This is a genomic window from Bradyrhizobium sp. Crot121 (assembly GCF_059512385.1).
Window position 1 is genome coordinate 1 of the sequence record NZ_JCAMOR010000051.1, and the last position, 54,790, is coordinate 54,790.

The 54,790-nt window shown below is 62.0% G+C and carries 53 protein-coding genes and 1 pseudogene; 24 read left to right on the forward strand and 30 right to left on the reverse strand.

Features of this window, described 5'->3' with window-relative positions; translation table 11 throughout:
* The coding region (tnpC, locus tag AC5ZGW_RS31745) for an IS66 family transposase (RefSeq protein ID WP_496114019.1) at positions 1 to 705 on the forward strand (705 nt) is incomplete at its 5' end.
* Here tnpC and AC5ZGW_RS31750 read toward each other — a convergent pair.
* Positions 690 to 884 carry a hypothetical protein gene (locus AC5ZGW_RS31750; protein ID WP_496114020.1) on the reverse strand — a complete coding sequence of 65 codons (195 nt, stop codon included), beginning with the start codon at positions 882 to 884 and terminating at the stop codon, positions 690 to 692. The two genes, tnpC and AC5ZGW_RS31750, sit on opposite strands and share 16 nt — an antisense overlap.
* 363 nt (positions 885 to 1,247) lie before the next feature.
* On the opposite strand from AC5ZGW_RS31750, the gene AC5ZGW_RS31755 reads away from it, so the two are divergent.
* Positions 1,248 to 2,063 carry a hypothetical protein gene (locus AC5ZGW_RS31755; RefSeq protein WP_130227125.1) on the forward strand — a complete coding sequence of 272 codons (816 nt, stop codon included), beginning with the start codon at positions 1,248 to 1,250 and terminating at the stop codon, positions 2,061 to 2,063.
* A gap of 27 nt (positions 2,064 to 2,090) precedes the next feature.
* On the opposite strand, the gene AC5ZGW_RS31760 is transcribed toward AC5ZGW_RS31755, so the two are convergent.
* The 5 genes from AC5ZGW_RS31760 to AC5ZGW_RS31780 form a co-directional block, all read right to left on the reverse strand.
* The gene (locus tag AC5ZGW_RS31760; protein ID WP_130227126.1) at positions 2,091 to 2,513 is read right to left on the reverse strand and encodes a Rap1a/Tai family immunity protein; all 423 of its coding nucleotides are present in this window, start codon (positions 2,511 to 2,513) and stop codon (positions 2,091 to 2,093) included.
* A 376-nt stretch (positions 2,514 to 2,889) separates the two neighbouring features.
* Entirely contained in the window at positions 2,890 to 3,588 is a 699-nt protein-coding gene (locus AC5ZGW_RS31765; protein WP_496114021.1) for a hypothetical protein, read from the reverse strand.
* 91 nt (positions 3,589 to 3,679) lie between these two features.
* Positions 3,680 to 3,871 (reverse strand): hypothetical protein, encoded by a 192-nt coding sequence (locus AC5ZGW_RS31770; protein ID WP_027577737.1) that lies wholly within the window; start codon positions 3,869 to 3,871, stop codon positions 3,680 to 3,682.
* Positions 3,872 to 4,065: 194 nt separating this feature from the next.
* Positions 4,066 to 4,662 (reverse strand): protein-S-isoprenylcysteine O-methyltransferase, encoded by a 597-nt coding sequence (locus tag AC5ZGW_RS31775; RefSeq protein ID WP_130227127.1) that lies wholly within the window; start codon positions 4,660 to 4,662, stop codon positions 4,066 to 4,068.
* A 5-nt stretch (positions 4,663 to 4,667) separates the two neighbouring features.
* Positions 4,668 to 5,900: a hypothetical protein gene (locus AC5ZGW_RS31780; RefSeq protein WP_130227128.1), complete on the reverse strand. Its 1,233-nt coding sequence runs from the start codon at positions 5,898 to 5,900 to the stop codon at positions 4,668 to 4,670.
* Positions 5,901 to 6,101: 201 nt separating this feature from the next.
* Between AC5ZGW_RS31780 and AC5ZGW_RS31785 the strand changes: the two genes are divergently transcribed.
* Together AC5ZGW_RS31785 and AC5ZGW_RS31790 are read left to right on the forward strand one after the other, a co-directional pair.
* Positions 6,102 to 6,833 carry an SGNH/GDSL hydrolase family protein gene (locus AC5ZGW_RS31785; RefSeq protein ID WP_463326897.1) on the forward strand — a complete coding sequence of 244 codons (732 nt, stop codon included), beginning with the start codon at positions 6,102 to 6,104 and terminating at the stop codon, positions 6,831 to 6,833.
* Positions 6,834 to 7,010: 177 nt separating this feature from the next.
* Entirely contained in the window at positions 7,011 to 7,328 is a 318-nt protein-coding gene (locus AC5ZGW_RS31790) for a hypothetical protein (RefSeq protein WP_130227130.1), read from the forward strand.
* Positions 7,329 to 7,390: 62 nt separating this feature from the next.
* Here AC5ZGW_RS31790 and AC5ZGW_RS31795 read toward each other — a convergent pair whose 3' ends face one another.
* Complete coding sequence (locus AC5ZGW_RS31795) at positions 7,391 to 8,389, reverse strand: helix-turn-helix transcriptional regulator (RefSeq protein WP_165435301.1); 999 nt, start codon at positions 8,387 to 8,389, stop codon at positions 7,391 to 7,393.
* A 385-nt stretch (positions 8,390 to 8,774) separates the two neighbouring features.
* On the opposite strand from AC5ZGW_RS31795, the gene AC5ZGW_RS31800 reads away from it, so the two are divergent.
* Positions 8,775 to 9,773, forward strand: a complete 999-nt coding sequence (locus AC5ZGW_RS31800; protein ID WP_130227132.1) for an aldo/keto reductase — start codon at positions 8,775 to 8,777, stop codon at positions 9,771 to 9,773.
* A gap of 159 nt (positions 9,774 to 9,932) precedes the next feature.
* Here the strand turns inward: AC5ZGW_RS31800 and AC5ZGW_RS31805 are convergent, their stop codons facing one another.
* The gene (locus AC5ZGW_RS31805; protein ID WP_130227133.1) at positions 9,933 to 10,127 is read right to left on the reverse strand and encodes a hypothetical protein; all 195 of its coding nucleotides are present in this window, start codon (positions 10,125 to 10,127) and stop codon (positions 9,933 to 9,935) included.
* A gap of 982 nt (positions 10,128 to 11,109) precedes the next feature.
* Between AC5ZGW_RS31805 and AC5ZGW_RS31810 the strand changes: the two genes are divergently transcribed.
* Entirely contained in the window at positions 11,110 to 11,235 is a 126-nt protein-coding gene (locus AC5ZGW_RS31810; protein WP_283813276.1) for a hypothetical protein, read from the forward strand.
* A gap of 208 nt (positions 11,236 to 11,443) precedes the next feature.
* Here AC5ZGW_RS31810 and AC5ZGW_RS31815 read toward each other — a convergent pair whose 3' ends face one another.
* The 14 genes and pseudogenes from AC5ZGW_RS31815 to AC5ZGW_RS31880 all read right to left on the reverse strand — a co-directional run bounded on the left by AC5ZGW_RS31815 (position 11,444) and on the right by AC5ZGW_RS31880 (position 27,686).
* Positions 11,444 to 12,412 (reverse strand): zinc-binding dehydrogenase, encoded by a 969-nt coding sequence (locus AC5ZGW_RS31815; protein ID WP_130227134.1) that lies wholly within the window; start codon positions 12,410 to 12,412, stop codon positions 11,444 to 11,446.
* Positions 12,413 to 12,509: 97 nt separating this feature from the next.
* A pseudogene (locus AC5ZGW_RS31820) lies at positions 12,510 to 13,507 on the reverse strand (NAD(P)H-dependent flavin oxidoreductase).
* A 348-nt stretch (positions 13,508 to 13,855) separates the two neighbouring features.
* Positions 13,856 to 14,644, reverse strand: coding sequence for a fumarylacetoacetate hydrolase family protein (locus AC5ZGW_RS31825; RefSeq protein WP_130227135.1), 789 nt, complete (start codon positions 14,642 to 14,644; stop codon positions 13,856 to 13,858).
* Positions 14,644 to 15,666: a 2-dehydropantoate 2-reductase gene (locus tag AC5ZGW_RS31830; RefSeq protein ID WP_130227136.1), complete on the reverse strand. Its 1,023-nt coding sequence runs from the start codon at positions 15,664 to 15,666 to the stop codon at positions 14,644 to 14,646. Before AC5ZGW_RS31830 ends, AC5ZGW_RS31825 begins: the two co-directional genes overlap by 1 nt.
* A 97-nt stretch (positions 15,667 to 15,763) precedes the next feature.
* Positions 15,764 to 16,195, reverse strand: coding sequence for a CBS domain-containing protein (locus tag AC5ZGW_RS31835; RefSeq protein WP_028167399.1), 432 nt, complete (start codon positions 16,193 to 16,195; stop codon positions 15,764 to 15,766).
* 239 nt (positions 16,196 to 16,434) lie between these two features.
* Positions 16,435 to 17,751, reverse strand: coding sequence for an oxalate/formate MFS antiporter (oxlT, locus tag AC5ZGW_RS31840; RefSeq protein ID WP_130227137.1), 1,317 nt, complete (start codon positions 17,749 to 17,751; stop codon positions 16,435 to 16,437).
* A 240-nt stretch (positions 17,752 to 17,991) separates the two neighbouring features.
* The gene (gene oxlT, locus AC5ZGW_RS31845; protein ID WP_130227138.1) at positions 17,992 to 19,281 is read right to left on the reverse strand and encodes an oxalate/formate MFS antiporter; all 1,290 of its coding nucleotides are present in this window, start codon (positions 19,279 to 19,281) and stop codon (positions 17,992 to 17,994) included.
* 417 nt (positions 19,282 to 19,698) lie between these two features.
* Positions 19,699 to 21,198, reverse strand: coding sequence for a tripartite tricarboxylate transporter permease (locus AC5ZGW_RS31850; RefSeq protein WP_130227139.1), 1,500 nt, complete (start codon positions 21,196 to 21,198; stop codon positions 19,699 to 19,701).
* 30 nt (positions 21,199 to 21,228) lie between these two features.
* Positions 21,229 to 21,669 (reverse strand): tripartite tricarboxylate transporter TctB family protein, encoded by a 441-nt coding sequence (locus AC5ZGW_RS31855; RefSeq protein ID WP_456671229.1) that lies wholly within the window; start codon positions 21,667 to 21,669, stop codon positions 21,229 to 21,231.
* Between the two features lie 235 nt (positions 21,670 to 21,904).
* Positions 21,905 to 22,912 carry a Bug family tripartite tricarboxylate transporter substrate binding protein gene (locus tag AC5ZGW_RS31860; RefSeq protein ID WP_130227141.1) on the reverse strand — a complete coding sequence of 336 codons (1,008 nt, stop codon included), beginning with the start codon at positions 22,910 to 22,912 and terminating at the stop codon, positions 21,905 to 21,907.
* Between the two features lie 485 nt (positions 22,913 to 23,397).
* A complete protein-coding gene (locus AC5ZGW_RS31865) occupies positions 23,398 to 23,538 on the reverse strand; it encodes a hypothetical protein (protein WP_160168903.1) in 141 nt (46 codons plus the stop codon).
* A 202-nt stretch (positions 23,539 to 23,740) separates the two neighbouring features.
* The gene (gene frc, locus AC5ZGW_RS31870) at positions 23,741 to 25,018 is read right to left on the reverse strand and encodes a formyl-CoA transferase (protein WP_028167402.1); all 1,278 of its coding nucleotides are present in this window, start codon (positions 25,016 to 25,018) and stop codon (positions 23,741 to 23,743) included.
* A 158-nt stretch (positions 25,019 to 25,176) separates the two neighbouring features.
* Positions 25,177 to 26,910, reverse strand: coding sequence for an oxalyl-CoA decarboxylase (oxc, locus tag AC5ZGW_RS31875; protein WP_130227142.1), 1,734 nt, complete (start codon positions 26,908 to 26,910; stop codon positions 25,177 to 25,179).
* An 80-nt stretch (positions 26,911 to 26,990) separates the two neighbouring features.
* Entirely contained in the window at positions 26,991 to 27,686 is a 696-nt protein-coding gene (locus AC5ZGW_RS31880) for a GntR family transcriptional regulator (RefSeq protein ID WP_210384870.1), read from the reverse strand.
* Between the two features lie 217 nt (positions 27,687 to 27,903).
* Between AC5ZGW_RS31880 and AC5ZGW_RS31885 the strand changes: the two genes are divergently transcribed.
* The 7 genes from AC5ZGW_RS31885 to AC5ZGW_RS31915 all read left to right on the forward strand — a co-directional run bounded on the left by AC5ZGW_RS31885 (position 27,904) and on the right by AC5ZGW_RS31915 (position 36,495).
* Positions 27,904 to 30,033 (forward strand): acetate--CoA ligase family protein, encoded by a 2,130-nt coding sequence (locus AC5ZGW_RS31885; RefSeq protein ID WP_130227143.1) that lies wholly within the window; start codon positions 27,904 to 27,906, stop codon positions 30,031 to 30,033.
* Positions 30,034 to 30,148: 115 nt separating this feature from the next.
* Complete coding sequence (locus AC5ZGW_RS31890) at positions 30,149 to 30,994, forward strand: IclR family transcriptional regulator (RefSeq protein ID WP_028167406.1); 846 nt, start codon at positions 30,149 to 30,151, stop codon at positions 30,992 to 30,994.
* Positions 30,995 to 31,049: 55 nt separating this feature from the next.
* Positions 31,050 to 32,111, forward strand: a complete 1,062-nt coding sequence (locus AC5ZGW_RS31895) for a ketopantoate reductase family protein (RefSeq protein ID WP_165435302.1) — start codon at positions 31,050 to 31,052, stop codon at positions 32,109 to 32,111.
* 320 nt (positions 32,112 to 32,431) lie between these two features.
* On the forward strand, positions 32,432 to 33,214 hold the full coding sequence (locus tag AC5ZGW_RS31900) for an ABC transporter ATP-binding protein (RefSeq protein WP_130227145.1): 783 nt from the start codon (positions 32,432 to 32,434) through the stop codon (positions 33,212 to 33,214).
* A complete protein-coding gene (locus AC5ZGW_RS31905) occupies positions 33,211 to 34,065 on the forward strand; it encodes an ABC transporter permease (protein ID WP_130227146.1) in 855 nt (284 codons plus the stop codon). Before AC5ZGW_RS31900 ends, AC5ZGW_RS31905 begins: the two co-directional genes overlap by 4 nt.
* A gap of 23 nt (positions 34,066 to 34,088) precedes the next feature.
* Positions 34,089 to 35,072, forward strand: a complete 984-nt coding sequence (locus AC5ZGW_RS31910; protein WP_130227147.1) for an ABC transporter substrate-binding protein — start codon at positions 34,089 to 34,091, stop codon at positions 35,070 to 35,072.
* A gap of 4 nt (positions 35,073 to 35,076) precedes the next feature.
* Positions 35,077 to 36,495 (forward strand): amidase, encoded by a 1,419-nt coding sequence (locus AC5ZGW_RS31915; RefSeq protein WP_130227148.1) that lies wholly within the window; start codon positions 35,077 to 35,079, stop codon positions 36,493 to 36,495.
* Between the two features lie 116 nt (positions 36,496 to 36,611).
* Here the strand turns inward: AC5ZGW_RS31915 and AC5ZGW_RS31920 are convergent, their stop codons facing one another.
* A complete protein-coding gene (locus AC5ZGW_RS31920) occupies positions 36,612 to 36,842 on the reverse strand; it encodes a hypothetical protein (protein ID WP_130227149.1) in 231 nt (76 codons plus the stop codon).
* A 96-nt stretch (positions 36,843 to 36,938) separates the two neighbouring features.
* Here AC5ZGW_RS31920 and gcl point away from each other — a divergent pair, with 96 nt between their 5' ends.
* From gcl to AC5ZGW_RS31940, 4 genes are all read left to right on the forward strand, one after another.
* Positions 36,939 to 38,741 carry a glyoxylate carboligase gene (gcl, locus tag AC5ZGW_RS31925; RefSeq protein WP_130227150.1) on the forward strand — a complete coding sequence of 601 codons (1,803 nt, stop codon included), beginning with the start codon at positions 36,939 to 36,941 and terminating at the stop codon, positions 38,739 to 38,741.
* Positions 38,742 to 38,752: 11 nt separating this feature from the next.
* Positions 38,753 to 39,538 (forward strand): hydroxypyruvate isomerase, encoded by a 786-nt coding sequence (hyi, locus tag AC5ZGW_RS31930; protein ID WP_130227151.1) that lies wholly within the window; start codon positions 38,753 to 38,755, stop codon positions 39,536 to 39,538.
* Positions 39,539 to 39,558: 20 nt separating this feature from the next.
* Positions 39,559 to 40,446 (forward strand): 2-hydroxy-3-oxopropionate reductase, encoded by an 888-nt coding sequence (locus tag AC5ZGW_RS31935; protein WP_130227152.1) that lies wholly within the window; start codon positions 39,559 to 39,561, stop codon positions 40,444 to 40,446.
* Between the two features lie 119 nt (positions 40,447 to 40,565).
* A complete protein-coding gene (locus tag AC5ZGW_RS31940; RefSeq protein WP_208820394.1) occupies positions 40,566 to 40,952 on the forward strand; it encodes a DUF1236 domain-containing protein in 387 nt (128 codons plus the stop codon).
* A gap of 62 nt (positions 40,953 to 41,014) precedes the next feature.
* On the opposite strand, the gene AC5ZGW_RS31945 is transcribed toward AC5ZGW_RS31940, so the two are convergent.
* Together AC5ZGW_RS31945 and AC5ZGW_RS31950 are read right to left on the reverse strand one after the other, a co-directional pair.
* Positions 41,015 to 41,629 (reverse strand): thiamine pyrophosphate-dependent enzyme, encoded by a 615-nt coding sequence (locus AC5ZGW_RS31945; protein WP_130229877.1) that lies wholly within the window; start codon positions 41,627 to 41,629, stop codon positions 41,015 to 41,017.
* An 8-nt stretch (positions 41,630 to 41,637) separates the two neighbouring features.
* Positions 41,638 to 42,195 carry a thiamine pyrophosphate-binding protein gene (locus tag AC5ZGW_RS31950; RefSeq protein ID WP_130229876.1) on the reverse strand — a complete coding sequence of 186 codons (558 nt, stop codon included), beginning with the start codon at positions 42,193 to 42,195 and terminating at the stop codon, positions 41,638 to 41,640.
* Positions 42,196 to 42,490: 295 nt separating this feature from the next.
* On the opposite strand from AC5ZGW_RS31950, the gene AC5ZGW_RS31955 reads away from it, so the two are divergent.
* Complete coding sequence (locus tag AC5ZGW_RS31955; protein ID WP_130229875.1) at positions 42,491 to 43,540, forward strand: hydroxyacid dehydrogenase; 1,050 nt, start codon at positions 42,491 to 42,493, stop codon at positions 43,538 to 43,540.
* Positions 43,541 to 43,748: 208 nt separating this feature from the next.
* On the forward strand, positions 43,749 to 43,976 hold the full coding sequence (locus tag AC5ZGW_RS31960) for a hypothetical protein (RefSeq protein ID WP_130229874.1): 228 nt from the start codon (positions 43,749 to 43,751) through the stop codon (positions 43,974 to 43,976).
* 2 nt (positions 43,977 to 43,978) lie between these two features.
* Here AC5ZGW_RS31960 and AC5ZGW_RS31965 read toward each other — a convergent pair whose 3' ends face one another.
* Positions 43,979 to 44,983, reverse strand: a complete 1,005-nt coding sequence (locus AC5ZGW_RS31965; RefSeq protein ID WP_130229873.1) for an AraC family transcriptional regulator — start codon at positions 44,981 to 44,983, stop codon at positions 43,979 to 43,981.
* Between the two features lie 254 nt (positions 44,984 to 45,237).
* Between AC5ZGW_RS31965 and AC5ZGW_RS31970 the strand changes: the two genes are divergently transcribed.
* Positions 45,238 to 45,687 (forward strand): cupin domain-containing protein, encoded by a 450-nt coding sequence (locus tag AC5ZGW_RS31970; RefSeq protein ID WP_130229872.1) that lies wholly within the window; start codon positions 45,238 to 45,240, stop codon positions 45,685 to 45,687.
* 117 nt (positions 45,688 to 45,804) lie between these two features.
* Positions 45,805 to 47,298: a flavin-containing monooxygenase gene (locus AC5ZGW_RS31975; RefSeq protein WP_165435571.1), complete on the forward strand. Its 1,494-nt coding sequence runs from the start codon at positions 45,805 to 45,807 to the stop codon at positions 47,296 to 47,298.
* On the opposite strand, the gene AC5ZGW_RS31980 is transcribed toward AC5ZGW_RS31975, so the two are convergent.
* The 3 genes from AC5ZGW_RS31980 to AC5ZGW_RS31990 are packed head-to-tail and all read right to left on the reverse strand — an operon-like array spanning position 47,283 to position 50,737.
* Complete coding sequence (locus AC5ZGW_RS31980) at positions 47,283 to 48,926, reverse strand: ABC transporter ATP-binding protein (RefSeq protein ID WP_130229871.1); 1,644 nt, start codon at positions 48,924 to 48,926, stop codon at positions 47,283 to 47,285. The genes AC5ZGW_RS31975 and AC5ZGW_RS31980 overlap by 16 nt on opposite strands.
* Positions 48,927 to 48,929: 3 nt before the next feature.
* Positions 48,930 to 49,769 (reverse strand): ABC transporter permease, encoded by an 840-nt coding sequence (locus AC5ZGW_RS31985; protein ID WP_130229870.1) that lies wholly within the window; start codon positions 49,767 to 49,769, stop codon positions 48,930 to 48,932.
* A complete protein-coding gene (locus tag AC5ZGW_RS31990) occupies positions 49,766 to 50,737 on the reverse strand; it encodes an ABC transporter permease (protein ID WP_028167425.1) in 972 nt (323 codons plus the stop codon). The genes AC5ZGW_RS31985 and AC5ZGW_RS31990 overlap by 4 nt, the downstream gene beginning before the upstream one ends.
* 225 nt (positions 50,738 to 50,962) lie before the next feature.
* On the opposite strand from AC5ZGW_RS31990, the gene AC5ZGW_RS31995 reads away from it, so the two are divergent.
* On the forward strand, positions 50,963 to 51,988 hold the full coding sequence (locus AC5ZGW_RS31995) for a histone deacetylase family protein (RefSeq protein ID WP_130229869.1): 1,026 nt from the start codon (positions 50,963 to 50,965) through the stop codon (positions 51,986 to 51,988).
* 363 nt (positions 51,989 to 52,351) lie between these two features.
* Here AC5ZGW_RS31995 and AC5ZGW_RS32000 read toward each other — a convergent pair whose 3' ends face one another.
* A complete protein-coding gene (locus AC5ZGW_RS32000) occupies positions 52,352 to 52,987 on the reverse strand; it encodes a TetR/AcrR family transcriptional regulator (protein ID WP_130229868.1) in 636 nt (211 codons plus the stop codon).
* A 173-nt stretch (positions 52,988 to 53,160) separates the two neighbouring features.
* On the opposite strand from AC5ZGW_RS32000, the gene AC5ZGW_RS32005 reads away from it, so the two are divergent.
* Positions 53,161 to 53,370, forward strand: coding sequence for a ferredoxin (locus AC5ZGW_RS32005; protein WP_027577791.1), 210 nt, complete (start codon positions 53,161 to 53,163; stop codon positions 53,368 to 53,370).
* A 67-nt stretch (positions 53,371 to 53,437) separates the two neighbouring features.
* A complete protein-coding gene (locus AC5ZGW_RS32010) occupies positions 53,438 to 54,655 on the forward strand; it encodes a cytochrome P450 (RefSeq protein ID WP_130229867.1) in 1,218 nt (405 codons plus the stop codon).
* Positions 54,656 to 54,790: the final 135 nt, after the last annotated feature.

The window sequence follows — 54,790 nt, forward strand, 5'->3', positions numbered from 1 at the left end:
TTCGCCGGTATCCTGCAAGCCGATTGCTACAACGGCTTCGAGCCGCTGTTCGACCCGCAGAAGAAGGTGCTGCCGATCACGCCGGCGTTTTGCTTTGCCCATGCGCGGCGGGGCTTCTTCGAGCTGGCTGACATCGAGAAAAATGCCCGGGAAGGTAAGAAGGGCAAACCGGTCTCTCCGATCGCGCTGGAGGCGGTCAGACGCCTCGATGCGTTGTTCGAGATCGAGCGCGCCATTAACGGCCGCGGCGCCGACGAGCGGCGTGCCGTTCGCCGGGAAAAGAGCAAGCCGCTTCTCGAGGACATGCACGCCTGGTTGCTGCGTGAGCGCGAAACCCTCTCGCGCTCCTCCGAGGTCCTGAAGCCTATGAATTACATGCTCAGGCGCTGGGACGACTTCGCCCGCTTCCTCGACGATGGCAGGATCTGCTTGACCAACAATTGCGCTGAGCGCGCATTGAGAGGCATCGCATTGGGAAGGCGCAACTGGACCTTCGCCGGCAGCCAGCGCGGCGCCGACCGTGCCGCTATCATGCTGACGATGATCACGACTTGTCGCCTCAACGACGCCGATCCCAAGGCCTGGCTCGCTGACATCCTCGCCCGTATCGCCGATCTTCCCGCGTCGCGTCTGCACGAACTGCTGCCCTGGGAATGGAAACTCCTGCGCCAAGGCGACAAGCCCGCCGATCAGCAGGCCGCCTGATCTTCACGCAACGCCATCATAGAGCTCGCCGTGCCCGCGCGCATGCGTCGATCAGGCGGTCTTCGTCGTATGCGAACGGAAGAAGCGACGGCTGCGCCGTTTCTGTCGTACCATGCCGCCATGGCCGGACTGGCGAACATGGCCACACCGATCAGTGCTGCCGAAAAGAGCTTACTCATTGCGTCCTCCTTTGATTTGCCTCGGGCCTCGGACGAATAAGGGTCTGGAAAATTTAGAGCACCGACCTGGCCCGAGCGATGCTGCACCAACAACCCGAGTGAACCTAAACGTTAGCGCTGCTCTCCAGCGGCGGACTATGCATTTTCGGCAGTTGGACGGATCGGCGTCCCATTTTTCTGGCCCAAAGCTGTTCGCCGGCCGTAAACATAGTTCCGCCTCGTCGGCGGTGTTAAAACGCAGGGACAGTTTGGGGGTGAATTTTCTGCGAAAAGCATCTGTCTGTCGTTGAACGTTAGCTCGCTTTAGCGCAGTGCGCGGATCGCTCTCAGGCGGGTGACGTTGCGTTTGATACGGAGCACCAAATGGATTCCACGCTGGACGGCAAACTCGCGGAAGGGCAGGTGGCGAACCTGCAGGAGCAGATTTCGAACCTGTTGGCGCGCGAAGCGGGAGTCAATCGTTCGGACCCGCCGACCAGCATTGGTCCTTCGCCCTCGCCGACCAGCATGAAGCCGCCTCGCGCCCCCCAGGCAAGGATTCATCGAGCGGCGGATTGGCGCCATGTGGTTTTCGTCGGTTCTCTGTTGGCAGCATCCATTGGTGTCGCTACCTGGTGGCGGTCGTCCTCCGTTCATACGGAGACGATGGCCTCCTCAGACCCAGCACCTCTGACACAGACCGCACCGAAAGACGCTGCGCCGACCAATGTCGCGCCGACTCCGGTCGTCCCGTCGTCCGACTTGGCACAGCAGCTCCAACCGATGGCGCGCGATCTCGCTGCCTTGAGGCAAGCGGTCGAACAGCTCGAGGCGGCGCAAGGGCAATTGGTCCGCGACAACGAAAATGTCGCGAGCCAACTCAAGGCGATCCAGGCAGAAATGGCACGCAACAACAATATCATCGATCAGATCAAGGCGGCCCAGATACAGATGACGCGCGAAAGCGCGACGGTCACCGAGCGGCTCAACGCGAGCCAGGAACAATTGGCCCGCGTCATCGCCAACACTTCAGAGCCAAAGATCAGCCCCGAAGAGCCAAAGGTGACGCTCGAAATACCAGTGCCGCGTCCACGGCCATCGACCAACGTCGCCCAGACGCACAAGCCGGCGCCCGCCCCGGCGCGGCCGCAAGCCAAAAATCCGCAACCGTCATCGGTATGGCCATGGTCAGTGCGCTAGGACGTCAGCGAGCCATAAGGGCGCTTTCTATTGTTTTGGTTTTTTCGGCGCGCGCTTTTTTGGTCCAGCCTTGGTGGACGACTCGGCGTCGTCCCCCTGGCAGGGCCAAGTATCTCTGAATGCTTCGATAGCGACGGTGATCCCCGGTTCCTTCGCTCGATCCGGATTGTTATCAAGATATCGCAGAAGGACCTTGGCGCTCTGCAAAATGCTGCCTTGCGCGGGCGGGCAGGCACGTATGTCAGCCGGCAGATTCGGTGAAAACAGCACTGCAGTCTCGATCATTCCCTCACATGCGCCGGCGGACCGAGCGTCGTCCTGATTGCGAAACGAGTTCTGAACAAACAGCTCGCAAGATCTCTGCGCGTCGGTTCCTTTATCGACAACCGTGGCGCTTGCCCCTCCGATGACCGAAACGACCAGGCCGGCAACAATGATATAGACCCGCATTAGCGTCCCCGAACCGGCGCAATAGCTTACGCGCACTTGATTTGCCGTAGTGGAGCCGCCGCCCGCGCCGTTCGAGGCGGCTCGAACGGCTTAGCTCAAAACAAGGGTCTGATCCATCGCCTCCAAATGCGGGCGACGCTAACTAGAGTGTGATGATTTTTCTTCGAATCATCATCCCGCTCTGTCTTTTGTTTGAGCATGATCTCCGCGCAAACGCTTCGCGTTTGTCGCGAGGTGTACCGATGGGCGCGTCCAATCAAACGAGGCGCACACGAGTGTCGCGTTTCCTCCAAGGAAACCACTCGCTTGAACTCGTTGAAGAGCGCGCAGCTATCCAAACGGTCAGGAAAGCTGGATGAACTCAATACGGAGGAGTCTAGCTCCGATCGGATTCAAGCTGCACCGTTTTCCGTCCACCGTTCAGCTCTCTGAGCTCGTTTACGTATTCCTCAGGCTTTAACAGATGAAACGGAGCCTTCAGGCCCATAAAGGTCGCTATGCGGCCGATAAAAAAAGTGCAGTTGGTGGTTGCCGCATTCCATAGCGGCGAGGTCTCCTGGAGATGCTTGATGTAAGCAAAGACCTTCTTGGCGTCAGCCTCGTTCAAATAGACACGATAGCTCGCCGTCAAATATTGCTCGTCAAGATCGCCATAGCTCGCCCCTGTTTCAGAGGGAACAAATACGAGGTGTCCCAACATGTAGGGCAGCGTGTCGCCGGCCGGAGCCAAACCCGCGACCTCGACCTCCTTTTCGCTCGTCTTTCCGTACCAGACGAAAGCATGACCGTAGGATGCTGCCGTGCGGGCACGAAAATCGACGTAGTAGGGGCCTCTGGCCGTAGCTCTTTGGATCGGCTTAGCGTCTGACCTGGCAGGCGGGGCACTGGGCGTAACCGCAGCCATGCTCTCAGCATGCTTGGCCGCCGGTTTAAGGGAAGCGTCCCGTTGTTGCTGGTCGGAGCGCGCCGCGAGCTGTTGCGCACTCCCGCTCCCGGCCCCCAAGCTCACGGAGGCCGCGAGCACCGCGACCCCAGCAAGACGTTGAAGACCTGGATATTTCCGAGTCATTCCCAGCATCTTCGAATCCTCGCGAATCAAAGATCGGATGCCACAGCTAGTCGATTTACCTCAAACGTGTGCCGTCGGCGCACGACCAGGTACTAGATCAACCTTTGGTCACGACCGGGGCCGCAACCGGATATTTGCCTACCGGGCTCTTGCCGACGGGATATTTGCCCAAGGGATATTTGCCGACCGGCGCAGCTACCGGCTGAGGCTGAGGCCGCGGGAGGTCGGCAGCAGCTGCTGTTCCCACGAAAGCTAGAGAGGCGACACCGAGGATCACGAACTTCAACATCTTAGTCTCCCACTGAATCAGGATACCGTGAAATTCACCCGTCAACAGATAGCCCGACGCTCGCCATGGCAGCAACAATTAGACTGGGCAATTAGCGGTCGCAGCAGCCGTTTGTTGTCAGATGTTGCGGAAATGGCACGGAATTTGAGGCGTTCGGAACCCGGTCGCTTGTGGTTCCCCAGATCCGATACCTGTCAGGACCTGCTTCTGAGTACTGGCGGGAACACCCGACCCGTCCGCGCCATATACGCGCGATAGCTGTCGCCAAAGGTCTCCAACATCATTCGTTCTTCTCGGGCGACGCGGCCAAAGTACAAGATCCCGAAGCCGGCCAGGCCCGCAAAGCCGGCAATCCAATTAGGCAGCAGCAGCGCCTGGGCGATAGCCCACAGCCAAAATGCCGAATACATCGGGTGTCGAACTCTCCGATAAATCCCTTCCGTCACCAGTTTATGCTTCTCCCGCACATCGAGACTGATCGACCAGTTCCGTCCCAGCGCACGATGCGTCAGGTGAAACATACCCAAAGCCGCAATCGCAAAGAAAAGCCCGAGCCAGGCGAACAAGGGATGAAAGCTGTAGGCGGCAAAACGAGGTATCGCTGTCGCTACGTAGAGGAGCGGCACAAGTCCAAGTCCTGTAAGAGATATGAGCAGCAGCGCAGTTTCCACCGGGCCGCGGGCGCTCCATACAATCTTTTCGCGGCGAGAGCGCCGCGCGTACTTATAACGTATGAGGTACCAGCCGATCGCCAAGGCGACGAAAATGGCTTTAGAGATCGTGGGCGTCATTTGAATCAGGCTGCCGCGCCCGGACTTCCCAGCAGTTCGCTTTCCGGCAGCGGCGCGCTCGCAATAAGTCCTCCGTCGCCAGCGATCATGGACAGGGCGCCATCCGGTGCGAGCGTCTGGGATTTAGCTGAAACAGGCCCGCATGTCAGCATAAAGTAATCGTACGATGTTCGCCTGTCATTTCCACTGACGAACTGGTTGTGCAAACGGAAGAAATGGAAGCGGATGCGTCGATACATGTCGTGGTTAAGCATTCGACTGAGTTTCACGATCCTGACGGTCGTTTCGTTTTCCGTCGACAAACCCATTTCGGCCATCGGCCGGCTTTTGTAGAAGTTCAGGGGATCGATGAGGGCCTGATAATCGCCCCAGAAGATCGCGCGCGACTTGGCGACGCGTTCCATCGCCGTGCGAAAGCGTATTGCCTTCGGGTGCAGGCCGACCTTGAGTATGGAGGATCCAACGCTCAAGAACGTGACCGGTGTTTTGTTCCCACCGAGCGCCGGCTCCAGCTTCAAAGCGCGATCAAGCAGACCGACCGCAAGCACGGCGCCAAGGCTGTGCCCCAAAACCAAAATTTCGTCTGCGGCAACGTTGCTCGCCGCAGCCACGAGCTCGCCGGCCAACCTGTCCAGTCTTTGCTCGATTTCTAGATTGCCGTATCGAATGTACTCGCGAGAAAAAATCCAATCATCGAACAGGTCGCCCAGGTGCAGCCAGCGCCACGGACCCGCCAAGGCGGCAGCGAACCCGAAAAGACCGCCACCAGCAGCAATGGCAATCGATCCGGTGATTTTGAATGCAAACGCGCCAATCAAGAAGGCGGCCGCGACGAGCAGTCCGAACATGACGAATGGATAGAGAAAGAAACCTGCGTATCGCCAGTTGGTCAGCGAGTAACGCCAAAGAGTGCCGGAAAAAACGAAATCCAGAAACGTGAGAATGCCGACGGAAATGCGTGAGCCAATGCTTCGACGCCCGAAGGCCTCGATGACGTCATCCCACCGGACCAGACGGTAATCGGTTTCGACCAGCCAATCGGGGCCGGTCGTCGTCACATTCCATCCAATCTGATCGGCGGTATCGCGCAAACCGTCGACGGTCGCTTTCACTGACCAGGTACGTTGGAACCTGGCAATTTCGCGCACAAAGCGTCGTTGCGCGCTGAGATGCGACGTGATTGGATCATAGCCGCCAATATGAAATACCAGCCGCTTCGCTACAGGCTTTCCGATCATCGTCTCGCCTGCGACTATCCGCGGTTTCGACTATCCGCGGATTCATCGTGTTGCTCGCTGTCCACGCGTCAATTGTGATTGCACCGCATAGCGAAGCGTCTGATACCAAGGGTTGTCAAGAGAGAATCGACCAATTATTGGGGGAAGATGTTGACCTGTTTTGCCCTCCGTGCCGGAACCGCTCGACCAATAGCGTCGATTGTGGCGGCCTTGCTTATCGGATTGTCCGGCAGTGCGCCCTCTCAGGCACAGGACGAGTTATCATCTGCGGAGAGATGCCTTTCGGCAAATTTCAACGTCTCGCTGGGTGCACAATTGCCCCGCACGGCGGCGCGTTTGAAATCTGGTGAGCCGCTGAAGATTGTGGCGATTGGATCATCGTCAACAGTGGGACTCTGGGTGCTTAGGTCCGCCGCCACATATCCGGAGGTGATGCGTCGAGAGCTCTCGAGACTTAGATCCAATGCCACGATCGAGGTCATCAACAGCGGTCGAGTCGGCGATACGATTCCAAACAACATCGCACGCTTCCAGCGGGACGTTTTCGCGTACACGCCCGATCTCGTTATCTGGCAGTTGGGTACTAATGACGTCGCCTGGGGGGGCCGGCCGGGCGAAGGGCTCAAGAGAAGCGTTCTTGAAGGGGTTAGGGCACTTAAGGCAGGGTCCTCGGACGTCGTGTTGATGGACATGCAATATGCGCCACAGGTGCTCGCTTCCGCCAGCTACTCGACGATGGAGGGCATCATCGTCGATGTCGCAAAACAGGAAAAGGTCGGGCTATTCTCTCGTTTTGCGCTGATGCGAAACTCGATCACTGCTGGGGTTGCGCAGAGCGAACTCGTGACGTTTGACGGATTGCACAACACAGCCGACGGTTATGACTGCATTGGACGAGCCCTTGCCCGAGCCATCTCGACGAGCGCGCGTTGACAGGCCTGGCTCGGCCGAATCGAACGCTGTGCCTCCGCATGGCCTGGGCGCTGGCGGGGACCGCGGCTCCAGATGCCCGAGAACGCCAAAAAGACCAAATTCTCCTCGACGATCACCGCGACGGCCGCTCACAGTGGATGACAGCAATTCGCGCTGACGCTGTCAGGAGGTGCGCCCATGCACCATTATCTCGGCGAACTTATTGACGTATTACTAGTGCTTGTCGCTGCGTGGATGGTGCTGGCCGTCACCTTTGTTATCTACGCATATTTCGCACGTCTTAAGTACCCGGTGAGCGAATCGGTCTTTGGACGTGTGGTCGTCATTTCCTTCTTCATCATAACCACTTCGATTTGGCTCCCTATTATTGTGGGCGCGCTAGCCCTGTCGCTGGTCGGTCATTTGTGGTCTCGCTTCAAGACAAGGCCACATGTCGACAGCGCCAACCGACACCGATCCTGCAGCACAGATGGTGCTGATCGGCTGGGGTCATGACGCCCCGTTTAAAATGCACCGTCACCGCAATTGGAATCGGCCAGAAGGCGATGCCGACAGGCTTACACGTCAAGCCCGCGTTCTCGGCGGCCTCGCCGGCGCACTGTGAGGGGGCGCCGGATCACTTCTGCTCCCGCATGGGTCGATGCTGCCCGCACTCCTGATGGCGTCTCGCCGAAGTTCCGGCGGAACATGCGATTGAAGTGAGAAACGTCACCAAAGCCGACTGCAAACGCGATATCGATGATGGCCAAATGCAGATGGTGCGGGTCAGTCAACATCGCGAAGGCACGCTCAAGGCGGCATCCTGCAAGATGCTCGGTGAACGACTTTCCGGTCCCCTCGAGCAATTTTTGCACGTATCGCCGCGACATGCCGAGCGCCCCGGCGACATTGTCCAGATCGAAATTGGGATCGCTGAAGCGTTGCGCGATCTCAGCCAGTATCGCCTGCAGCCTGGCTTCCTTCACACCACGGTCCGTCACGATGTTTGCAGCTTCGGCGGTCGGCCCGAGCGTCGCGGCCACGAGATCGAGCAGATGTATGCCGATGGTGGAGGCGAGCTCGGATGACGGAGATTCTTTGAGGTATGCGAGCGAGCGCAGGTAGCGGTCGAGGAGTCTAAGCGCAGGTCCAGGAGGCACCGGCCGACCCGATAGATCTTCCGGCTGCGCAACCAGAGACCTAAGAGCGGCAGCCTGCACGACCACGAATCTGACTCTGGCGCCACGCGGCCCAAATACGCGCAGCGGCCTTCCCCGGTCAATCAAGCAAGCGGAGCCGCCATCATAGACATGCTCCTGGCCTGCATTTGCGAATTGGACCGGTCCAGTCTCGACGATGTTCAGTCCGAATTGGTCACGGCTATCCTTGAGGTGGTGTTTGTGACGGACAAACTCCACCGGCGTTGCGGCCACGCCACAAAGGCCGACCGCGCCGAGCGGCAAGTAGGTGACGTCGATACGCGGGCGCCCGCCGCTGTGATCTATCACGTCCAAGGCGAGGTTCTGCTGCGCAAACTCCTCACGGAACGTGGAGAGCCGCGCGCGCTCCGGCAGCATCTCGGTCGACCATCGCAAAAGGTGAGATGAGGTTGGCATCTCGGCCTCTCGTTTCGAGGCCCCCTCAAGAAATCATATCGGACCGCGCTCGCTGCATGTGTGAAATGGATTACAAAGGGGAGGTAGGCTGCGCGACATGACCGAGCGCGACGCGCTGCTCGCTGTACGGGATGAGCTGGTGCGCGCCCCGCGCAGATTGCGGCGGCCAACGAGACCGCAGCTTTCTTCACTTGCGAGAACAACCAGCCTTTAATGGCGCTACGTGCTGGCCGCAGTCGGAGAGCCTGCAATCGAAAAGTGAGGGCCAATCACCACGCGGCAAATGTTGCGGTAGAGTAGCCGGCGTTCGACATTGCATAATCTTCAACCGGCCGGAGGAACAGCGATGCAATTGCGGGTCTTTGGGCGCACGGGAATGCAGCTTTCGGTGCTGGGCTTCGGCTGCGGCGCGGTGGGCGGGTTCATGGTGCGCGGCGATCCCGTCGACCAGGAGCGCACCGTCGCGCGGGCGATCGCCGCCGGCGTCAACTACTTCGACACAGCCGTGCAGTACGGCGATGGTGAATCGGAAAAGAACCTTGGCCGCGTCCTGCAAAGGCTGAAACCGGCCAATGTGGCCGTCGGCACCAAGGTCCGGTTGCCGCCCGGCGAGTTTGGCCGGATTGCGGACGCCGTCAGGATATCGCTCGAAGGCAGCCTGGCGCGACTGCGTCTTGACCGGGTCGACGTCTTTCATCTGCACAATGCGATTACCGGGAACGGGGGCGGATCGGCGCTGAGCGTCCGGCAGGTGCTCGACGACGTGGTGCCGGCGTTCGAGCGGCTGCGTCAGCAGGGGAAGATCCGTTTCCTCGGGATGACGGCCGTCGGCGACACGGCGGCGCTGCAGCAAGTGATCGATGCCGGCGTCTTCGACAGCGCTCAAATCGTCTACAACATGCTCAATCCATCTGCCGCCGACGATTTGCCGCCGAGCTATCCGGCGCAGGACTACGGACGATTGTTCGATCACACCAAGGCCGCCGGCGTTGGCGTCGTGGGCATCCGCGTACTGGCCGGCGGCGCGCTGTCGGGCTCAGCCGAGCGTCATCCGATTGCGGGTCCCGCGCCCGAGCCGATCGGTTCGGCGATGAGCTACGATGCCGATATCGATCGCGCACGCCGTCTCATCGCGCTGGTCACGGAGGGGTTCGCGGCGAGCCTGACCGAAGCCGCCACGCGATTTGCAATATCCCATCCGACGATGGGCACGATCCTGGTCGGCATGGCGACGCCGCGGCAGTTCGAGGACGCACTCGCAGCGGTCGAGAAAGGGCCACTGCCGCAAGCTGCGCTCGACAGGCTTACAGCACTGCAGCAGGCATTTTCCGGCGAACCACGATGATCGTTGCCGGGCCACACTCCTTGCCTACCGTCCGAAGTCCGATTATCAGGGCAGTAGGTCGAGGCAAGTGCGCTCGGCGCCACCGCTATTTAATTACAGGACCGACAGGATTTCCTGTCATTTTCAAGGTCCAATCGAATTTCTTGAGCGAGTGCGATGTCAGTTGCCGTGCAGCATATCGTCGACGTCTCCGTGCGGCTGAACAACCGTGAGGGACTCGAGGACGTCCTGTTCTCGAACGCTGACAATGGACCAGAGATTGCGGCAGCGGCCGCTTAACGACTGATAGCCAGGATTCAATTCGACGCTATGGAAGAATGCGATCTTCTCATTGCGCTGCTCCGCATAAGCCATGACTTGGCAACTCGTCACGGGCAGGTCGTCCGTCTCAGGGCGGAACTGGACCGACTGTCTCGGCCGGAAGCGATTTCCCGCTGTCCGAGAGCGGACGAACGCGACCTCGCGACCGCAACCGATTTCCTCGCAACATTTCGCCCGAGCGTAGACACCGCACTGAAGCGGCGCATCAAGTGATATCGGCTAGAGCATTTTCGGTTCTGATTGAATCAGAACCGAAGCTCTAGATTCTTGTTTTGACGCGTTTTCTTCACGCGAACCGGTGTCCACCCTCGGATCAAGTCCGAGGGCATGCTTCGCTCGAAAGCGCTCTAGCTCGGCGCAAAATCGGAGATTTACGCCTGGGCGTCGCCCCGACCGTTGGGCTGAGGGGGCGAGGGCTCAGCCGCTAATCAATCAGAGACTGTGTTGCTTTGCAACATCGCGACTGCGTCGCTTATTTGATATTGCTATTATTATCGCGAATGTTAATATTTAATTAAATAGGGGGGCGAGGAGATTAAATATCATGCTTTGGATGTCTTGGACGAAATTCGCACGTTTGTTGTCTCTCAAAAGCGTTCTTGGCGGACTGGCTGTGGTAGGGATCGCGACCACCGGTTACGTCCTCAACGGAGATGGCAGTCCTGGCAATTGGACCGATGGTGGCGTCCATGGCGCTCCTGGTAGCGTCCATGGCGCTCCTGGACCTGTCGCTGGCGCTGGACTTCCTCTTGCTCTTGTTGCAGTCGGGTATGGCGTCTATCGTCTCGTAAGGCGTCGTCACAAATCGCACTGACAACTCCCTCACCTGAGGGCATACGGCCGAGCACATGGCGTGGCCATCCCACGCCGTTTGAGAAAAGCCGATGCTGTGCCTTTCGCGACAGGCGTGGCCCTTCAGTCTGCGGGATTCTAAGTGGACCGCCCGTGCGCGCCTTGAAGGCCTCGGAATTCACGTTAGATATGGCGCGGGGGGTCCTGAAAGGGAGCCCACTCAATGACGCCACGTTTTGTTTTCTTCGCCTTTTCCATAGCATTCGCTTTGGCAGCGATTTTTGCGGCGATTACGACTGCCAAGCAGATCCATAGCTATCAGGCCACCATAGCGGGACAGGCAATCTGAGCCGCATGGTAGGGACTCGACTGATACTGACTCCGCAATCACGTGGAGTGCTACCTGCCATCGTAGCCCCGGTCGAGCTGCACGGCGCGGTGGCGGAGTTGCGGGAGATTCGTGGCGGGTAGGGTGGGCAAAGCGCAGCGTGCCCACCTCTCTTGCACCGAACGTGGATGGTGGGCACGCTGCGCCTTGCCCACCCCACGATCGACGCTTACAGCGTCACCACGATCTTGCCGAGGTGCTTGTTGGCTTCCATGTGCTCGAACGCCTTGCCGATTTCGTCGAACTTGTAGACGCGGTCGATCGGCAGTTGCAGCTTGCGCGATTCCACCGCGCCCCAGATGTCCTTGCGGACCTCGTCGAAGATCTCGCGGATCTCCTCGATGGTGCGGGTGCGGAAGGTGACGCCGATATAGTGGATGCGGCGGGCCGCGTGCAGGTCGAAGTTGAAATCGGCATGGGTGCCGCCGAGCCGGCCGACATTGACGATGCGGCCCTTGATCTTGGTCGCAGCGAGGTTCTGGTTGGCGGCCTTGCCGGAGACCTGGTCGATGATGAGGTCGACGCCTTCGCCGCCGGTTGCCTTCAGCACCTGCTCGACCCAGGTGGGGTCGCTGGAATCGATCGCGAGATCGGCGCCGAAATCCTTCAGCCGGCCGCGCCGCATCGCGTCGGTCGAGGAGCCGATCACGAGCTTCGCGCCCTTGAGCTTGGCGATCTGCATCGCCATCAGCCCGACGCCGGAACTGGCACCCTGGATCAGCACAGTCTGTCCCCCCTGGAGCGCGCCATTGGTGACGACGGCGTTGTGCATGGTCGCGAGTGCGACGGGGAGGGTGGCGGCGTCCTCGAAATTCATGTTCGAGGGCGCGCGGAACAGCCGGCCGTGATCGGCAAGCGTGTATTCAGCAAAGGCGGCGCTGCCGGAACCCATGATCTTGTCCCCGACCTTGACGCCCTTGGCGTCAGGTCCGAGCTCGGCAACCTCGCCGGCCCACTCCATGCCGAGCACGGTGCCGACGCCGCCCGCGCTGCCATGGGCATGGCCCTTGGTCATACCGAGATCGGCGCGGTTGAGGCCGCAGGCGTGAACCTTGACCAGCACCTGCGTACCCTTCGGCGTTGGCTTGGCGACGTCGGTGATCTCAGCGCCATTGGCGCCATAGACATAGGCTTTCATCGGCTCTTCTCTTTGGTTGGGCAGCAAGACCGCTCTAGATTCTTGTTTTGACGCGTTTTCTTCACGCGAACCGGTCTCCACTTCGCTCGAAAATGCTCTATTCGGCGGCCTGGCGCTGCGCCCCCGAAATCATGCTCTCGAGACGGCCGCGGATGATCGCCTCCGCATCGCGTACGATGCGCGATACCAGTTCGGCGCAGCTCGGGATGTCGTGGATCAGGCCCTGCACCTGGCCGGCCGACCAGATGCCTTCGTATCGGCATCGCCGCTAGCGTAGACCATCTTGCCGCGGGCGCCGGCGACGAGTTCGCGCACGTCCTCGAATTTCGCGCCTTCCTTCTCCATCGCGACCACCTTGGTCGAGATCGCGTTCCTGGCGACGCGGGAGGTGTTGCGCATGGTGCGGAAGATCAGCTCGGTCTCGCGCTCGTCATTGGCGACGATGCGCTCCTTGACGAGCTGATGGATCGGGCTCTCCTTGGTGCACATGAAGCGTGTGCCCATGTTGATGCCGTCGGCGCCGAGCGCCAGCGCAGCCGCCAAGCCGCGGCCGTCGCCGAAGCCGCCGGAGGCGATCATCGGGATCTTCACCTTGTCGGCCGCGCAGGGGATCAGGATCAGGCCGGGGGTGTCGTCCTCGCCGGGATGACCGGCGCATTCGAAGCCGTCGATCGAGATCGCGTCCACGCCCATGCGCTCCGCCGACAGCGCGTGGCGGACGCTGGTGCATTTGTGCACGACCTTGACGCCGTGCTTCCTGAACTCGTCGACATGTTCCTGCGGCTTGTTGCCCGCGGTCTCGACGATCTTGATGCCGCTCTCGATGATGACCTGGCGGTATTCCGCGTAAGGCGGCGGCTTGATCGCAGGCAGGATGGTCAGGTTCACGCCAAACGGCTTGTCGGTCATCTCGCGGCAGCGCGCGATTTCCTTGCGGAGATCATCGGGCGTCGGCTGGGTCAGCGCCGTGATCATGCCGAGCGCGCCGGCATTTGCGACGGCAGCGACGAGTTCCGCGCGTCCGACCCATTGCATGCCGCCCTGCACGATCGGGTGCTCGACGCCGAAAAGCTCGGTGAAGCGTGTCTTGATCATTACTGCCCTCTGTTTCCCCGGCGCGGACCACCGCGCGCTGTTTATCGAGAATTTCGGACAGCAGGATGCCGTCGCCCCCTGCAAAAGTCCACGGGGGCGGGTGATGGTCAGGGCAACGCCATCATGCAAAAGCGCCGCGTTGTTTCCGCAAGGCGGAACAAGAGCTTCGGTTCTGATTGAATCAGAACCGAAGCTCTAGATTCTTGTTTTGACGCGTTTTCTTCACGCGAACCGGTATCCACCCTCGGATCAAGTCCGAGGGCATGCTTCGCTCGAAAACGCTCTAGCCGGATCGACCCAAAGTCCTCGAATGAAGGGGTTCACGCCATTGGCTTCAGGTGGCGTCGGCTACTGCCTGAATTCGTTCGTGAGCTCGCCGATGCCGTCGATTGCCACCGTTACGGTGTTGACCGGCTCCTTCATGACGCCGACGCCGACCGATGTGCCGCAGGCGATGAGATCGCCGGGCAAGAGCGTCATGTCGTGCGATATCTTGCTGACGAGCTCCTGCGCGCTAAAGATCATGTCTGATATCGGGTAGTTCTGGCGCTCGGCGCCGTTGAGGATGGTGCGCACGACGAGGCTTGCCGGATCGACCCCTGCGGTGATGACGGGGCCAAACGGGCCGTAGCCGTCAAAGCCCTTGGCGCGGGCCCATTGCGCAAACGTTTTGTCGCGGTTGAGGATGTCGTTGGCGGTGACGTCGTTGACGCAGGTGTAGCCGAAGATGAAGTCGTCGGCCTCATCAGGAGAGACGTTGGTGCAGGGCTTTCCGATCACGATGCCGAGCTCGCCCTCATAGGTAGTCTTGCCGTCATAGGAGAGGGGGCGCTCGATCACGGCACCCGGCGCGGTGACGCTGGTGGTTGCTTTCAGCAGATAGAGCGGCTCGGCCGGCTCAGGTTGCTGCAGCTTGGCGGCGAGCGCGTGAAAATTATTCCAGAGCGCGACGATCTTGCTTGGCTCGGAGGGGGCGAGCAGTTCGACGTCCTCCAGCGCGAATATTCGTCCGTTCGGCTTGGAGATGCCGAACATCTCGCCGTCATGCACAGCGATGCCGGATGGCGTCAGCGCGCCGAAGCCGGTCTCACCCTGGCGGCGGAAGCGAAGCCAATGGGTCACGTTACGCTGCGACATCACGTGACCGCCGCAACTTTTGCTTCCGGCGACGGAAGCACCCTTCCGTCGTAGAGCCCGGCGATCCGGGCGCGCTGGGCAGCGAGCGCCAGCATCGCATCCAGCGACGGCGTCGGAATGCCCGTCAGGCGTCCCATTTCCTGAACCACGGTGACCAGCGGATCGATCTCCATCGGGCGGCTGCGCTCGAGGTCCTGCAGCATCGAGGTCTTGTGGGCGCCGACCTTGCGCGCGCCTTCGATGCGGCGTTCGACGTCGACACGGAACTTGACGCCGAAGGTTTCGGCGATCGCCTGCGTCTCCAGCATGATCGCTTTCGACAGCGCGCGGGTCGGCGGATCGGAGCAGATCACGTCCAGGGTCGCATGGGTGAGGGCGCTGATCGGGTTGAAGCAGACATTGCCCCACAGCTTGAGCCAGATCTCGTCGCGGATGCGCTCGAGCACGGGCGCCTGCATGCCCGCCTTGGTGAAGACATCAGACAGACGCTGCACGTCCTCGGTGATTTCGCCGGAGGGCTCGCCGAGCGGAAAGCGGTCGCCATAGACGTGGCGGATGACACCGGGCGCCTCGATCTCGGTGGCGGGATAGACGATGCAGCCGATCGCGCGCTCGGGGCCAAGCTCGCGCCACTGCCGGCCGCCGGGATCGATGCTCTCCAGCGTCGAGCCCTGGTGATCGCCGCCGTGCTTGTGGAAGTACCAATAGGGGATGCCGTTGACTGCGGTGACGACGCGCGTGCGCGGCCCGAGCAGCGGCTGCATCCGTTCGAGCACGCCGGTGATCGAATGCGCCTTCAGGCAGATGATGACGAAATCCTGCGTGCCGAGTTCGGCCGGATCGTCGGTGCAGCGGGGATGCACGATGCGCTCTTCATCGCCGATCAGGAGCTTCAGCCCGTTCGCCTTCATGGCCGCGAGATGGGCGCCGCGTGCGACCAGGCTCACCTCCACGCCCGCGCGCGCAAGCTGCACGCCGAGATAGCCGCCGATCGCGCCGGCGCCGTAAATGCAAATCTTCATGGGATGTTTCGCAAAAGAGGCGGGGTTGATGTTTCAGCGCTGGTCGTGCGCCGGTGCCGAGGACGTCTCAGACCGGCGCGCTGACGCTGGGGTGCTTTCAAGCCGGAATGGCTTCCCGCGCGGCGATCGCCTGCTCGTCGAATGCGGCTGCGATGTCGCGGATGCTGATGACGCCGATCAGGCTGTAATCGTCGATCACCGGCACGTGGCGGATGTTGTGCCTGTTCATGAGGTGACGGATATGCTCGAGCGAGTCGCGCGAGGTGCAGGACACGAGCTGCTGCACCGAGATGAAGTGCGACACGCGCATGTTGGCGCCGGCCGCGCCATGCTCGGCGATGGCGCGCACCACGTCGTGCTCGGTGAACATGCCCACCGCCGTGTTGCCCTCGGTGCGGACGACATCCTTGACCACCAGCGCGCTGATATTGCCCGAACGCATCAGTTGCGCGGCGATCGCCACCGTCTCGTTCATGCGAACCGTTGCGACACGGGCGGCTTTCTTGCGCAGAATATCTCCGACTTGCATGGCAACCTCCTTGGGTTCGTTAACGCTCGCAAGTCTGGTATACAAAATGCCAATTGTCAACGCAGCTGGAGTAGATGCCTTCAGAAAAATATAGCAAAAACAGTAAGTAACACTGACGCTTTCCATCCGATGGACGACGGCGTCTCGCTGATCCATATCGTTGTATTTTGTATTCCTTTGAATTTTGGCAAAAGAAAAGGCGCACCGGAGTGCGCCTTCGCTGGTCGCAGCGGCTGCGATCATGCTGTCGTGACACTGCGCGCGGTCGCCTCTGCCGCCGCTGTCTCGTTGCCCAGGATGAAGGCGCGTCGCATCGGCCTGATCACGAACAGCGCCATCAGCGCCGCCGTCGCGTTGAGCGCTACGCCCATCACGAACACGGCGTGCCAGCCAAAATTCTTGGCAACGATGCTGGCGAGCGGCACCAGCAGCGAGGCGGTGCCTTTCGCCGTGTACAGCATGCCGTTGTTGGTGGCGGCGTACTTCACACCGAAGGTGTCGCCGCTGGTGGCCGGAAACAGGCTGTAGATCTCGCCGAACACGCCGAAATAGACCGCGGTCGCGAGCACGAACACGATCGGATGGGCGCCATAGGTCGAGAGCGTCAGCAGCATCAGCGCGCCCGTGCCGAACGCGATGAACATCGTGTACTCGCGGCCGATATTGTCGGAGATCCAGCCGAACAGCGGGCGGCCGAATCCGTCGAAGACGCGATCGAGCGAGATCGCAAACGTCAGCGCCGCCATCTGGATGCCAGCGAGCGAGACCGGCGTCTTGGCAATCTGGAAGTCGTCGGCGATCGGCGCGATCTGTGCGGCGGTCATCAGGCCGCCAGAGGCGACCATCACGAACACCAGATACATCACCCAGAAGATCGGGCTGCGCAGCACCTGCGGCGGGGTAAAATCAATCTTGGTCTGCGGCAGGTTGAGCTGCTTCTTTTTCGGAGGGATCGCGACGGATGGCGGCCGAATGAAGAAGGCGAGCACGCACACGATCAGGCCTTGCCCGATGCCGAAGTCGAAGAAGGCTGTCTGGTAGCCGCTGGCGGCGATCATGCTTGCGATCGGCACCACGGTGAGCGCGGCGCCCGCGCCGAAGCCGGCGGCGGTCGCGCCGGCAGCGAGGCCCCGACGGTCCGGAAACCATTTCAGCGCATTGCCGACGCAGGTGCCGTAGACGGCACCGGCGCCCATGCCGCCGATCACGGCGGCGGTATAAAGCAGCGCCAGCGAATCCGCGTAGGAATTGAGGACCCAGGACAGCGCGATCATCACGCCGCCGAACATGATCACCATGCTCGGCCCGTATTTGTCGACGAACCAGGCTTCGACGGGGACGAGCCAGGTCTCGGTCACCACGAAGATCGTGAAGGCGAGCTGGATGCCCGCACGGCCCCAATGATGCTTCGCGTCGATCGGATCGACGAACAGCGTCCAGCCGTATTGCAGGTTGGCGATCATCGCCATGCAGACGATGCCCATGGCGAGCTGAAACCAGCGGAAGCCGCTGGACGAAGGTGTCGAGGGTGCGGTGGCGGCGTTGCTTAAAACCATCAAGTCCTCCCGAGCGCGTGCCTGCGGTTGCGGCCTTCTGTCGCAAGTTTGTGACTTATCGTCGCAAGCACCGGGTGGATGTTGGTATACTATATCCCACAATGCAAGCCGAACTTGTGCTGCATTGCGGTATAGGCCATGCCGCAGCTCGGCGGTCACGGCGAGTTCGGAAAATCGGAAGCGCAGCAAAAAAGCGCCCGGCTGTGGGCCGGGCGCTTCATACCAAGTCTGTTGCGCGATCTACGATGCGCCCGATTTTTCCACCACGACCTTGCGCCATGGCTTCAGCACGAGGATGGCGAGCAGCGATGCCAGGATGTTGGCGCCGGCGGCGATGAGAAAGACATTGTCCCAATTGCCAGCGGACTGCTGCACGTAGTTCGCAAGCGGCACCAGCAGCGCGGCCGTGCCCTTGGCGGTGTAGAGCAGGCCGGCATTGGTGGTCGCGAATTTCGAGCCGAAGGTGTCGGTGCAGGTGGAGGGGAACAGCGAGTAGATCTCACCCCAGGCGAAGAACACGAAGCCCGACAGGATCACGAACCAGATCGGATCATGACCCCACATGTAGAGCGCCCAGATGCCGATGCCCTCCATGCCGAAGGCGATGAACATCGTGTTCTCGCGGCCGATCATGTCGGAGATCCAGCCGAAGAACGGACGTGTCAGGCCGTTGAGGACGCGATCGATGGTCGCGGCGAAGGTCACGGCGGTCATCGTCATGCCGATCAGGGTCACCGGGACGCTGTCGATCTTCCAGTCCACAGCGATCGGCTTCAGGTTCGCCGTCACCATCAGGCCGCCGGCGCCGACGATCACGAACATGAAGTACATCAGCCAGAAGATCGGCTGGCGCAGCACTTCCGTCGGCTGATAGTTGCGCCGGCTCTGAACCAGATTGGCGTTCTGCGCGACCATCGGAACCTGTCCGGACTTCGGCGCGAGCAGGAAAAAGGAGAGCAGCACGATGATGATGCCCTGGCCGAGACCGAAATAGAGGAAGGTGGTCTGGAAGCCGGAGTCCTTGATCATCGCCTGGATCGGCGCGACCGTCAGCGCCGAGCCTGCACCGAAGCCGGCTGCGGTGATGCCGGCCGCCAGACCGCGCTTGTCGGGAAACCATTTCAGCGCGTTGCCGACGCAGGTGCCGTACACGCCGCCGGCGCCGATGCCAGCGATGATCATGCCGAGATAGTAGCCGTTGAGCGAGGTCGCCTGGGCATTGATGGCCCAACCGATGGCGCAGAGGATGCCGCCGACGAGAACCACGATGCGCGGGCCGTATTTGTCGACGAACCAGCCTTCGACCGGCACCAGCCACGTCTCGAACAATACGAACAGGGTGAATGCCCACTGGATCGAGGCGCGATCCCAACCGAATTTTTTCTGAATGTCGGGGACGAAGAATGTCCACCCGTATTGATAGTTGGCGATCATCACCATCGCTGCGACGCCGATCGCAAGTTGTGTCCAGCGAAAGGTATCGCTGACACGGGCGGTTGGCGGAGCCGCGGCCTGCACCATCTCTGTCATAGGTCCTCCCAAGGCGCGCCTCTGTTATCTTATGTCCCGAACGCGCGGCGGCTATCTTGGTATTTAATATGCCAACATTCAAGCATCGGTGTGAGGCGCGCGCAAATGTCGCAGGCGTGCGTTGGTACTCGGCCTCAACAACAACTTGGCTCAACCGAACGGGTTCACGTCAAACGCAAGACGATGGTCCACAGCGCAATTTCTATCGACGCTGTGAAGCGACTGGATTCACGCAAGAATCGTCGCGGGTGATCTGAAGGTCAGCTCTGGAAAGCGAGTTCGGCACGCCCGCTTTGGACTGGCGGATCCAGGAGGTCTGCGAGCGGGTAGGTGGGACGCGAGAAGTGCGATAACACCGATCGCCCAGCCGTTCAGAGTCCTGGCATTTTATATCCCAGATTTTGAAGGGGCCGCGCCTCAGGCGGCCGCTGTTCGCAGCCGGCTGTAGCCTTCCTGAATCGCGGACCAGAAAAGGGCAACGAGCCCGAGGATCATGATGGTGCTGACCAGCCCATTTGAGAAAAATACGGCGAGCGAGCCTTGCGATCCGAGCAGCGATTGCCGGAATGCCTCCTCCGCCTTGTCGCCGAGCACAATGGCCAGCACCAAGGGGGCGAGAGGATAGTTGCACTTCTTGAGCAGATAGCCGAGCACGCCGAAGACCAGCATCAGCATCACGTCGAATGTGCTGTTGTGAACCGAATAGGCGCCGATTGCGCAGAGCACCAGAATAAGGGGCGCAATGATGCTGAACGGCACGCGAAGGATCGCGGCGAATATCGGCACGCAGGTGAGCACGACGAGCAGGCCTGCGAGATTGCCGAGATACATCGAGGCGATCAGACCCCAGACGAATTCCTTCTGCTCGACAAATAGCATGGGGCCGGGCTGCAGGCCCCAGATCAGCAGGCCGCCGAGAAGAACAGCCGCCGTCGGAGATCCCGGCACTCCGAGCGATAGCATTGGCAGCAATGCCGAGGTGCCGGCGGCGTGAGCTGCCGTCTCCGGCGCGATCACGCCCTCGATTTCTCCCTTGCCGAAATTCTTGCCGTTCCTCGCCAGCCGCTTGGCGATGCCGTAGCTCATGAAGGATGCCGGCGTTGCTCCGGCCGGCGTGACACCCATCCAGCACCCGATCAGGCACGAGCGCAATGACGTCACCCAATATACGGGCAGCTCTTTCCAGGTTTGCAGCACCACGCGCAGATTGATTTTCGCGTTGCCGCCGCGGAAGCTCAATCCTTCCTCCATTGTCAGAAGGATCTCGCCGATACCGAAGAGGCCGATGACGGCGATCAGAAAATCAAACCCGTTGAGAAATTCGGTGATCCCGAACGTCAATCGCAACTGCCCTGTGATCGAATCGAGGCCGACGGCCGCAAGCGCGAAACCGATCATCATCGCGGCGATGGTCTTGAAAGGCGGCTCCTTGCTCAGCCCGACAAAGCTGCAAAACGCCAGGAAGTACACAGCGAATTTTTCCGCAGGACCAAATCGCAGCGCGAAGCTTGCGACCAGCGGCGCAACCAGCGTGATCATGGCGACAGCGAACAGTGCGCCCACGAACGAGGAGGTGAAGGCTGCCGTCAACGCTTCGCCAGGCTTGCCCTGCTGTGCCATCGGATAGCCATCGAACGTCGTTGCCACCGACCAGGGTTCACCGGGTATGTTGAACAGGATCGAGGTGATGGCCCCACCGAACAATGCGCCCCAGTAGATGCAGGATAGCATGATGATCGCCGATGTCGGCGGCATGCTGAAGGTCAGCGGCAAGAGGATCGCAACGCCGTTTGCGCCGCCGAGCCCGGGAAGCACGCCAATGATCACCCCGAGCATGATGCCCACGACCATCAGCATCATGTTGTAGGGCTGCAGGGCTACGGCGAAGCCGTGAAAAAGATTGGCGAGTTCTTCCATTTCGATACGTCCTGCAATAGCGAACGGCTTCTATAGGCCGAGCCATTCCTCGATAGGGCCTTTGGGAAGGGGAACGAGGAACCAGCGTTCGAAGACAAGATAGGTGATGATGGGCATGCCGAACGCCACCGCAGCCGTCGGGAGCCATCGGTAGCCGCCAAGCCACCGCATGAACCAGCCGATGAAAATGATCGAGGCGACATAGAGCCCGACAAAGGGCATCGAACCGACATAGATCGCGGTGGGCACGACCACGCTCATCACCTGGCGAAGTTGTCCCCACTCCGCGAACAATCGGTCGTCATGGTCGCGCAGCGCGCTCCAGAGATTGATGGCGCTCGCTGCGACGATGGAGATTCCAATGTAGAAGGGAAAGAAACCCGCGCGCGGGCCTTCCGCGCCCCAACTGATGCCCGCCTTCACGCTGCCGATGATCACGATGATGCCGAAGGCTGCAATCAGCAGCGTCATACCGGTTTCCATCGTCTTGTGTGTCGGGCCGGCAGCGTCTGATCTACGCGCAGTCATAGAGCCTCCAGGCTGAACCGTGATCTCGGGACAGAGCTTCGGTTCTGATGGAATCAGAACCGAAGCTCTAGATTCTTGTTTTGACGCGTTTTCTTCACGCGAACCGGTCTCCACTTCGCTCGAAAACGCTCTAGAAATTGAGGGGCACGCTCGTGCGAGCGTGGTTGATATCGCCGGATCAATTCGCCGAGGCGAGGAAGCCAGCCTCTTTCATCAATACCTCGTGGCGCTTTTGCTCCGCCTCGACCCACTTGGCGTAGTCGGCCCCGGTCAGGAAAGTGGTGTTGAATGCGCCGCTCTTCATGAAATCCTGCCATTCAGGCGTGGCGCGCACCTTCTTGAACAGTTCGACGTAATATTCGATGTGATCCTTGGTCGCCTTCGGCGGCATGAAGATGCCGCGCAACATCAGATACTCCATCTCGAGACCCTGCGATTTGCAGGTCGGAATATCCTTCCAGCTCTTGCCGTCGGCGATCGGCTCGTCATAGGCCATCGGCTGGGCGTCGAAGACGCAGAGCGGACGGAGCTTGCCGCCGCGCCATTGCGCGACCGCTTCGATCGGATTGTTGACGGTCGAATCGACGTGGTTGCCGACGAGCTGAACGGCGACTTCGCCGCCGCCCTTGTAGGGGATGTAGGTGAACTTGGTGTCGATCGCCTTCTCGACGGCGACCGTGATGATCTGGTCCTCCTGCTTCGAGCCGGTGCCTCCCATTTTGAACGTGCCGGCCGGCGCTTTCTTTACGGCGTCAACATATTCGCCGACCTTGTTGTAGGATTTCTCGGCATTCACCCAGAGCACGAATTCGTCGAGCGCCAGCATTGCGACGGGGGTCATATCCTTCCAGTTGAAGGGAATCCCCGTTGCCAATGGCGTCGTGAAAAGGTTCGAGAGTGTAATGATGATCTTGTGGGGATTGCCCGATGAGCTCTTCACATCGAGAAAGCCTTCACCTCCGGCGCCGCCGGCCTTGTTGATGACGACCAGCGGCTGCTTCATCAGGTTGTGCTTGGTGACGATGCCCTGGATTGTGCGCGCCATCTGATCGGCACCGCCGCCTGTGCCGGCGGGTACGATGAACTCGACCGGACGAACCGGCTCCCAGGCGGCAGAGACCCCGGTACCGCTCGCGCACAACGCCGCGACGGCTGCCCATGCAAAATGCAGAATGGAATGCTTCATCTGGTGTCCTCCCTGTCGAACTTTGAACGCGCCGCTCTTTGTCGGCTTGCGAGCAACCCGTCTCGATCACGTGCTTCGGGTCATAGGGCGTCTTTCCGGTGATCGATCACCTGTTACGATCGTGCTGCCGATTGGAACTGTATGAGGGCTGTTCAGGCGCGGCATCCGCTTCTTTCGAATAATGCTCGATCCCCTGGAGGAGCCGGGAAGGTTAGATCGCCCTTGGCCTCTTGCGCCGGACTGACGCCCTCAGGCTGGTTGTTGTCGGCTAGCGTACTACTCTAAGGTATGCGACATACCAGCTTGCAAACAATCGGCGTGGTGGACCACTTTCCGAGCTACTTTGTCGCAGTTGGGCCGTCACCGGTCATTCCGGAAGAAAAAGAAATGGCCCCGGAGCAGGGGCCATTCGTTCAAAGAAAATGTGGTTCTCGGCGGCGCTACCTCGACGGCGTTGGCGCCGGAATTGGCATCGCTGCGAAGCCTTAGAGGCCGAAGCGCGGGAGGTCGCCGTTGCGGATGGAGATCTCGGCGCTCTTCATCAGCAGCCGATCGATCGTGGCCAGCAAACGTCCCCACAGCGAGGTCGGGGCCGAAATTGCGATGGAAGCGGTCTTGGACATCATGTCCCCTTCTGAAGTTGCAGCGGAACTACCGCTTCGTGATCTGGGGACAATCTATGTATACCAGATGCCAGCAGCAACGCATTTGTTTGCATAGCAGCATCCGCCTTTTGCAATGCAGCATAGATCAGTTATCAGGCATCCCAAATGGCAAAAAGACCGCCGGGGGTCCCCGGCGGCCTTTGTGTCCAGCTTGATGGCCTTCTTACTCGGCCGCCTGCTTTTGCGGCGGGTCGAGTGCGCCGGAGTCGTGGATCTCGGCGACCTGGTGATCGCTGAAGCCCAGCACCTGGCGCAGAACCTCGTCGGTGTGCTCGCCGAGCAGCGGCGAGCGGAGCACCTCGCTCGGGCTGTCCGAGAGCTTGATCGGGTTGCCGACCGACAGATACTTGCCGCGGGTGGGGTGGTCGACCTCGACCACGGTGCCGGTCGCGCGCAGCGACTGGTCCTCGGCGAGTTCCTTCATCGACAGGATCGGGCCGCAGGGGATGTCGTATTGGTTGAGGATCTCCATCGCCTCGAACTTGGTCTTGGTCGTGGTCCACTGCTCGATGCGCGCGAAGATCTCGTTCAGCCGCGGCAGGCGGGCCGGCGGCTTGGCATAGTTCGGATCGGTCTTCCAGGTGGGCTCGCCGATCACGTCGCAGATCTTCTCCCAGACCGGCGCCTGCGTGATGAAGTAGATGTAGGCGTTGGGATCGGTCTCCCAGCCCTTGCACTTCAGGATGCGCCCGGGCTGGCCGCCGCCGGAGTCATTGCCCGCGCGCGGCACGGCGTCGCCGAACGGAATGCCTTCACCGAACTGGCTGTATTCCTTGAGCGGGCCATGGGCGAGGCGCTGCTGGTCGCGCAGCTTGACGCGGCAGAGGTTGAGCACGCCGTCCTGCATCGCAGCGGTGACGCGCTGGCCCTTGCCGCTCTTGGTGCGGTGGAACAGGGCGGTGACGATGCCGAGCGCAAGATGCAGCCCGGTGCCGCTGTCGCCGATCTGCGCGCCGGTGACGAGCGGCACGTCGTCGCGGAAGCCGGTGGTCGAGGCCGCGCCGCCGGTGCACTGCGCGACGTTCTCATAGACCTTGCAGTCCTCATACGGACCGGGGCCAAAGCCCTTGATCGAGGCCACGATCATCTGCGGGTTGATCTGTTGGATCTTCTCCCAGGGAAAGCCCATGCGGTCGAGCACGCCGGGGCCGAAATTCTCCACCAGCACGTCGCACTTCTTGATCAGCGCGGTCAGGACTTCCTTGCCCTTCGGGTTCTTGGTGTCGAGCGTGATCGAGCGCTTGTTGTGGTTGAGCATGGTGAAATACAGGCTGTCCACGTTCGGGACGTCCTGCAACTGGCCACGCGTGATGTCGCCGACGCCGGGGCGCTCGACCTTGATCACGTCGGCGCCGAACCAGGCCAGGAGCTGGGTGCAGGTCGGTCCCGACTGGACATGGGTGAAATCGAGAATGCGAACGCCCGTAAGCGCCTTAGTCATCTGTCCTCTCCTTGTTACTACCTGTTGCTGTCATGCCCGAGAAGGCGGGCATCCAGTAATCACCATCGATTCAGTCGGGCTCAGTGTTCGCCTCACGATAGCTCGGCGGCTACTGGATTCCCCGCTTTCGCGGGGAATGACGCCGTTCAGTTGATCCGTTACTTCTTCTTCAGAACGCTCTGCGGATTGAGATTGCCGATGCGGCCGCTCTCCGAACCCGCCGCCGGATCGATCACCGCGTTGATCAGCGTCGGCTTGCCGGAGTCCATCGCCGCATTGACGGCACGCTTCAATTCATCCGGCGAGGTCGCGTTGACGCCGACGCCGCCGAACGCCTCGATCATCTTGTCGTAGCGCGCGCCCTTCACGAACACCGTGGTGGCGGGATCGGCGCCGGCCGAATTGGTGTCGGTGCCGCGATAGATGCCGTCATTGTTGAAGACGACGACGCAGACGGGCAGGTCGTAGCGGCAGATGGTCTCGATCTCCATGCCCGAAAAACCAAAGGCGCTGTCGCCTTCCACCGCGAGCACCGGCTTGCCGGTCTCGATGGCGGCTGCGATCGCATAGCCCATGCCGATGCCCATCACGCCCCAGGTGCCGACATCGAGCCGCTTGCGCGGCTGGTACATGTCGATGACGCCACGGGCGAGGTCGAGGGTGTTGGCGCCTTCGTTGACGAGGATGGCGTCGGGCCGCTCCTTGATGACGGTGCGGAGCACGCCGAGCGCGCCGTGATAATCCATCGGCGAGGCATTGCTCATCAGCTTCGGCGCCATCTTGGCGACGTTCTCGTCGCGCTTGGCGTTGACTTTTGTAGTCCAGTCGGCGGGCGCCACCGGCCAGTTGCCGCCCATGCCCTCGAGCAAAGCAGTGACGCAGGAGCCGACATCGCCGACCAGGGGAGCTGCGATCTCGACGTTGGAATCCATCTCCTTCGGCTCGATATCGACCTGGATGAATTTCTTCGGCGCGTCGCCCCAGGTCTTGCCCTTGCCATGCGAGAGCAGCCAGTTGAGGCGGGCGCCGATCAGCATCACCACGTCGGCATCCTTCAACACCGTCGAGCGGGCGGCGCCTGCGGATTGCGGATGCGTGTCGGGCAGGAGGCCCTTGGCCATGCTCATCTGCAGGAACGGCGCGCCGCTCTTCTCGACGAAGCTGCGGATCGCGTCATCAGCCTGCGCGTAGGCCGCGCCCTTGCCGAGGATGATCAGCGGACGCTTGGCGCCCTTGAGCACGTCGAGCGCGCGCTTGACCGCCGACGGGGCAGGGATCTGCGCCGGCGCCGCATCAATCACCTTCACCAGCGACTTCTGGCCGGCTTCGGCGTTCATCACCTGCGAGAACAGTTTTGCCGGCAGGTCGAGATAGACGCCGCCGGGACGGCCGGACACCGCGGCACGGATCGCACGGGCAAAGCCGATGCCGATATCCTGCGCATGCAGCACGCGGAACGCCGCCTTGCAGAGCGGCTTGGCGATCGCGAGCTGGTCCATTTCCTCATAGTCGCCCTGCTGCAGGTCGACGATCTCTCGCTCCGAGGAACCGGAGACCAGGATCATCGGGAAGCAGTTGGTGGTGGCGTGCGCGAGCGCGGTGAGGCCGTTGAGGAAACCGGGCGCCGACACCGTCAGGCAGACGCCGGGTTTCTTGGTGAGGAAGCCCGCGATCGCAGCCGCGTAGCCTGCGTTCTGCTCATGGCGGAACGACAACACGCGAATGCCCGCCGCCTGCGCCATGCGGCCGAGATCCGTGATCGGAATGCCCGGCACGCCGTAGACGGTGTCGATGCCATTCAGCTTCAGCGCGTCGATGACGAGATGGAATCCGTCCGTCAGCTCTTGTTCCGTGCCCGGTGCTTCAGTCGTCTTGGTGGCAGTATTTAGCATGGGCCTTGGTCTCCCTCTGGCTTTTCTGGTTCGGACGAGTTCGTCGTCTTCTGAGTGACGCTTTAAGTGAAAAGTTCTTGTTAAGTGAACAGTTCTTGGCCGTGCGCTTCGACGTAAGCGGCAAGGCCAAGCGTGTGGTCGCGCGCGCGCTTTTCCGCGAGCTCGGTGTCGCGCGCCTCGAGCGCCTCGATGATGCCGAGATGCTCGGGTAGCGATGTCGCGGTGCGATCCTTCCGCCCGATCGTGAGCTGCCGATAGCCGCGCACATGCAACAGGATGTCGTTGGTCATATCGACCAGGACCTGATTCTCGGACAGCGAGATCAGGGCCTGATGGAAGGCGATGTTGGCCTTGGAATATTCCTCGATGTGATCTTCCGGCCGGCGGTCGCTGTTGAAATCCTTGAAGAAGTCGCGCAGCGCCGTGATGTCCTTCTTGCGCGCGGTGGTCGTGATCAACCGTGCGGCCATGCTCTCGAGCGCGGCCCAGGCGCGGATCATGTCGACGATCTCGGTCTTGGTGCGGCGGACCACGACGATGCCGCGGCGCGGCACGGTTTTGACGAAACCGTCCTGCTCGAGCATGGCGATCGCTTCGCGGATCGGGGTGCGGCTGACGCCGAGGCGCTCGGACAAGGCGCGCTCGTCGAGCATCACCGGCTCGGGCGTCGTATAGATGTCCATCTTGAGAATAGCTTCCTTCAAGGCCTCATAAGCCTTGTTCTTGAAGCTCGTCTCTGGCGCGATCCTGACGATCGCAATATCTGCCTCAGCCATAGCAGGCGGTGCCTTGGTTTCCTTAGGTGTTGCCACGACTCGTCTCCTCCGTTTCGGAGACGTCTTCTTAGCAGAAGAAATACCATCAGGTTTTTGGCATGCCAAATACCAGAATGTCAAGTTGCCATTGTTTTCTGCATCAGGCGAGAGAAGACCGGCTTGACTTTTTGGCTTCTGGCATACCAAATGCCATCAAATTTGTCCTGGGAGGAAGCCGATGTCAAATTCAAAGGATGCAGTCCGCAAGGTTCTCGATGCGGTCAAAGCGGACAAGCGCACGAGCCTGACGGCGCCGGAGGGCAAATTGGTCTGCGATGCCTACGCGATCCCGGTCCCGAAGGAGGACGTCGCCAAGTCGGCGTCCGAGGCGGCGCGGATCGCGTCCGGCATGGGCTTCCCGGTGGTGATGAAGATCGTCTCGCCGGACATTCTCCACAAGACCGAGGCCGGCGGCGTCGTGGTCGGCGTCAAGACCGCGGCTGACGCCGAGAAAACCTTTGAGACGATTCTCGCCAACGCCAAGAAGTACAAGGCCGACGCCAAGATCGAGGGCGTGCAGGTCCAGCAGATGCTGGGCGGCGGCACCGAGGTGATCATCGGCTCGATCACCGATGGCTCGTTCGGCAAGCTGGTCGCCTTCGGCCTCGGCGGTGTGCTGGTCGAAGTGCTGAAGGACATCACCTTCCGCCTCGCGCCCGCGACGAAGGAAGACGCGCTGTCGATGCTCGACGGCATCCAGGCGCATGAGATGCTCAAGGGCGTGCGCGGCGGGGATCCCGTCAACCGCGAGGCGCTCGCAGACGTCATCGTCAAGGTGTCGCGGCTGGTCAGCGATTTCCCCGAAATCGTCGAGCTCGACCTCAATCCCGTGTTCGCCACCAAGAAGGACGCGATCGCCGCCGACGTGCGTATCGTCGTCGATTTCGACTACAAGCCGCGCCCGGCGCCGCGACCCACCGAGGAAATCGTCGCCGCGATGAACCGCATCATGCAGCCGAAGGCGGTCGCCGTGATCGGCGCCTCCGCCGAAGACGGCAAGATCGGCAACTCCGTGATGAAGAACCTCATCAACGGCGGCTACAAGGGCGAGATCTATCCGATCCACCCGAAGGCGCCCGAGATCCTCGGCTACAAGGCCTACAAGAGCGTCAAGGATGTGCCAGGGGTGATCGATGTCGCCGTGTTCGCGATCCCCGCGAAATTCGTCGCCGGTGCGCTCGCCGAATGCGGCGAGAAGAAAATTCCCGGCGCCGTGCTGATCCCGTCCGGCTTTGCCGAAGCCGGCGCGCCTGAATTGCAGGCCGAGATCGTCGAGGTCGGCAAGAAGTACGATATCCGCCTGATGGGGCCGAACATCTACGGCTTCTACTACACGCCGGCTAACCTGTGCGCGACGTTCTGCACGGCCTACGACGTCAAGGGCCATGCGGCATTGTCATCGCAATCCGGCGGCATCGGCATGGCGATCATCGGCTTCTCGCGTTCGGCGAAGATGGGCGTTTCCGCGATCGTCGGCCTCGGCAACAAGTCCGATATTGACGAGGACGATCTGCTCGCCTTCTTCGAGCAGGACCCGAACACCAATTTGATCGCGCAGCACTGTGAAGACCTGAAGGACGGCCGCGCCTTTGCGGAAGCCGCCAAGCGGGTCTCAAAGAAGAAGCCGGTGATCGTGCTGAAGGCCGGCCGTACCTCGGCGGGCGCCAAGGCTGCATCGTCGCACACCGGCGCGCTCGCCGGCAACGACAAGATCTATGAGGACGTGTTCAAGCAGTCCGGCGTGATCCGCGCCCGCAGCTTGCGGCAACTGCTCGAATTCGCCCGTGGCGTGCCGGTGCTGCCGACGCCCAGGGGCGAGAACGTGCTGATCATCACCGGCGCCGGCGGCTCGGGCGTGCTGCTGTCCGACTCCGTGGTCGACAACGGCCTGTCGCTGATGCAGATGCCGCCGGACCTCGATGCTGCCTTCCGCAAGTTCATCCCGCCGTTCGGCGCCGCCGGCAATCCCGTCGACATCACCGGTGGTGAGCCGCCGATCACCTATGTCAACACGGTGAAGCTCGGTCTGTCCGATGATCGCATCCACGCGCTGATCCTCGGCTACTGGCACACCATCGTGACGCCGCCAATGGTATTCGCGCGCAACATGGTCGAAGTGAAGAAGGAGATGGAGGCCAAGGGCTTCCTGAAGCCGATGGTGGCCTCGCTCGCCGGCGACGTCGAGGTCGAGGAGGCCGCCGAATATCTCTACCAGCATGGCATTCCGGCCTATGCCTATTCGACCGAACTGCCTGTCGAGGTGTTAGGGGCCAAGTACAAATGGGCGCGTGGCGCTGGCCTGCTGTAACGAATGTGAAAATGCCGCTTCGGAGAAATCCGGAGCGGCATTTCGGTCCAGGGACCGAACAAACTGGCGAATCCGATAGCGAACGCGTCTTCCGCAACGGCTGAAGCAGGTCGCGATGAAGAGGGACGTGATCCGGCGCAAGGCGCTTGCGCCGAAATCCACCACCGACGATTACGAAAGCCGCGACGGCGGCGTACAATCCGTCGACCGCGCGCTCTCGATCATCGAGACGCTCGCCGAAGACGACGAAGGCTACCGCCTGAGCGATCTTGCGATCCGCACGGGGCTGTCGACCTCGACCGTGCATCGTCTGCTGGCAACGCTCGAAAGCCGCCGCTTCGTGCAATTCGACCGCACCGAATCGAAATGGCATGTCGGCGCCCGCAGCTTCACCGTCGGCGCCACCTTTGCGAGGCGCCGCAACTTCACCGCCCAGGCAGTTCCCTATTTGCGCAAACTGCGCGACCTCACGCGTGAGACCGCCAACCTCGCCGTGGTCGACGACGAGTTCATCGTCGTGCTCACCCGCATGGAGAGCCGCGAGATCATGCGTTCGCTGACCAAGGTCGGCGGTCGCGTGGCGATGGTGGCCTCCGGCGTCGGCAAGGCGGTGCTGGCGACATATTCGGATGAGGACGTCAGCGCGATCATCCGCCATCATGGCATGCCGCGCCTGACCGAGAAGACGATCACGCGGCCGAGCGACCTGTTCAGGGAACTCGAACGCGTCCGCCGCCAAGGCTACGCCGTCGACGACGAGGAGGCCTGCATGGGGCTGCGCTGCATCGCCGCCGTCGTCTACAACGATTGCAGCGAGCCGCTCGCGGCGATCTCGGTATCAGGCATGACCAGCCGCCTGACCGACGATAGGCTGGCCGCACTCGGCCAGACCGTGCGCGAGGTGGCCGCCGAGCTGACAGTTGCGCTCGGTGGCGTGATGCCTGCGACGAAGCCTGACTGATCGTTCAGCCGTCATGACGCCGACGCCGCCCTGCGGCGCGACGCGTGCATTTGGCATGGGTCGGAAGATAGCGATCGTCGGGGCTGGTGCCGTCGGCGGGTATGTCGGTGCCCATATGGTGCAGGCGGGCGAGGACGTGACGTTCATCGATCCCTGGCCTGAGCACATCGACCACATGAGGAAGCACGGACTGCGCGTCACCCACGCAAGGGACGTCGCGGAATTCTCGGTTCGCGTGCGCGCGCTGCACGTCACCGACGCGCAGCAGCTCGCCAAGGAGAAGCCGGTCGACATCGCCTTCGTCTGCATGAAATCCTACGATACGGCCTGGGCCACCATGCTGGTCCAGCAGTATCTGGCGCCGGACGGCTATGTCGTGTCGCTGCAGAACTGCATGAATGAAGAGACGATTGCCGGTATCGTCGGCTGGGGCAAGACGCTCGGATGCATTGCCAGCAGCATCACGGTCAACCTGCCTGAGCCCGGCCATATCCACCGAGGCGCCGGCAAGGGCGGGGCGGCGCACACCGTATTTCGCGCCGGTGAAGTGCACGGCCGTCTCACGGCACGGGCGGAGGAGATCTGCCGTCTGGTGGGCTATTCCGACAGCGCCAAAGTCACCGGCAATCTCTGGGGCGAGCGCTGGTCGAAACTGGTCGCCAACGTCATGGGCAATGGGCTCTCGGCCTGCACGGGTCTATCGGGCGGAGACATGTTGCAGAGCGAACCGATGCGCCGTTTCTCCACCCGGCTCGGCAGCGAAGCGATCCGCGTCGGTCAGGCGCTCGGCTATCAATTGGAGGAGATCCTGCACCTGCCGCCCGAGACGATCGCGCGTGCCGGAGAAGGCGACGAGACGGCGATGCGCGCGTGCGACGAGCAGCGCTTCAAGGACGGCAAGCGCACTTCATCCGAGCAGCGTCCCTCGATGGGCCAGGACATGCAGAAAGGCCGGCGCACCGAGATCGAATTCCTCAACGGTTTCGTGGTGCGCGAGGGCGAGAAGATCGGCTTGTCCTGCACGGCCAATGCCGTGCTGACCGACCTCGTCAAGCGCGTGGAGCGCAATGAGCTGAGCCCGGATCCGCGGCACATCACGGAGCTGCGATTGAACTGAGCCGATTTGTTCACCTAGATGTGCTCGCAAGAGCAGAGCAGGGTTGACGTCTGAGCTGGCGGCTGGAGCGGACGAACTCCGTTCCGCTGAAGCGCACAATGGCTGTCTGGAGACACTGCGATACGGAATCTCAGCATTCGTGCGCGACAGCCTGAGAGGGCAAAATGCGCTGGCTGCAAAAAGGCAGCACGTGCTCGAATCGAAGGCAGCAAGAAGCACATCCTGACGGAACGCACGCTCAACAGCGCAATTTCTTGCGCACTTATGCCGTCGCGTTTGGCACGGTGGTTGCTTGAAGTGCATGGTGGACAGGAGACACCATGTCATCGCCCAAAGTGCAACTTCGTTTGAACGGCATCCGTAAGAGCTTTCCTGGAAAGGAAGCAGCGACGCAGGTTCTCGACGGCTTAACCTTCGATATCCATGAGCGTGATTTCGTCAGCATCATTGGCCCGAGCGGCTGTGGCAAGACGACGGTGTTCAATATTATCGCCGGCCTCGTGGATCCCGATGATGGCGTCATGCTCTATCGCGGCCAGGAAGTGGAAAGCTTGCGCGGTCGCGTGGGCTATATGATGCAAAAGGACTTGCTTTTTCCTTGGCGTACAGTGCTGGACAACGTTCTGCTCGGCCTTGAGACCAAGGGCGTCGATCCAAAACGGGCTCTGGATACCGCGAGGGAATATCTCAGCACGTTCGGTCTTTCCGGCTTTGAGAACTCATATCCCAAGATGCTGTCCGGCGGCATGCGTCAGCGCGTGGCCTTGATCCGCACTCTCGTGCTCGATCCCGACATCCTGCTGCTCGATGAGCCGTTCTCGGCGCTCGACTATCAGACGCGGCTGTATCTCGAAGGCATTCTGATGGAGGCGGTGGAAACCTTTCACAAGACCGTGATCCTCGTGACCCATGACATCGATGAGGCAGTGGCGCTTTCCAAGCGCGTGGTGGTGCTCAGTCAACGTCCGGCGCGCGTGAAGGCCGTTCACGACATCGCGTTGAACGAACATTCGCCGATCGCGGCGCGAAGCGATCCGCGCTTCTCCGGTTATTTCCACACGCTCTGCGCGGAGCTCGACATCCAGACCAGGAAGAGTGCATGACGGAAACGGCCCAACTTGTAAAAAACGCGGCGCTCGCTCGCCCACGCGAGAAAAAGCGCCGCAATGTGTTCGATTCTCTTATCGGGCGGAGCGCTCTTCAGATCCTTGCCGTTGTCGGTTTCTTCCTGCTGTGGGAAGCGGCGGTGCGATGGGGATGGTTGTCGGGCTTCCTCGTTGGTCAGCCGAGCGGCGTTCTGCGCAACCTCATCGGCTCCATCGCGAACGGCTCTCTTTTCACTGACACCGGTTACACAATATTCGAGGCAATCCTGGGATTTGCCTTCGGTACCGTGATCGGTTCGGTCATCGGCCTTGCGCTGTGGTACTCGGTGTTCGTGGCGCGGCTGGTGGAACCGTTCATCGCGGCCATCAACTCGGTGCCGAAAATCGCGCTGGCGCCGATCATCATCCTGTGGTTCGGCACCGGCTTGCTATCGAAGGTCGCGCTCGCGATCTCGCTCACCTCCATCGTCGCTCTGATCACCGCCTACCAGGCGGCAAAGGACGCGGACAAGGATCTCCAGGCGCTGCTTTTCTCTATGGGCGCGTCCAAGCAGCAGATCTTCAAGCGGGTGATCGCGCCCTCTACCTTGCCCGCGATCATCGCCACCTTTCGGATCAATATCGGCTTCGCCCTGGTGGGCGCGGTCGTGGGGGAATTCATCTCTTCCCAGCATGGTCTCGGCCACGTCATCTACGTGGCCTCGAGTCTTTACGATCTCAATACGGTGTGGGCTGGCCTGTTCACGCTGATGCTCGTTGGCTTTCTTTTCTACCACTTGGTCGAGGTCATCGAGAATTGGCTGCTTCCCTGGAAGCAACAGCAGGGCGGCACGCAGATCAACGTTTGATCTTCTGTCAGGAGACTTCTAAAATGAGACGGCGAATTCCGAAATTGAGCACTCTTTCCGTTGCCCTCGCTCTTGCGCTCGGCATAGCCGCAGCAGGGCCGGCTTCCGCCGAGATGAAGAAGGCGACCATTTCTCAGGCGTTTCAATCGCTGCTATACCTGCCGCTCTACGTCGGCATGAACGAGGGCTTTTTCGAGAAGCAGGGGCTTGATCTCAACAAGGAGAGCGCCGGCTCCGGAAGCGTTGCTCTCTCGGCCGTGATCTCCAAGAGTGCGCAATTCTCGCTTCATGGACCCGAATGGACAGCTATCGCTGCGTCCAAGGGCGCCCCGGTGAACACGATCGCCAACGTCGTGAATGGCGCCGCGGTATGGATCGCCGCCACGCCCGACTTCAAGTTCGACAGTGTGAAAGATCTCAAGGGACAGAAGATCGTGACTGGCCTGATGCCGACCACCAGCACCTCGCTGTTCATCAAGCTGCTGAAGGAAAACGGCATGGACGCCAGCAAGGACGTGGAGATGATCCAGGTTCCGCTGGGCACCGAGCCCGGCCCCTTCGTTGCCGGCCAGGCCAAAGTGGCGGTCATGTACGAGCCCGGCCTCGACCAGGTGGTAGCCAAGGGCATGAAGGTGGTGGTCGGCTTCCCGAAACTGTACGGCGCCTATGCCTTCTCTACCATCACCGCGCGCAACGATGTCGATCCGGACCTTGCGCAGCGGCTGACCAATGGCCTCGAAATGGCGGTGCGTTTCATGCACAAGAACGAGGCGCGCACGGTGGAAATCGCTCAGAAGGAATTCCCGAATCTTGAGCCTGCCGTGGTGGAAGCGGCGGTGAAGCGCATGCTTGCCGACAACGTTTACCCCACCAGTGTCGATATCACGCCCGACGCGCTGAAGCTTGCGCTCGAGACGCAGATCGCGCTCGGCAATCTCGCCGCCCAGCCTGACTACAAGACCTTTGTTCCAAGAACCTATATCGAAAAGGCGATATCCACGAACTGAGCTTTTGCTGATCTTCGTCGCCGACCTTCGTCGCCGCGGCTTCGGGCTGAACCCGGAGCCGTTTGCCTTTAGACCTTTCTCACCTCGGTTACAGGTCCATCCGGAAATGAACTTCGCGCAAGACCACTGTGGGGTCGTCGAAATCGTCCGCATGATCGCGGGGGGCTCGGCACAAGCGCAGAACCTGATTGCGGTCAGCCACGCGCGCGCCGCGGCTGTCGAACCCGACCTTCGCGCCTTCACTTATTTGCCGTCCAAACCGCCGATCGTTTCAGCGGGAAATGGACCACTTGCAGGCGTCGCAATAGGCGTGAAAGATCTCATAGACACGGCCGATATGCCGACCACCTATGGCTCGCCGGTGTATGCGGATCACCAGCCGAATGAGGATGCCTGGGTGGTCAGCCGCCTGAAAGATCTCTCGGCAACAGTTCTCGGCAAGACGGTCACCACCGAATTCGCGTGGCGCGAACCCGGCCCCACCCGCAACCCGTGGAATCCAAGGCATACGCCCGGCGGTTCATCGTCCGGCTCTGCGGCAGCCGTTGCAAGCGGCTCGGTGCAAGCGGCGCTGGGCACGCAGACGCTGGGTTCGATCCTGCGACCTGCCGCCTATTGTGGTGTGGTGGGATTAAAACCCAGCTTTGGCACCATCAGCCTGAAGGGCGTCCATCCGCTCTCTCAGTCCCTGGACCACCTCGGCCTGTTCGCCCGCAGTGTGGATGACGCCGCGTATCTGCTGGCGCTGCTGGCGGGCGGCCCCGGTGCTTCTCCGCAGGCGCCGTTCCAGATTTCTCCTGAAGGCGTCGATCCTTTTCCCGCGCCGCGGATAGCGTGGCTTCGTCCGGCGGCAACGCCGCCCTTGGACGAAAGCCAAAGCACGTTGCTCGCGCAAGTCGCCATTCTCTTCAGAGATGCCGGAGCGATCGTCGAGCCGTTTGCGTTGCCTGCGGAGTTCGAGCAACTGCCGGCGCTCTCCGCTACGCTCTGCGGCGCGGAGGGGGCCGCGAATTTCGGTGATCTGGTCACACGTTTCCCGGACAAGACCAGCGCCCGGCTTCAGGCCCTTGTCGAACGCGGCGCGCCGATTTCCGCGACCGAGTATATTTCCGCCCGCGCCAAGCAGCTTGCGCTGCGCGCCGACTTTACCCGCGCGCTCGCAGGTTTTGACGCTGTTCTCACGACCGCAGCAACTGGCGAAGCGCCGGAAGGATTGTCTGATACCGGCGACCCTGGCCTGTGCGTGCCTTGGACAACTCTCGGGGTTCCGGCGATCGCATTGCCCGCTGGCATCGGGCCGAACGGCCTGCCCATGGGCATCCAGCTTGTCGCGCCATTCGGCGAAAACCTGAAGCTGCTGCGGATCGCCAAATGGTGCGAAACCTCGCTCGCTATCAAGAACGGGGGCCAGCGAAGCGAATAGATGCGGTGGTTGGAAGGCGGTATTCGCTTTTGAGTTTGACTTCAGCGCTCTTAAATCACCGTCGTCGAACGAACGAGCTCTCGGCCGGGAGCAAGTAATCTGATGCTCGTCGGTTGCTACTTTTGCTGAATACGGCTCAGATAATCGATAACAGCGAGGATGCGTGTGCGTACGACGACATCCGGGCTTTGCTCCGGCCCGGCCATCTTCCAGCAAGATGGATCAACATAGTGAGGCAAGTTGACAATGGGATTGAATCGTTCCCCCAAATTGGCATTCTTTCCGCTGCTGTCGCATGCTTTCATTCCATCGGCGATCCAATCGTTTGATCTGGCGCGGTTTTTCACCGTTCATTCCGTATCGTGGGAAACAAAATCAGCGTCGTTGAGATCGTCGAGCGCTCCCGTGATCATCGCGCCGATGCAACATCAGCGAGGCGCGAGATGGCGAAGATGCGGGCGGTCGATGCGGCGGTGCGTATTCTGGAGAAGGAAGGGGTCAATTGCGCGTTCGGCGTTCCCGGCGCGGCGATCAATCCGCTCTATTCGGCGCTGAAGAAGCGCGGCTCAATCCGGCATATCCTTGCGCGCCACGTCGAGGGCGCCTCCCACATGGCGGAGGGCTATACCCGCGCCAAATGCGGCAATATCGGCGTCTGCATCGGCACGTCGGGGCCCGCGGGCACTGATATGATCACCGGGCTTTATTCGGCGATCGCCGATTCCATTCCAATCCTCTGCATTACCGGACAGGCGCCGCGGGCGCGGCTCTACAAGGAAGATTTCCAGGCCATCGATATCGAGTCGATCGCAAAGCCGGTGACGAAATGGGCGGTCACGGTGCGCGAGCCCGGCCTCGTGCCGCGCGTGTTCAGCCAGGCGTTTCACCTGATGCGCTCGGGGCGTCCGGGTCCCGTGCTGATCGATCTGCCGCTCGACGTGCAGCTCGCCGAGATCGAATTCGACGATGAGACCTATGCGCCGCTGCCGGTCTACAAGCCGACCGCGACGCGCGCGCAGATCGAGCGCGCGCTGGAAATGCTGAACATGGCCGAGCGGCCGCTGATCGTGGCCGGCGGCGGCGTTATCAACGCTGATGCATCCGAACTGCTGGTGAACTTCGCGGAGACCATTAACGTGCCGGTGGTGCCGACGCTGATGGGCTGGGGCGCAATTCCCGACGATCACGTGTTGATGGCCGGGATGGTCGGGCTGCAGACCAGCCACCGCTACGGCAATGCCACCATGCTGCAATCGGATTTCGTGCTCGGCATCGGCAACCGCTGGGCCAACCGGCACACCGGCTCGATTGAAACTTACACCAAGGGCCGCACCTTCGTGCATGTCGATATCGAGCCGACGCAGATCGGCCGCGTGTTCAATCCGGACCTTGGGATCGTCTCCGACGCCAAGGCAGCGCTTGAGCTGTTCGTGAGCGTTGCGAAGGAATGGCGGAAAGCCGGAAAGCTCCGCGAGCGGCAGGCGTGGCCGGCCTCATGCCAGGACCGCAAGCGCACGATGCTGCGCAGGAGCCACTTCGACGATCTGCCGATCAAGCCGCAGCGCGTTTATCAGGAGATGAACCGCACCTTCGGCCGCGACACCTGCTACGTCACCGTGATCGGACTGTCGCAGATCGCTGGCGCGCAATTCCTGCGTGTCTATCACCCGCGCAACTGGATCAATGCCGGTCAAGCGGGCCCCTTGGGCTGGACGCTCCCCGCCGCGCTCGGCGTGCGCGCCGCTGATCCGGAGCGCGAAATCGTCGCGCTCTCGGGCGATTATGATTTCCAGTTCCTGATCGAGGAGCTCGCGGTCGGCGCGCAATTCAAATTGCCGTACATCCATGTCGTCGTGAACAATTCCTATCTCGGCCTGATCCGCCAGGCGCAGCGCGGCTTCGACATGGACTACCAGGTGCAATTGTCGTTCGAGAACATCAACGCGCCGGAGATCGGCTCTTACGGCGTCGACCATGTCGCGGTCGCCGAAGGCCTCGGCTGCAAGGCGATCCGAGTCACCGATCCGAATGATGCGCAGGCGGCGTTCGCGACCGCGCGCGAATGGATGGCGAAGTATCGCGTGCCGGTGGTGGTGGAGTTCATCCTCGAGCGTGTCACCAATATCTCGATGGGCACGGAGATCGACAACGTCGTGGAATTCGAGGAACTGCTCGATCTGCCGCTGGACGAGGTGCCGCCGCGCGTTGACGCACGTCAGCCCGGCAAATTGTTGCCCGCCGAGTAAGGAGTTTGATTGTGCCGAAATTTGCTGCCAATCTCACGATGCTGTTCGGGGAATTGCCGTTTCTCGAGCGCTTCGCCGCCGCCAAAGCCGCCGGTTTTAATGGCGTCGAATATCTGTTCCCCTATGACTTCGATAGAGCCGAGCTGCGCGAGCAGCTTGATAAGCACGGGTTGATCCAGGTCCTGCACAATCTCCCCGCCGGCGATTGGGCGGCAGGCGAGCGCGGCATCGCGATCTTTTCCGATCGTGTCGAGGAGTTCCGCGACGGTGTCTTCCGCGCCATTGATTACGCCAAGGCGCTCGATTGCCGGCAATTGAACTGCCTGGTCGGTATCGCACCACGCGACGCCGATCCGCTCGAATTGAACGAGGTGCTAGTCAAGAATCTGCGCTTTGCCGCCAACGCGCTCGCCAAGGAGCAAATCAAGCTCCTGGTCGAGCCGATCAACACGCTCGATATCCCCGGCTTCTTCCTGAACCGCACCGAGCAGGCGGCGCAGCTCATCGCCGACGTGGGCTCGAGCAATCTCTTCATCCAGTATGATATCTACCACATGCAGGTGATGGAGGGTGACATCGGCCGTACCGTGCAAAAACACCTGGCGCGCATCGCGCATATTCAGCTCGCTGACAATCCCGGTCGCAACGAGCCGGGCACCGGTGAGATCAACTACCCCTTCCTGTTCCGTCATCTCGACGCGATTAGTTATCGCGGCTGGGTCGGATGCGAATACAAGCCGCGGACGACGACCGTTGACGGCCTCGGCTGGCACGCGGCGCTCACGCTCGTCACCTGATTTGGAGGGGGAATATCGCAATGGCAAAGATTGGATTCATCGGACTCGGCACCATGGGACGTCCGATGGCGGGTCACCTTCAAGAAGCCGGCCATCGCCTGTTTCTGCATGACGTCGGGCCGATCCCGCCGGAGCTGGTCTCGGGCGGCGGTGTCGTCTGCAAATCGGGCAGGGACGTCGCCCAGGAAGCGGAAGCCGTCATCATCATGGTGCCGGATACGCCGCATGTGGAGGCGGTGCTGTTCGGTCCCGGCGGGGTCGCCGAAGGACTGTCGAAAGGCAAAATCGTCGTCGACATGAGCTCGATCTCGCCGCTTGCGACGAAGGAATTCGCGAAGAAGATCGAGGCGCTCGGCGCAGACTATCTCGATGCGCCGGTGTCCGGTGGCGAGGTTGGCGCCAAGGCGGCGAGCCTGACCATCATGGTGGGCGGGCCGGAGGCTGCGTTCAACACGATGAAGCCGGTGTTCGAGAAGATGGGCAAGAACATCACGCGGGTCGGCGGCAACGGCGACGGGCAAACGACGAAGGTCGCCAACCAGATCATCGTTGCGCTGACGATCGGGGCGGTCGGTGAAGCGTTGCTGTTTGCTTCGAAAGCCGGTGCCGATCCCGCGCTGGTGCGGCAAGCGCTGATGGGCGGCTTCGCGTCGTCGCGGATTCTGGAAGTGCATGGTGATCGCATGGTGAAGCGCAATTTCGATCCGGGCTTTCGTATCGAATTGCATCAGAAGGATCTCAACCTTGCGCTCGAAGGCGCTCGCGCGCTTGGACTTTCGCTGCCGAGCACGGCGATTGCGCAGCAACTGTTCAGTTCCTGCACCGCGCACGGCGGCAAGGCGTGGGATCATTCGGCGATGGTGCGGGCGCTCGAAATGATGGGAAATCACGAGATCGGCGCGGCCTGATACGCAAATCGGGAACCGCCGAATGCCACATCGGTTCTCCGCGGCCGCCATCATGGAACCGGAACAACTATCGTGCAGGATGGTTGAAGGCGCATCGTCAATTCCACTGGAGGAGAATGATGACGAAGCGTGTTGCTATCTCTGTCATTGCCGCGTCGCTGCTTGCGTCCGGCGCGGCGTTCGCGCAATCCACCACGGTGGAAGGCGCGGCGAACGGCGCCCGCGCGGGCGGCGAAATCGCCGGTCCCGTGGGCGAGATTGTCGGCGGCACCGTGGGGGCCGCGGTCGGCGCCGGATTGGAAATTCCGAACGCCGTGATCACCTCGATCCCGCGCGACGAGCCCTCGGTCGTGGTGCGTGAGCGCGTCGTGGTCGGCGAGCCGCTGCCGTCCACCGTCGAATTGCGTACGGTGCCGAGGCATACGGAGTATCGCTACGCCATCGTCAATGACCGCCGGGTGATCGTCGAGCCGCGTACCCGCAGGGTGGTCAAGATCATCGATTAATGAAGACCGACACGCGCCTTGATCCTCGCAGGCGCCTTACCTGCGGGGATTGTCTTGTACGTTTACAACGGCTGCCGCACGCCGAGGCCGAGCATGAAGCGTTCCCTGATCTGCACGGGATCACGGCGGGTCGCGCCGGTGCCGGGCTTGTCGTCGATGCGCACGCCGATCAATGTCGGTCCGTCCGAGGCGAGCGACTGATCGATCAGGCGCTCGAAGTCATCCTCATCGGCGGCCCAGGAGCTGTTCGGAAGACCGCTCGCCACCGCGATGGCGACAAGATCGGAGGCCGCCGCTGCTGGCGTTGGCTGCGCGCCGGTGATCTGGTAGATGCCGTTGTCCATCACGACCATGGTGAGGTTCTTCGGCGCCAGCGTGGCGATCGTCGAGAGAGAGCCGAGCTGCATCAGGAGCGAGCCGTCTCCCTCCAGCGCGAACACGCGCCGCTCGGGTTGCGCCAGCGCCACCCCTAGCGCGATCGGAAATGCGAGCCCCATGCTTCCCAGCATGTAAAAGTTCTGCGGGCGATGGCCGGCGGCCCACAGGTCGAAATTGGTGTTGCCGATGCCGCCGACCACAGCCTCTTCGTTCCTCAGCTTTTCCACAAGGCGCGAGGTGAGATCGAACCGGTTCATCACCTTGGTGTTGCGGGTAGTCGTCTTGCTTGGCGTGTTCATGGGACCGCTCACTTGTCAAAGACCTTGCCGCCGGTGAGCAGCGGCGAGAGGATCAGCGCCACCGGCGCCTGCGTGGTGACGGCCTGCTTGATCGAGCGGTCGACGATGAACTCGAACTCGTCGAGCCGGGTTGCCGTGTGATGCTCCATCGCAAGCGAGTCGAGCACCGGCCGCATGGTGCGGCAGACCAGCGCCTGACCATAGTTGAATTCGCCGAGCGTGCCGCGCTCGGAGACGAACATGATCACTGGGATCTGGTAGGGGATCGCGAGCGAGGCGAGGGCATTCGCAAGCGTCGCAAAACCGGAGGTCTGCATCAGCACCGCACCGCGCACGCCGCCCATCCAGGCACCGGAGACGATTCCGACCGCTTCCTCCTCGCGCGCGGTGGGAAACGTCGTGAAGAAGGGATCGGCGTGCAGGTTCTTGATCAGCGGCGTCAGCACGCGATCCGGCACATAGGGCACGAGGCGAACCTCGTTTCGCTTGAGCGTCTGCAGCACGATGCCGTGCCAGCTCTTCTCGGCTGCGGTCTTGAGCGAGCTTTCATCCTCCGCGAGCGCCATCCTTGCTCTCCCTCACATCCCGCGACGCTGCGGCCGCTTTCTTGCGGCAAAACTTCACCCGACCGGCGCGATTGTCAACATGTCGCAGTCGCAACGTGACCTGCGGTTTCCGCTGGTGCGGACACCGGTCCGCCGTGCGATACAGACGGCAACGACAATAAGACGAGAGCAGTGGGAGGAATGTCATGGCCACCCGGTTCAGGCGGGCCGCCATTGCGGCGGTTATGTCCTCCACGGCCGTTTCCAGCCAGGCCCCTTCATATTCCAGGACCCGAACTGAAAGTTGCAGAAGGACATGACCGTCAACAACAAGCGCGTCTTCTACGTCAAATATCTCGCCCACAACATCTATGCGGAAATCCTCAAGGGCCGCCCCGACGTGCGGCTGGACCGGCTGGAGAATGAGAGCCCCGATGAGGTCGCGGCACCCATCCTCGAAGCGGCGCATGCCTACCAGATCGGCGCGGCGCGCGACGAGCTGGCCAGGCACTTCCATGTCGACCAGGATCTGCTTCGCCGCACGCCGAACCTCCTGATCGTCTCCTCCAACGGTGCGGGTTTCGATCCCGTCGACGTCGACGCCTGCACCGCGGCGGGCGTGCTGGTGGTCAATCAATCCGGCGGCAACGCCAATTCCGTCGCCGAGCACGCGCTGGGGATGCTGCTCACTTTGTCGAAGCGGATCATCGAATCCGACCGCGTGCTGCGGCGCCAGCGGGACGTCAACCGCAACGCGCTGATCGGCAACGAGGCGCAGGGCAAGACCATCGGCATCATCGGTCTCGGCAATGTCGGCCGCCGGATCGCCGAGCTCTGCAGGGGGCTGCTGCACATGAAGGTGATCGCCTACGATCCCTATCTGACCGCCGAGGAGATGGGCAAGCGGGGAGGCGAGAAGGTCGAGCTGGACGAGCTCCTGCGCCGTGCCGATTATGTCTCGGTCAGTTGCCCGCTGACGAAGGAGAGCCGCGGCATGATCGGCGGGCGCGAATTCGCGCTGATGCAGCCGCACGCGTTCTTCATCACCACCGCGCGCGGCTTCATCCACGACGAGGACGCGCTGGAGGACGCGCTGCGCAACAAGCGCATCGCCGGCGCCGGCCTCGACGTCTGGGCCAAGGAACCGCCGCCGCCGGAGCATCCGCTGCTGCAGTTCGACAATGTGCTTGCCAGTCCGCATACGGCCGGCGTCACCGTGGAGGCGCGCGAGAACATGGGTCGGATCGCCGCCGAACAGGTCCTGGACGCGCTCGACGGCAGGCGGCCGCTGCGGATCATCAATCCCGAAGTCTGGCCGGTTTACGCCAGGCGGTTTGAACGGACGTTCGGGTTTGCGCCGAAATAGGGACATGCTGATTTTGGTCAAATCCACTGCCGAATGCACAGGCAGCGGAAGACGTGGAACCGCGCCGGATCGAGGTTGCCGGCGTGCCGTTCGCCGGCGCGCAGGATCGCGGCACGATTGGCGGCCATCGGGCTTGATTTCCCTCAAATCTTTTTTCCAGGATGCTAGTATCCAAATTCCGACGCTACCCGTGTAGCAGGAGGCTCCCATGTCCCGATTTGTCGTTAGCTTCATGAAGGACGTGCTTGGTGACAATGGTCGCGAACGGGAGGTTTGCCAGAGTTCGCTGGAGATTAATGCCTCGAACGAAGGTCAAGCCGCGGAAATGGCCAAGCAGAAATTCTGCGAGGCGCAGGCGCTGTGTGACTGGTCGCTGCACGCTGACCGCATTCGGATCGACTCGGCAGATTTCCCGCATAGTCATTCGCTCGGTTGAGGTCAGCTCAGGCGCCGCAACGTCCCCGAAGGACTCTCGCCGAACTTTGCGCGATAAGCACTTGCCATCCGGCTCAGATGGGTGAAGCCAAGATCGAAGGCGATGTCGACGACGCGCTCGTCCGGCCGCGCGTCTTTCAGCCGGCTATTGAGCCGGGCGAGCCGGATGTCCTGCAGCATCGCTGAAACGGTCGTCCCGAAATGACGGCGAAAGCCGAGCTGTAATGCGCGAATGCCGATGCCCGCGGCATCGGCAAGCTGCATGAGATCGAGCGGCTCATCGGCCTGGGCCTCCAGCCAGGCGCGTGCCCGCTTCAGCGCTGCCGGCTGTGTCTCGACGCGGCCTTTGAAGACGGCGATCGCCCGGCTCAAACTATGATGCTGGCCGTTGAGCAGCGCGCTCAGCAATCGTTGCCGCCAATCGGCTGCCGCCAGGGGTGAAAGGCGTTTTACCGGACCAAGACGCTCGGCGAGACCGACGAGATCGCAGATTTCTGCCTGAAGCGCACGTCCAAACGGAGCGGTGAGGTCGACCGATGGATCGAACTCCACCGCTCTCGTGGACGTTCCCGCCAGCGCAGCCGCGCGATGTTCCACCAGCTTTCGGTCGAGCAGCAGGATGAGCTGGGCGCAATCCTGTCGCCACGTCATCTGCGTCGGCATGGTCGGCGACAGCAGCGATGCCGCAGCGCCACGCGCAGTCAACACCTCGCGCGCCGCTGTCCGTATCTCCGCGCAACCCTGCAGCGGGATCTGCAACAGGAAAAACCGATCGAGACAGCCGGGATCGATCGAGACCGATCCGCCATAGGCGACATAGTTCACCGAAAACCCGTCGAAGGCTGCGCAGTTGTGCTGGGCGCTGAAGTCGTTCTCGAAATGGCCGATCGGCTTCAATTCATGCGGGCAGAAAATCCGTCCGATCGCCTCGGCGGCGTCATCGACACTGGCGGTCGAGACGCGGGCGAAATCCGCAAGCCGCATGTTGGCCAAGGCACCTGCATTCATCGCAACCGCCGCGGAGTTGCTTGAGGTTTAAAATATCGGGAGCCTAATGCATCTCTCGGTGCGGGGAAACGCGGTTTCGGCGCGCAGCGTGCCCGATCGTTATGCGGGCCCTTGCCGTGCGCTTGGGCTACGGCAGCTCTTCCTGCAGCGCAACATGAGCGTCGGGGCCGCGGGATTCGTTTATCGGCTAGACAAGCTGCCACTCCGACGACAGCCTCACGGGCGCGGTGCAGTCCAGACAGGGAGGTGGCGGAATGGGTGCGCTCGAGAAAGGCATTACGCGGAACGGCACGGGTTACGGCGGCAAGACCTGGAATATTCTGGGCCAGGTCTATTTTCCCAAGGCGGTCACCGACTCGACCTTCGCATTCGAGACCAACAGCGATCCCGGCCAGTACGTGCCGGTGCACATCCATCCGACCCAGGACGAGTTCATCCTGGTGCAGGAGGGCACGCTCGACCTCAAGCTGGACGGCGTCTGGGTGAAGGCGGAGGCCGGCGACCTCGTGCGCATGCCACGCGGCATCCCCCACGGCTATTTCAACAAGTCGGACAAGCCGGCGCGCGCTCTGTTCTGGGTCTCGCCGATGCAGAAGCTCGAGGCGCTGTTCGACAAACTGCACAATCTGCAGGATCCGGCCGAGGTGGTGCGCATTTCCGCCGAGCACGAGGTGAATTTTCTGCCGCCGGAAGCCAACGACTGACCTTGTCCCGGTAACGGGTCCAGCAGCGGAGGCAGTGGAATTGCCGGGATCGTGTCCGGCGATGACAATGGCGTGCGCGTACACTCGAACGGGATGGTGATTTTCCGGAGCATCCACATGGTCAAGCAGAAGCATGTTTGCATCATCGGCGCCGGCGTTTCCGGGCTTGCCGCAGCCAAGGCGTTTTCCGAACGAGGACACAGGGTGACCATCGTCGAGCGCAGCGGCGATCTCGGCGGCGTCTGGGAGCCGGCGCGGTCCTATCCGGAGGTCCAGACCCAGAGCCCGAAGGATCTCTATCGCTACACCGACAAGGCGATGCCGAACTCCTATCCGGAGTGGCCGAAGGGACCGCAGGTCTACGCATATTTGCGCGACTACGCGCACGAGCATGGGCTCGACGATGCCCTGCGCTTCAACATCACTGTCGTGGCGATGGATCGCCGCGCCGATGGCAAGCCGGGCTGGACCCTCACACTTCGCACCAGGGACGGCAGCGTGACCCCTGAGGATTTCGATTTCGTCGCAGTCTGCACCGGCCAGTTCAACGAGCCGCAAACCCTCAGCCTTCCCGGCGAGGATGCGTTCAAGGCGCAGGGCGGCAAGGTCCTGCACTCTTCGCAATACAACGACGCGGCAATGGCCAAGGGGCGTAGGGTGGTGGTGCTCGGCGGCTCGAAATCGGCGACCGACATTGCTGTCAACGCTGTCAATTCGGGCGCTGCCGAAGTCACCATCGTCTATCGCGAGCCGGTGTGGCGCATTCCCTATTTCGTCGGCGGCTTGGTCAACTTCAAGCGCATCCTCTATATCCGCGCCCAGGAAGAGATGTTCCCGGGCTGGGGCATCGGCCCGCTGTCGCGGCTCGCGCATGTGCTGGCCAGGCCGCTGGTGTGGGCGAACTGGCGCGGGCTCGAGAGCCTTCTGAAGGTCCAGCTCAAGCTGAAGCAATGCGACATGGTGCCGAAGCAGCCGATCGAGGACGGCGTCAATTGTTCGGTGCCGATCGCAACGCCCGGCTTCTATCCGATGGTGGCCGATGGCCGCATCAAGGCGATCCGCGGCACCTTCGATCATTATGATGGCGACAGCATCGTGATGAGCGGGGGCGAGCGGGTGGCGGCCGATGTGGCGGTGCTTGCGATCGGCTACAAGCTTGGCGTTCCGTTCCTTGCCGAAAGCTATCGCAGCAAGCTGGTCGAGCCGGACGGGCAGTATCGGCTCTATCGCCTGATCGCCAATCCGGATCTGCCGGATATGGGGTTCGTCGGATTCAATTCCAGCTTCGCCACGGTGCTTTGCGCCGAGCTGGCCGCCAATTGGCTGGTGCGCTACGCCGACGGCCAGCTTGCGCGCCAGCCGACCGCCGCGGAGATGAAGGAGAACATCGCGATGATGCTTCACTTCAAACGTGTCGAACGGCCGGCAGCGGGCGTCTATGGCGGGCTTTGCGTTGCGCCCTATCATTACCGTCACTTCGACGAGTTGCTGGCGGATATCGGTACGACCGTCCGCCGGCGCAATCCGCTCGCCGAAAAATTCACGCCGCCGGATGCCGATGCCTATGCGCGCTTCCTTGCTTCAGCACCGGACTATCACGCGGTGGCATAAGGACGGGCAGGCTCCTCGCTCGGTGATGTCCGGCCGGGCACGGCGGCGAGCAGCTCGCGCGTGTAGGGATGCTCGGGCGCCGCGAACAGCGCGGCCGCAGGCCTGAGCTCCACGATCTCGCCCCGTTGCATCACCGCGATGCGGTCGCAGATTTGCGCGGCGACGCGCAGATCGTGGGTGATGAACAGCATTGATAGCCCGAGCCGCGCCTTGAGGTCTTCGAGCAGATTGAGAACCTGCGCCTGCACGGAGACATCGAGCGCGGAGACCGCTTCGTCTGCGACCAGGATTTCGGGCTCGAGCGCCAGCGCGCGGGCGATGCCGATGCGCTGGCGCTGGCCGCCGGAGAATTCGTGCGGAAAACGCTCCATCGCATTGGCATTGAGGCCGACCATGCCGAGCAGATCGCGAGCGCGCTGCCGCGCCGCATCAGGATCGGTGCCATGTGCGATCGGCCCATCCGCGATGATGTTGCCGACCTTGCGGCGCGGATTGAGCGAGGCAAAGGGATCCTGGAAGATCATCTGGATGCGGCTCCGCTCCTTGCGCAGCTCCTTGCCGCTGATCGCGGTGAAGTCGGTATCGCCGAGGCGGACCGTGCCCTGGTCCGGTTCGATCAGGCGCATGACAAGGCGCGCGACCGAGGATTTTCCGGAACCGGATTCCCCGACCAGGCCGAGCGTCTCGCCCTGCAGGATGTTGAAGTTGATGGCTTTGGCTGCCTGCACGCGGCGCTCCGGCTGGAACCAGCCGCCACCGGAGACATAGGTCTTGTCAAGGCCGATCACCTCGACTGCCTTGGGACGGTCGACGAGGGGAGCGCGTTGCGGAGGTTCCATCGATGGCACTGCGGCGAGCAGTGCGCGTGTGTAGGGATGCTGCGGACGTTGCAGCACGTCATCGGCCGAACCCTGTTCGACCACCTTGCCGTGCTGAAGCACGACCACGCGGTCGGCGATATCTGCGACGACGCCGAAATCATGGGTGATGAACATCACCGCCATGTTGCGGCGGCGCTGCAGGTCGCGGATCAGTTTCAAAATCTGCGCCTGCGTGGTGACGTCGAGCGCGGTGGTCGGTTCGTCCGCGACCAGCACCGCCGGCTCGAGCGCGAGCGCCATCGCGATCATCGCGCGCTGGCGCTGGCCGCCGGACAATTGGTGCGGATAGGCGCGCACGGTGCGTTCGGGGTCGGGCAGGCCGACCTCGCGCAAGAGGTTGAGCGCCTTCTGCCGGCGCTGCTTCGGCGTCAGCAGATTGTGCGCCTCGAACATCTCGGCGATCTGGTCGCCGATCCGCATCAAGGGATTGAGCGCCGTCATCGGCTCCTGGAACACCATGGCGATGTGCCGGCCGCGCAGGCCGAGCCATTGGTCGTCGTCGAGCCGCAGCAGGTTCTGCCTCTCGAACAGGATCTCGCCGGCCTCGCGGCCGATCGTGTCGGGAAGGAGGCCCATCAACGCGTGGGCGCACATCGATTTGCCGGAGCCGGACTCGCCGACCACGCAAAGGATCTTGCCGGGGACGAGATCAAGCGACACGCCGTCGACAGCGTAGGCGCGGTCGGCGCCGGGCGGCAGTGCCAGCTTGAGGTCCTTGATGACGACGACGGCTTTGCTCTCGGACATTGCTCAGCGCCCATCCTTGTTGAGGCGCGGATTGAGCGCGTCGTTGAGGCCTTCGCCGATCAGGTTCAGCGCCAGCACCGAAACCAGGATGGCGATGCCGGGAAACACCGTGATCCACCAGGCCTGCCGGATCACGGTGCGGCCGGCGCCGACCATGTAGCCCCACGACATCAAATTGGGATCGCCGAGGCCGAGGAACGAGAGCGAGGACTCCAGCAGGATTGCGGTCGCCACCATCAGCGAGGCCAGCACGATGACGGGCGAAAGCGCGTTGGGCAGGATCTCGCGCCAGATGATCCAGCTATGGGTCTGGCCGGTGACGATCGCGGCCTGGACATATTCGCGGGTGCGCAGCGACAGCACTTCGCCGCGCACTAGCCGCGCCACCGGCGGCCAGCTTACGATCGCGATCGCCAGCACGATCGAAACGATCGATGGTTGCATGATCGCCACCAGCACGATCGCGAGCGCAAAGCTGGGCACGGTCTGGAAGAATTCGGTGAAGCGCATCAGGGCATCGCCGATCCGGCCGCCGAAATAGCCGGCGAGGGCGCCGACAGGAATACCGACGGCAAGCGCAGCGAGCGTCGAGACCAGACCGACCAATAGCGAGACACGGGCGCCATAGATGATGCCCGCGAACACATCGCGGCCGAGCGCGTCGGTACCGAGCGGCAGGCCTGATGTCGTGAACGGCGGCAGGAACGGCCGCTGCACCATGCGCCAGGGTGAATTCGGGAAGATCATCGGCCCGAACAGCGCGACCGCGATCGCGATCAGGAGAATGATCGAGCCGATCAATCCGCCGGGATTGCGCAGCAATAGCTTCCAGAACCGCTTCATGCCGCAACCTCGATGCGCGGATCGACCGAGCGGTAGATCAGATCGGTGATCAGGTTGAACGCCAGCACCATCGCCGAGCAGACGACGAAGACGCCGAGCAAGAGGTTATAGTCGCGCTGCAGTAGCGCCTCGTACATCAGCCGGCCGATGCCGGGCCAGGCAAACACGGTCTCGGTCAGCACGGCGCCACCGACCAGCGTGCCCGCCTGCAGGCCCGCAAGTGTCACCACCGGCAGCAATGCGTTGCGCAGGACGTGGCGGCGCTGGATCACCGCGTCACGCAAGCCCTTGGCGCGCGCGGTCTTGACGAAATCGAGCCGCTTCACCTCCAGCATCGAGGCGCGCGTCATGCGGGTGTATGTGGCCATGAAGAACAGGCCGATCGTCATCGCTGGCAGGATCAGGTGCGCACCGACGTCGAGCACATGAGCGAAACCGGTGTAGTTGGCGCCCACCGTCTCGTAGCCGAAGCTCGGCAGCCAATCCATCGCAACCGAGAACAACAGGATCGCCATCAGCGCCACCCAGAACAGCGGCGTGGCGTAGAAGATCAGCGCCATTATCGTGATCGCGGTATCGGCCCAACTGCCTGCGCGGCGCGCTGCCAAGGTTCCGAACAGCACGCCTGATAGCAGCGAGATCGCAAACGCCGTGCCGGTCAGCAGCAGCGTTGCCGGTAGTCGCTCCAGGATTAATTGCGACACCGGCGCTTGCTGGCGGAAGGAGAAACCGAGGTCCAGGGTGGCGATGCCCTTCACATATCGATAGAGCTGCACGGGCAATGGCTGGTCGAGCCCGAATTTCTCGCGGAGCTGCGCGACGAAGAGTTGATCGCTGGCGCCGGCTTCGCCGGCCATCACCACCGCGGGGTCGCCGGGCGCCAGGCGGATCAGGAAGAAGTTCAAGACGACGATCGCAAGCAGCACGACGATCGCCTTCATAATTCGTTGCGCGATGAATCCGAGCATCGGAACCTTTCAGCTCGTTCGGGAGATGACACAGCCGTGTGCCAAGGAGGCGGTCATCGCTGTCGATTCAACGGGTCTGACCTGGAGGGGCAAGGTTAAACTCTCGGCAGTCGGCGCTTAAGGAATGAACAGCCGCATGGAGATCCTTTTCGCGACCGGGGCGCTTTGCGATTCCAGCGGTTCTATGCAAGGGATGTTCCTGTCGCCAATGATGGGAGCCTGTTTGTGAAGGCCGTCTATACCGAACTGCATCGCAGCCATGATCCGCAATTCTTCCTGGTCCGCGGCGTCGTCAAGCGCACCACCGAACAGCCCGAGCGCGCCGACCGCCTGCTGGCAGGGCTGAAGGCGGGCAAGCATCAACTGGTCGAGCCGACCGTGTTCGGGCAGGGGCCGCGGGCGCGGGTGCACAGCGCCGAATATCTGAGCTTCCTCGCGGAAGCCTGGGACGCCTGGTCGGCGCTCGGCGATTCCGGTTCCGAGATGATTGCCAACATCCATCCGGTGCGCAACGCCGCCACCTATCCGACCCATATCGTCGGCCGGCTCGGCTGGCACACGGCGGACACCGCTGCGCCGATCGGGCCGGGCACCTGGGCCGCCGCTTGTGCTGCGACCGACGTCGCAGCGACCGCCGCGCAGATGGTGTTGGAGGGCGAAGACGCCGTCTACGCGCTGTGCCGTCCGCCCGGTCATCATGCCTATCGCGATATCGCCGGCGGCTTCTGCTTCCTCAACAACAGTGCGGTTGCGGCAGCGCATCTGCGGCTGAAACATGAGCGCGTCGCCATCCTCGACGTCGATGTCCATCACGGCAATGGCACGCAGGGCATTTTCTACGAGCGGGCCGATGTGCTGACAGTGTCGATCCATGCGGATCCGGCCTCGTTCTATCCGTTTGTCTGGGGTTATGCGCATGAGCGCGGCGCGGGTCCCGGGCTCGGCACCAATCTCAACATCCCGCTGCCGATCGGAACCGGCGACGACGGCTACCTCGCGGCACTTGCGACGGCGCAGAAGACGATCGAGGCCTTCGCGCCCGGCGCGCTTGTCATTGCCCTCGGTCTCGATGCCTCCGAGCACGATCCGCTGGCCGGGCTTGCCGTCACCACGGAAGGATTCCGCCGCATCGGCGCCGCGATCGCGCGGATCGGCCTGCCCACCGTGCTCGTGCAGGAAGGCGGCTATCTCTCCGACATCCTCGGCGACAATCTGACCGCGGTGCTCGGCGGGTTTGAAGCGGCGAGGTGAGGGAAGTGCCGTAGGGAGGGCAAAGCGAAGCGTGCCCACCATCAAGCATCGCGCTCGTGACGGTGGGCACGCTTGCGCCTGTGCTTGTTCGAGCACCGGTGAATGTGGTCCGCTTTGCCCACCCTACGGCACCTGCGCGCTCGGCATGCTCTCTCGACGTCATTGCGAGCGAAGCGAAGCAATCCATAGCGCGGCAAGCGGAGGCATGGATTGCTTCGGTGCGCTCGCATGACGGAGGCCGTCATTCCGGGGCGATGCGTTAGCATCGAGCCCGGAATCGATCCAACCGCAGAGTAGGCCGCCTAATGGATTCCGCGTTCGCGCTTTGCGCGCCCCGGAATGACGAGGAGAGATATCTCTAAACTAGCGGCCTCTTTCCGCCGCCTTGATCGCGAGTGATAGGCTCAGCTTGATCTGCGCGACCATGTCGTCGAGCAGTTCTTCGCGCGTGGTTTCGGCGAGCTGGCCGGTGAGCAGGCCTTGCTCGGCGAGCATGACGACGCCGTGCAGCGCGGCCCAGATCTGCAGCGCGTGGCGCTCGCGCAGGAGGGCGACCGCCGGCGACTCCAGCGCTTCGAGAAGCAGGCCGAATGTCTCCATCGCAGCGCTGTGCAGCTCGCTGTCCTTTGGCGAGCAGGCCATCACGCGCGAGGCGAACATCAGGCGGTAGATGCCGTGGCGGCGCTGGCCGAAGGCGAGGGCGGCTTGCGCGAAGCGCGAGATTTTTGTCCGCTTCGACGGTCCGTCGATGGCGTCGCGCAGCATCGTGTTGAATTGGCGAAACGCTTCCGCCGCGACGGCCGTCAGCAGCGCCTCGCGGTCGGCGAAATGCCGATAGGGTGCGGGCTGCGAGACGCGGAGCTTCTTGGCGAGGGCGCTGATGCTGATGGCTTCGGGGCCGCCGAGTTCCGCTTCCCGCAGTGCAGCGTGCACCAGGGCGTCGCGGAGATCGCCATGGTGATAGGCATTCTGCGGCTTGCGGGCGAGGCGTGTTCCCATCCTAATGTGATAGGCTATAACTTTTCGCTTGACAGCACAACCGGACCGCGAATGTAATAGCTCTAATTTGAGACGTGGCCGAAGCAAGCCGCGTCCGCCGAGAAGCAGAGGAAACGCCAGTCCGCGCGTCGAGCCACGGGCATCGATGCTGCGCGCGGCACAGGGAAGCGCCCATGTCCGGAAAGCTGAAGATTCACGTCGACCAGGACAGGTGCCAGGGACACGCGCGCTGCAAGGCCCTCGCGCCCGAACTGTTCGACCTCGACGAATACGGCAATGCGCATGAGCACGGCGAAGGCCGTGTGCCTGAAGGCCTCGAGGACAAGGCCTATCTCGCCCAGACCAACTGCCCCGAATTCGCGATCGAAGTCATCGAGGAGTGAGGCGCGCGGTCGAACCGCACCTTCATCCACACTTGATCTGAACGAACACAGCGGAAGGAAACTGCCGATGTCCGATTCCGTCAGCATGATGCCCGAACACCCGCCGGTGACCGACTGGATCCGTGATTTCGACCACACCGATCCGGCCTGGACCGAGAATCCATTTCCGATCTGGGAGCAGTTGCGTGCGGCCTCGCCGGTCGTTCACACCGAGCGCTTCCTCGGCTGCTATATGCCGACCACCTATGAGGCGGTAAAGCAGGTCGCCTACGACACCGAGCATTTTTCGTCTCGTCGCATCATTGTGCGCGACGTGCGGCCGGAGGTCACGCAGCCGGCGCCGCCGATCACCTCCGATCCACCCGAACATAAGCCGGCCAAGCAGTTGCTGCTGCCGCCGTTCACGCCCGACGCGATGAAGAAGCTCGAGCCCCGGGTCCGCGCGATCTGCAACGAGCTGATCGACGAGTTCATCGATGACGGAAAATGCGACGCCGCCGAGCGCTACACGAAGCATATTCCGGTGCGCGCCATCGCCCATATGCTGGGTATACCCGAGAAGGATGGCGACCTCTTCATCAAGTGGATCCACGAAATCCTCGAGCTCGGCATCAAGGATCAGGACATCTTGATGCGCGCGCTCCACGAGATGAGTGCGTATTTCGCGGGCCATATCGCCGAACGCAAGGGCAAGCCGACCGACGATCTGATCACGACGCTGATGAACGCGCGCGACAAGGACGGCAAGCCGTTGTCGGACGCCCATGTGCTTGGCTCGCTGCGACTGCTCCTGGTCGCCGGCATCGATACCACCTGGAGCGCGATCGGCTCCTCGCTCTGGCACCTCGCGAAGACGCCCGCGGATCGCGAGCGGCTGGTTGCTCAGCCGGAATTGTTGCCGACTGCGATCGAGGAGTTCCTGCGCGCCTATTCCCCGGTGACGATGGCGCGCGAAGTGGTGAAGGAGACCACGGTCAGCGGCTGCCCCGTCAAGCCCGGCAACATGGTGCTGTTGTCCTTCCCCGCCGCCAATCGCGACCCTGCGATGTTCGCGGACGCCGACAAGGTCGTGATCGATCGCAAGGAGAATCGTCACGCCGCCTTCGGCCTCGGCATCCATCGCTGCGTCGGCTCGAACCTCGCACGCATGGAGATGATGGTCGCGATCGAGGAATGGCTGAAGCGGATTCCCGACTTCCGGCTCGATCCGGCCGGCAAGGTGGCGTGGTCGGAAGGCACCGTCCGCGGCCCCCGCGCGCTGCCGCTCTTGTTCGGGGCGGGTTAACGACTGCGTAGCCCGGGTGGAGCGCAAGCGTAACCCGGGACACCTCCATCTACGTCTACTGGAGTGCCCCCCAAAAGTGAGACACGGGAAATTAGGGACAGTTCTCTAACGGAGAACGTATGCCCAACAAATCTC

What these genes read in the sequence shown, in the direction of transcription:
- oxlT (WP_130227137.1), bottom strand. Translation starts at nt 17,751, where the DNA reads ATGGTTTTAAGCAACGCCGCCACCGCACCCTCGACACCTTCGTCCAGC.
- AC5ZGW_RS31895 (WP_165435302.1), top strand. Translation starts at nt 31,050, where the DNA reads ATGGGTCGGAAGATAGCGATCGTCGGGGCTGGTGCCGTCGGCGGGTAT.
- AC5ZGW_RS31815 (WP_130227134.1), bottom strand. Translation starts at nt 12,412, where the DNA reads ATGAAAGCCTATGTCTATGGCGCCAATGGCGCTGAGATCACCGACGTC.
- AC5ZGW_RS31800 (WP_130227132.1), top strand. Translation starts at nt 8,775, where the DNA reads ATGCAATTGCGGGTCTTTGGGCGCACGGGAATGCAGCTTTCGGTGCTG.
- AC5ZGW_RS32000 (WP_130229868.1), bottom strand. Translation starts at nt 52,987, where the DNA reads ATGGGAACACGCCTCGCCCGCAAGCCGCAGAATGCCTATCACCATGGC.
- AC5ZGW_RS31805 (WP_130227133.1), bottom strand. Translation starts at nt 10,127, where the DNA reads ATGGCTTATGCGGAGCAGCGCAATGAGAAGATCGCATTCTTCCATAGC.
- AC5ZGW_RS31835 (WP_028167399.1), bottom strand. Translation starts at nt 16,195, where the DNA reads ATGCAAGTCGGAGATATTCTGCGCAAGAAAGCCGCCCGTGTCGCAACG.
- AC5ZGW_RS31960 (WP_130229874.1), top strand. Translation starts at nt 43,749, where the DNA reads ATGTCCCGATTTGTCGTTAGCTTCATGAAGGACGTGCTTGGTGACAAT.
- AC5ZGW_RS31940 (WP_208820394.1), top strand. Translation starts at nt 40,566, where the DNA reads ATGACGAAGCGTGTTGCTATCTCTGTCATTGCCGCGTCGCTGCTTGCG.
- AC5ZGW_RS31905 (WP_130227146.1), top strand. Translation starts at nt 33,211, where the DNA reads ATGACGGAAACGGCCCAACTTGTAAAAAACGCGGCGCTCGCTCGCCCA.
- AC5ZGW_RS31945 (WP_130229877.1), bottom strand. Translation starts at nt 41,629, where the DNA reads ATGAACACGCCAAGCAAGACGACTACCCGCAACACCAAGGTGATGAAC.
- AC5ZGW_RS31970 (WP_130229872.1), top strand. Translation starts at nt 45,238, where the DNA reads ATGGGTGCGCTCGAGAAAGGCATTACGCGGAACGGCACGGGTTACGGC.
- AC5ZGW_RS31965 (WP_130229873.1), bottom strand. Translation starts at nt 44,983, where the DNA reads ATGAATGCAGGTGCCTTGGCCAACATGCGGCTTGCGGATTTCGCCCGC.
- AC5ZGW_RS31885 (WP_130227143.1), top strand. Translation starts at nt 27,904, where the DNA reads ATGTCAAATTCAAAGGATGCAGTCCGCAAGGTTCTCGATGCGGTCAAA.
- AC5ZGW_RS31810 (WP_283813276.1), top strand. Translation starts at nt 11,110, where the DNA reads ATGACGCCACGTTTTGTTTTCTTCGCCTTTTCCATAGCATTCGCTTTG.
- AC5ZGW_RS31985 (WP_130229870.1), bottom strand. Translation starts at nt 49,769, where the DNA reads ATGAAGCGGTTCTGGAAGCTATTGCTGCGCAATCCCGGCGGATTGATC.
- AC5ZGW_RS31795 (WP_165435301.1), bottom strand. Translation starts at nt 8,389, where the DNA reads ATGCTGCCGGAGCGCGCGCGGCTCTCCACGTTCCGTGAGGAGTTTGCG.
- AC5ZGW_RS32010 (WP_130229867.1), top strand. Translation starts at nt 53,438, where the DNA reads ATGTCCGATTCCGTCAGCATGATGCCCGAACACCCGCCGGTGACCGAC.
- AC5ZGW_RS31980 (WP_130229871.1), bottom strand. Translation starts at nt 48,926, where the DNA reads ATGTCCGAGAGCAAAGCCGTCGTCGTCATCAAGGACCTCAAGCTGGCA.
- AC5ZGW_RS31825 (WP_130227135.1), bottom strand. Translation starts at nt 14,644, where the DNA reads ATGTCGCAGCGTAACGTGACCCATTGGCTTCGCTTCCGCCGCCAGGGT.
- AC5ZGW_RS31770 (WP_027577737.1), bottom strand. Translation starts at nt 3,871, where the DNA reads ATGTTGAAGTTCGTGATCCTCGGTGTCGCCTCTCTAGCTTTCGTGGGA.
- AC5ZGW_RS31780 (WP_130227128.1), bottom strand. Translation starts at nt 5,900, where the DNA reads ATGATCGGAAAGCCTGTAGCGAAGCGGCTGGTATTTCATATTGGCGGC.
- AC5ZGW_RS31880 (WP_210384870.1), bottom strand. Translation starts at nt 27,686, where the DNA reads ATGGCTGAGGCAGATATTGCGATCGTCAGGATCGCGCCAGAGACGAGC.
- AC5ZGW_RS31910 (WP_130227147.1), top strand. Translation starts at nt 34,089, where the DNA reads ATGAGACGGCGAATTCCGAAATTGAGCACTCTTTCCGTTGCCCTCGCT.
- AC5ZGW_RS31760 (WP_130227126.1), bottom strand. Translation starts at nt 2,513, where the DNA reads ATGCGGGTCTATATCATTGTTGCCGGCCTGGTCGTTTCGGTCATCGGA.
- AC5ZGW_RS31990 (WP_028167425.1), bottom strand. Translation starts at nt 50,737, where the DNA reads ATGCTCGGATTCATCGCGCAACGAATTATGAAGGCGATCGTCGTGCTG.
- AC5ZGW_RS31850 (WP_130227139.1), bottom strand. Translation starts at nt 21,198, where the DNA reads ATGGAAGAACTCGCCAATCTTTTTCACGGCTTCGCCGTAGCCCTGCAG.
- frc (WP_028167402.1), bottom strand. Translation starts at nt 25,018, where the DNA reads ATGACTAAGGCGCTTACGGGCGTTCGCATTCTCGATTTCACCCATGTC.
- AC5ZGW_RS31935 (WP_130227152.1), top strand. Translation starts at nt 39,559, where the DNA reads ATGGCAAAGATTGGATTCATCGGACTCGGCACCATGGGACGTCCGATG.
- AC5ZGW_RS31830 (WP_130227136.1), bottom strand. Translation starts at nt 15,666, where the DNA reads ATGAAGATTTGCATTTACGGCGCCGGCGCGATCGGCGGCTATCTCGGC.
- gcl (WP_130227150.1), top strand. Translation starts at nt 36,939, where the DNA reads ATGGCGAAGATGCGGGCGGTCGATGCGGCGGTGCGTATTCTGGAGAAG.
- AC5ZGW_RS31890 (WP_028167406.1), top strand. Translation starts at nt 30,149, where the DNA reads ATGAAGAGGGACGTGATCCGGCGCAAGGCGCTTGCGCCGAAATCCACC.
- AC5ZGW_RS31900 (WP_130227145.1), top strand. Translation starts at nt 32,432, where the DNA reads ATGTCATCGCCCAAAGTGCAACTTCGTTTGAACGGCATCCGTAAGAGC.
- AC5ZGW_RS31855 (WP_456671229.1), bottom strand. Translation starts at nt 21,669, where the DNA reads ATGACGCTGCTGATTGCAGCCTTCGGCATCATCGTGATCATCGGCAGC.
- oxc (WP_130227142.1), bottom strand. Translation starts at nt 26,910, where the DNA reads ATGCTAAATACTGCCACCAAGACGACTGAAGCACCGGGCACGGAACAA.
- AC5ZGW_RS31955 (WP_130229875.1), top strand. Translation starts at nt 42,491, where the DNA reads ATGACCGTCAACAACAAGCGCGTCTTCTACGTCAAATATCTCGCCCAC.
- AC5ZGW_RS31755 (WP_130227125.1), top strand. Translation starts at nt 1,248, where the DNA reads ATGGATTCCACGCTGGACGGCAAACTCGCGGAAGGGCAGGTGGCGAAC.
- AC5ZGW_RS31860 (WP_130227141.1), bottom strand. Translation starts at nt 22,912, where the DNA reads ATGAAGCATTCCATTCTGCATTTTGCATGGGCAGCCGTCGCGGCGTTG.
- AC5ZGW_RS31790 (WP_130227130.1), top strand. Translation starts at nt 7,011, where the DNA reads ATGCACCATTATCTCGGCGAACTTATTGACGTATTACTAGTGCTTGTC.
- AC5ZGW_RS31775 (WP_130227127.1), bottom strand. Translation starts at nt 4,662, where the DNA reads ATGACGCCCACGATCTCTAAAGCCATTTTCGTCGCCTTGGCGATCGGC.
- AC5ZGW_RS31975 (WP_165435571.1), top strand. Translation starts at nt 45,805, where the DNA reads ATGGTCAAGCAGAAGCATGTTTGCATCATCGGCGCCGGCGTTTCCGGG.
- AC5ZGW_RS31750 (WP_496114020.1), bottom strand. Translation starts at nt 884, where the DNA reads ATGAGTAAGCTCTTTTCGGCAGCACTGATCGGTGTGGCCATGTTCGCC.
- AC5ZGW_RS31865 (WP_160168903.1), bottom strand. Translation starts at nt 23,538, where the DNA reads ATGATGTCCAAGACCGCTTCCATCGCAATTTCGGCCCCGACCTCGCTG.
- AC5ZGW_RS32005 (WP_027577791.1), top strand. Translation starts at nt 53,161, where the DNA reads ATGTCCGGAAAGCTGAAGATTCACGTCGACCAGGACAGGTGCCAGGGA.
- oxlT (WP_130227138.1), bottom strand. Translation starts at nt 19,281, where the DNA reads ATGACAGAGATGGTGCAGGCCGCGGCTCCGCCAACCGCCCGTGTCAGC.
- AC5ZGW_RS31950 (WP_130229876.1), bottom strand. Translation starts at nt 42,195, where the DNA reads ATGGCGCTCGCGGAGGATGAAAGCTCGCTCAAGACCGCAGCCGAGAAG.